This window comes from Paraburkholderia piptadeniae (assembly GCF_900007165.1).
GTDB lineage: Bacteria > Pseudomonadota > Gammaproteobacteria > Burkholderiales > Burkholderiaceae > Paraburkholderia > Paraburkholderia piptadeniae.
Genome location: NZ_CYGY02000015.1, coordinates 1 through 57,671 on the forward strand (window position 1 = coordinate 1; position 57,671 = coordinate 57,671).

50 protein-coding genes (1 of these 50 running past the window's edge) are annotated in these 57,671 nt (G+C 64.4%); 21 read left to right on the top strand and 29 right to left on the bottom strand.

The features are described from left to right. Positions 1–108: 108 nt before the first annotated feature. Positions 109–594, top strand: coding sequence for an SRPBCC family protein (locus tag BN2476_RS06865; RefSeq protein ID WP_235850747.1), 486 nt, complete (start codon positions 109–111; stop codon positions 592–594). Positions 595–607: 13 nt separating this feature from the next. On the opposite strand, the gene BN2476_RS06870 is transcribed toward BN2476_RS06865, so the two are convergent. Both BN2476_RS06870 and BN2476_RS06875 read right to left on the bottom strand, forming a co-directional pair. Continuing rightward, positions 608–3,187 (bottom strand): mechanosensitive ion channel domain-containing protein, encoded by a 2,580-nt coding sequence (locus tag BN2476_RS06870; RefSeq protein ID WP_087733417.1) that lies wholly within the window; start codon positions 3,185–3,187, stop codon positions 608–610. Positions 3,188–3,401: 214 nt separating this feature from the next. Continuing rightward, complete coding sequence (locus BN2476_RS06875) at positions 3,402–3,743, bottom strand: NIPSNAP family protein (RefSeq protein WP_087733418.1); 342 nt, start codon at positions 3,741–3,743, stop codon at positions 3,402–3,404. 447 nt (positions 3,744–4,190) lie between these two features. Between BN2476_RS06875 and BN2476_RS06880 the strand changes: the two genes are divergently transcribed. From BN2476_RS06880 to BN2476_RS06900, 5 genes are all read left to right on the top strand, one after another. After that, the gene (locus tag BN2476_RS06880) at positions 4,191–5,582 is read left to right on the top strand and encodes a sigma-54 dependent transcriptional regulator (protein ID WP_087733419.1); all 1,392 of its coding nucleotides are present in this window, start codon (positions 4,191–4,193) and stop codon (positions 5,580–5,582) included. A gap of 203 nt (positions 5,583–5,785) precedes the next feature. After that, a complete protein-coding gene (locus tag BN2476_RS06885; RefSeq protein WP_438942864.1) occupies positions 5,786–7,045 on the top strand; it encodes a patatin-like phospholipase family protein in 1,260 nt (419 codons plus the stop codon). Between the two features lie 131 nt (positions 7,046–7,176). After that, positions 7,177–7,650: a nuclear transport factor 2 family protein gene (locus BN2476_RS06890; protein WP_087733471.1), complete on the top strand. Its 474-nt coding sequence runs from the start codon at positions 7,177–7,179 to the stop codon at positions 7,648–7,650. 144 nt (positions 7,651–7,794) lie between these two features. After that, on the top strand, positions 7,795–8,649 hold the full coding sequence (locus BN2476_RS06895; protein ID WP_087733421.1) for a 2OG-Fe(II) oxygenase: 855 nt from the start codon (positions 7,795–7,797) through the stop codon (positions 8,647–8,649). Positions 8,650–8,799: 150 nt separating this feature from the next. After that, a complete protein-coding gene (locus BN2476_RS06900; RefSeq protein WP_087733422.1) occupies positions 8,800–9,009 on the top strand; it encodes a hypothetical protein in 210 nt (69 codons plus the stop codon). A gap of 179 nt (positions 9,010–9,188) precedes the next feature. Here BN2476_RS06900 and BN2476_RS06905 read toward each other — a convergent pair whose 3' ends face one another. Next, positions 9,189–9,620 (bottom strand): response regulator, encoded by a 432-nt coding sequence (locus tag BN2476_RS06905; RefSeq protein ID WP_087733423.1) that lies wholly within the window; start codon positions 9,618–9,620, stop codon positions 9,189–9,191. A 440-nt stretch (positions 9,621–10,060) separates the two neighbouring features. On the opposite strand from BN2476_RS06905, the gene BN2476_RS06910 reads away from it, so the two are divergent. Further along, positions 10,061–11,668 (top strand): sensor histidine kinase, encoded by a 1,608-nt coding sequence (locus tag BN2476_RS06910; protein WP_235850748.1) that lies wholly within the window; start codon positions 10,061–10,063, stop codon positions 11,666–11,668. A 130-nt stretch (positions 11,669–11,798) separates the two neighbouring features. Next, a complete protein-coding gene (glgX, locus tag BN2476_RS06915; RefSeq protein WP_087733472.1) occupies positions 11,799–13,970 on the top strand; it encodes a glycogen debranching protein GlgX in 2,172 nt (723 codons plus the stop codon). Positions 13,971–14,045: 75 nt separating this feature from the next. On the opposite strand, the gene glgA is transcribed toward glgX, so the two are convergent. The 3 genes from glgA to BN2476_RS06930 form a co-directional block, all read right to left on the bottom strand. Then, the gene (gene glgA / locus BN2476_RS06920; RefSeq protein WP_087733473.1) at positions 14,046–15,674 is read right to left on the bottom strand and encodes a glycogen synthase GlgA; all 1,629 of its coding nucleotides are present in this window, start codon (positions 15,672–15,674) and stop codon (positions 14,046–14,048) included. A 399-nt stretch (positions 15,675–16,073) separates the two neighbouring features. Further along, positions 16,074–16,661: a BPSL1445 family SYLF domain-containing lipoprotein gene (locus tag BN2476_RS06925; RefSeq protein WP_087733425.1), complete on the bottom strand. Its 588-nt coding sequence runs from the start codon at positions 16,659–16,661 to the stop codon at positions 16,074–16,076. A 226-nt stretch (positions 16,662–16,887) separates the two neighbouring features. Further along, on the bottom strand, positions 16,888–17,355 hold the full coding sequence (locus BN2476_RS06930; protein WP_087733426.1) for a response regulator: 468 nt from the start codon (positions 17,353–17,355) through the stop codon (positions 16,888–16,890). 357 nt (positions 17,356–17,712) lie between these two features. On the opposite strand from BN2476_RS06930, the gene cuyB reads away from it, so the two are divergent. Then, on the top strand, positions 17,713–19,218 hold the full coding sequence (cuyB, locus tag BN2476_RS06935) for a cysteate racemase (protein ID WP_087733474.1): 1,506 nt from the start codon (positions 17,713–17,715) through the stop codon (positions 19,216–19,218). Positions 19,219–19,460: 242 nt separating this feature from the next. On the opposite strand, the gene BN2476_RS06940 is transcribed toward cuyB, so the two are convergent. The 3 genes from BN2476_RS06940 to BN2476_RS06950 form a co-directional block, all read right to left on the bottom strand. Next, positions 19,461–20,429: a hypothetical protein gene (locus BN2476_RS06940; RefSeq protein WP_087733427.1), complete on the bottom strand. Its 969-nt coding sequence runs from the start codon at positions 20,427–20,429 to the stop codon at positions 19,461–19,463. Between the two features lie 350 nt (positions 20,430–20,779). Next, complete coding sequence (locus BN2476_RS06945) at positions 20,780–21,865, bottom strand: alpha/beta fold hydrolase (RefSeq protein WP_087733428.1); 1,086 nt, start codon at positions 21,863–21,865, stop codon at positions 20,780–20,782. A gap of 194 nt (positions 21,866–22,059) precedes the next feature. Further along, on the bottom strand, positions 22,060–23,958 hold the full coding sequence (locus BN2476_RS06950) for an AI-2E family transporter (protein ID WP_087733429.1): 1,899 nt from the start codon (positions 23,956–23,958) through the stop codon (positions 22,060–22,062). Between the two features lie 411 nt (positions 23,959–24,369). Here BN2476_RS06950 and pdxR point away from each other — a divergent pair, with 411 nt between their 5' ends. Beyond that, positions 24,370–25,914: a MocR-like pyridoxine biosynthesis transcription factor PdxR gene (gene pdxR, locus BN2476_RS06955; protein ID WP_087733430.1), complete on the top strand. Its 1,545-nt coding sequence runs from the start codon at positions 24,370–24,372 to the stop codon at positions 25,912–25,914. A gap of 29 nt (positions 25,915–25,943) precedes the next feature. Here pdxR and BN2476_RS06960 read toward each other — a convergent pair whose 3' ends face one another. From BN2476_RS06960 to benA, 6 genes are all read right to left on the bottom strand, one after another. After that, entirely contained in the window at positions 25,944–26,453 is a 510-nt protein-coding gene (locus BN2476_RS06960; protein WP_087733431.1) for a cupin domain-containing protein, read from the bottom strand. Beyond that, positions 26,450–27,193, bottom strand: coding sequence for an NAD-dependent epimerase/dehydratase family protein (locus BN2476_RS06965; protein WP_087733432.1), 744 nt, complete (start codon positions 27,191–27,193; stop codon positions 26,450–26,452). The genes BN2476_RS06960 and BN2476_RS06965 overlap by 4 nt, the downstream gene beginning before the upstream one ends. 163 nt (positions 27,194–27,356) lie before the next feature. Beyond that, positions 27,357–28,136, bottom strand: a complete 780-nt coding sequence (locus tag BN2476_RS06970; RefSeq protein ID WP_087733433.1) for a 1,6-dihydroxycyclohexa-2,4-diene-1-carboxylate dehydrogenase — start codon at positions 28,134–28,136, stop codon at positions 27,357–27,359. A 5-nt stretch (positions 28,137–28,141) separates the two neighbouring features. Further along, positions 28,142–29,176 carry a benzoate 1,2-dioxygenase electron transfer component BenC gene (gene benC / locus BN2476_RS06975; RefSeq protein WP_087733434.1) on the bottom strand — a complete coding sequence of 345 codons (1,035 nt, stop codon included), beginning with the start codon at positions 29,174–29,176 and terminating at the stop codon, positions 28,142–28,144. A 72-nt stretch (positions 29,177–29,248) separates the two neighbouring features. Further along, the gene (benB, locus tag BN2476_RS06980) at positions 29,249–29,752 is read right to left on the bottom strand and encodes a benzoate 1,2-dioxygenase small subunit (RefSeq protein WP_087733435.1); all 504 of its coding nucleotides are present in this window, start codon (positions 29,750–29,752) and stop codon (positions 29,249–29,251) included. Beyond that, a complete protein-coding gene (gene benA, locus BN2476_RS06985; RefSeq protein WP_087733436.1) occupies positions 29,749–31,146 on the bottom strand; it encodes a benzoate 1,2-dioxygenase large subunit in 1,398 nt (465 codons plus the stop codon). Before benA ends, benB begins: the two co-directional genes overlap by 4 nt. A 162-nt stretch (positions 31,147–31,308) precedes the next feature. Between benA and BN2476_RS06990 the strand changes: the two genes are divergently transcribed. Then, entirely contained in the window at positions 31,309–32,232 is a 924-nt protein-coding gene (locus BN2476_RS06990; protein ID WP_087733437.1) for a LysR family transcriptional regulator, read from the top strand. Between the two features lie 424 nt (positions 32,233–32,656). On the opposite strand, the gene BN2476_RS06995 is transcribed toward BN2476_RS06990, so the two are convergent. Further along, positions 32,657–34,051: a dihydrolipoyl dehydrogenase gene (locus BN2476_RS06995; protein WP_087733438.1), complete on the bottom strand. Its 1,395-nt coding sequence runs from the start codon at positions 34,049–34,051 to the stop codon at positions 32,657–32,659. A gap of 162 nt (positions 34,052–34,213) precedes the next feature. On the opposite strand from BN2476_RS06995, the gene BN2476_RS07000 reads away from it, so the two are divergent. Beyond that, entirely contained in the window at positions 34,214–35,215 is a 1,002-nt protein-coding gene (locus BN2476_RS07000) for an AraC family transcriptional regulator (RefSeq protein WP_087733439.1), read from the top strand. 243 nt (positions 35,216–35,458) lie between these two features. After that, positions 35,459–35,725 (top strand): glutaredoxin 3, encoded by a 267-nt coding sequence (gene grxC, locus BN2476_RS07005; RefSeq protein ID WP_087733440.1) that lies wholly within the window; start codon positions 35,459–35,461, stop codon positions 35,723–35,725. Between the two features lie 79 nt (positions 35,726–35,804). Here grxC and BN2476_RS07010 read toward each other — a convergent pair whose 3' ends face one another. The 4 genes from BN2476_RS07010 to BN2476_RS07025 all read right to left on the bottom strand — a co-directional run bounded on the left by BN2476_RS07010 (position 35,805) and on the right by BN2476_RS07025 (position 38,556). Next, entirely contained in the window at positions 35,805–36,689 is an 885-nt protein-coding gene (locus BN2476_RS07010) for a M23 family metallopeptidase (protein ID WP_087733441.1), read from the bottom strand. Between the two features lie 303 nt (positions 36,690–36,992). After that, positions 36,993–37,232, bottom strand: a complete 240-nt coding sequence (locus tag BN2476_RS07015; RefSeq protein WP_087733442.1) for a hypothetical protein — start codon at positions 37,230–37,232, stop codon at positions 36,993–36,995. Positions 37,233–37,264: 32 nt separating this feature from the next. Further along, a complete protein-coding gene (locus BN2476_RS07020; RefSeq protein WP_087733443.1) occupies positions 37,265–37,972 on the bottom strand; it encodes a YceH family protein in 708 nt (235 codons plus the stop codon). Between the two features lie 197 nt (positions 37,973–38,169). Beyond that, positions 38,170–38,556 carry a DUF3022 domain-containing protein gene (locus BN2476_RS07025; protein ID WP_087733444.1) on the bottom strand — a complete coding sequence of 129 codons (387 nt, stop codon included), beginning with the start codon at positions 38,554–38,556 and terminating at the stop codon, positions 38,170–38,172. A 173-nt stretch (positions 38,557–38,729) separates the two neighbouring features. Here BN2476_RS07025 and BN2476_RS07030 point away from each other — a divergent pair, with 173 nt between their 5' ends. Then, the gene (locus BN2476_RS07030; RefSeq protein ID WP_087733475.1) at positions 38,730–39,158 is read left to right on the top strand and encodes a TOBE domain-containing protein; all 429 of its coding nucleotides are present in this window, start codon (positions 38,730–38,732) and stop codon (positions 39,156–39,158) included. A gap of 87 nt (positions 39,159–39,245) precedes the next feature. Here the strand turns inward: BN2476_RS07030 and BN2476_RS07035 are convergent, their stop codons facing one another. Together BN2476_RS07035 and BN2476_RS07040 are read right to left on the bottom strand one after the other, a co-directional pair. Continuing rightward, positions 39,246–40,115, bottom strand: coding sequence for a DMT family transporter (locus BN2476_RS07035; protein WP_235850749.1), 870 nt, complete (start codon positions 40,113–40,115; stop codon positions 39,246–39,248). Positions 40,116–40,286: 171 nt separating this feature from the next. After that, the gene (locus tag BN2476_RS07040; RefSeq protein ID WP_087733446.1) at positions 40,287–41,681 is read right to left on the bottom strand and encodes an FAD-binding oxidoreductase; all 1,395 of its coding nucleotides are present in this window, start codon (positions 41,679–41,681) and stop codon (positions 40,287–40,289) included. Between the two features lie 690 nt (positions 41,682–42,371). On the opposite strand from BN2476_RS07040, the gene BN2476_RS07045 reads away from it, so the two are divergent. Together BN2476_RS07045 and BN2476_RS07050 are read left to right on the top strand one after the other, a co-directional pair. Further along, entirely contained in the window at positions 42,372–44,612 is a 2,241-nt protein-coding gene (locus BN2476_RS07045) for a TonB-dependent receptor (protein ID WP_087733447.1), read from the top strand. A 103-nt stretch (positions 44,613–44,715) separates the two neighbouring features. Next, complete coding sequence (locus BN2476_RS07050) at positions 44,716–45,399, top strand: Fe2+-dependent dioxygenase (protein WP_087733448.1); 684 nt, start codon at positions 44,716–44,718, stop codon at positions 45,397–45,399. A 28-nt stretch (positions 45,400–45,427) separates the two neighbouring features. Here BN2476_RS07050 and BN2476_RS07055 read toward each other — a convergent pair whose 3' ends face one another. The 5 genes from BN2476_RS07055 to BN2476_RS07080 all read right to left on the bottom strand — a co-directional run bounded on the left by BN2476_RS07055 (position 45,428) and on the right by BN2476_RS07080 (position 50,986). Then, entirely contained in the window at positions 45,428–45,910 is a 483-nt protein-coding gene (locus BN2476_RS07055; protein ID WP_328590279.1) for an EamA family transporter, read from the bottom strand. Positions 45,911–46,166: 256 nt separating this feature from the next. Beyond that, the gene (locus BN2476_RS07065) at positions 46,167–47,888 is read right to left on the bottom strand and encodes a lactate permease LctP family transporter (protein WP_087733476.1); all 1,722 of its coding nucleotides are present in this window, start codon (positions 47,886–47,888) and stop codon (positions 46,167–46,169) included. A gap of 127 nt (positions 47,889–48,015) precedes the next feature. Continuing rightward, positions 48,016–49,461, bottom strand: coding sequence for a LutB/LldF family L-lactate oxidation iron-sulfur protein (locus BN2476_RS07070; protein WP_087733449.1), 1,446 nt, complete (start codon positions 49,459–49,461; stop codon positions 48,016–48,018). Continuing rightward, positions 49,458–50,189 (bottom strand): LutC/YkgG family protein, encoded by a 732-nt coding sequence (locus BN2476_RS07075; RefSeq protein WP_087733450.1) that lies wholly within the window; start codon positions 50,187–50,189, stop codon positions 49,458–49,460. The genes BN2476_RS07070 and BN2476_RS07075 overlap by 4 nt, the downstream gene beginning before the upstream one ends. Then, positions 50,186–50,986: a (Fe-S)-binding protein gene (locus BN2476_RS07080; RefSeq protein WP_087733451.1), complete on the bottom strand. Its 801-nt coding sequence runs from the start codon at positions 50,984–50,986 to the stop codon at positions 50,186–50,188. The genes BN2476_RS07075 and BN2476_RS07080 overlap by 4 nt, the downstream gene beginning before the upstream one ends. Positions 50,987–51,136: 150 nt before the next feature. Here BN2476_RS07080 and BN2476_RS07085 point away from each other — a divergent pair, with 150 nt between their 5' ends. Beyond that, positions 51,137–51,847, top strand: coding sequence for a FadR/GntR family transcriptional regulator (locus BN2476_RS07085; protein WP_173819595.1), 711 nt, complete (start codon positions 51,137–51,139; stop codon positions 51,845–51,847). A gap of 71 nt (positions 51,848–51,918) precedes the next feature. Here BN2476_RS07085 and BN2476_RS07090 read toward each other — a convergent pair whose 3' ends face one another. Beyond that, positions 51,919–53,493 (bottom strand): methyl-accepting chemotaxis protein, encoded by a 1,575-nt coding sequence (locus BN2476_RS07090; RefSeq protein WP_087733452.1) that lies wholly within the window; start codon positions 53,491–53,493, stop codon positions 51,919–51,921. 160 nt (positions 53,494–53,653) lie between these two features. Continuing rightward, positions 53,654–54,577 (bottom strand): LysR family transcriptional regulator, encoded by a 924-nt coding sequence (locus BN2476_RS07095; RefSeq protein ID WP_087733453.1) that lies wholly within the window; start codon positions 54,575–54,577, stop codon positions 53,654–53,656. Between the two features lie 113 nt (positions 54,578–54,690). Here BN2476_RS07095 and BN2476_RS07100 point away from each other — a divergent pair, with 113 nt between their 5' ends. The 4 genes from BN2476_RS07100 to araD all read left to right on the top strand — a co-directional run. Then, complete coding sequence (locus BN2476_RS07100) at positions 54,691–55,434, top strand: SDR family oxidoreductase (protein WP_087733454.1); 744 nt, start codon at positions 54,691–54,693, stop codon at positions 55,432–55,434. Between the two features lie 234 nt (positions 55,435–55,668). Next, positions 55,669–56,703 carry a transporter gene (locus BN2476_RS07105; RefSeq protein ID WP_087733455.1) on the top strand — a complete coding sequence of 345 codons (1,035 nt, stop codon included), beginning with the start codon at positions 55,669–55,671 and terminating at the stop codon, positions 56,701–56,703. A 145-nt stretch (positions 56,704–56,848) separates the two neighbouring features. Further along, positions 56,849–57,157 (top strand): EthD family reductase, encoded by a 309-nt coding sequence (locus BN2476_RS07110; protein ID WP_087733456.1) that lies wholly within the window; start codon positions 56,849–56,851, stop codon positions 57,155–57,157. Between the two features lie 239 nt (positions 57,158–57,396). Further along, a protein-coding gene (araD, locus tag BN2476_RS07115; protein ID WP_087733457.1) for an L-arabinonate dehydratase crosses the window boundary here: on the top strand, positions 57,397–57,671 show its beginning. It continues 1,474 nt past the right edge of the window; only the first 275 of its 1,749 coding nucleotides appear in the window; it begins with the start codon at positions 57,397–57,399; the stop codon falls past the right edge of the window.

The following is a 57,671-nucleotide window of genomic DNA, read 5'->3' on the forward strand; positions in this document are numbered from 1 at the left end:
CGCAATCGCGGATGCCAGCGAAGGGCAATGAAGACCAACGCATCGCAGATACCAGCGCAGAGGCAAAAAAACCAACCAGCGTCGAAGACAAAAAAAAAGGAAACGAAATTGCATACCGAATACCGCTTCACCACGATCTGGCGCATCAACGCGCCATTGCAGGCCGTGTGGGACGCGATCCACGATCCGGCCGCGTGGCCGCGCTGGTGGAAAAGCGTCGAGCGCGTGATCGAAGTGGAGACGGGCGCAAGCGACGGCGTCGGCGCACTGCATCGCTATACGTGGAAAGGCCGCTTGCCATATCGCGTTGCGTTCGACATGCGCGTGACGCGCGTCGAACCGCTTGTCGTGCTCGAAGGCGAAGCGTGCGGCGATGTCGAGGGCACGGGGTGCTGGCAGTTCTCGTCGCACGATACGGTGACAGTCGTGCGCTACGAATGGCGCGTGCGCACGAAGCGTGGCTGGATGAATCTGCTTGCGCCGCTCGCTCGTCCGTTCTTCAAATGGAACCACGACTACGTGATGCAGCAGGGCGGTGAAGCGCTCGCGAGTCTGCTCGATGCGCGGCTCGTCGGCATCGAGCACTCGTCGTGAAGCAAACGACGCGTCAGTGGCGCGCAGCCTTCGGCTCGGGCTTGTCCTTGTTCGGGCCGTCGGGTGCGCTCGCGGGACGCGGCGGCCCTTCGGGTTCTTCGCCGTTTGCGATGCCCGGTTGCACACCGGGTGGAACGAGCACGTTGCGCTGCGGATTGGAGATCTCGATGCCCTTCGCGTGGAACGAATCGAAAATGCGCCGGTTGAATTCGCGCTGCACCGGCCAGCGCGCGCTGTCGCGGCACTGGATCTGGCCCGCGAGCGTAACGGACGCGCCGTCGACGGCATCGACGCCCCAGAAGCTGAAGTCCGACAGGATACCGTCCTTGAACTTGTCGTCCTCGCGCAGCGCAGCGCCGATTTCCTTCAGCGTCGCGATCGCGAGATCGACGTCCTGGCCGTAGGCGATGCTGACCTTCACGGCCGCATTGCCGAGTCCGCGGTTCGTGTTGTTCACCGTCGACACGGAACTGAACGGCACCGTGTACAACGAGCCGTCGCCGCCACGCAGGCGCACCGTGCGGATCGACAGATACTCGACCGTCCCCGACACGCCCGCAAGCGTCACCCAGTCGCCGACCTGCATCGCGTTTTCCATCAGCAGGAATATCCCCGTGATGAAGTCCTGCACGAGCTTCTGCGAACCGAAGCCGAGCGCGACGCCGAAGATGCTCGCGCTCGCGAGCAGCGGCGCCGTGTTCACGCCGAGCTCGCTCAGGCCCGTCAGCACGACGACGAGCGCGATCACGACGAAGAGGGCCGTGCGCAACATCGGCACCAGTGTGCGCAGACGCGCGGCGCGCACGAGATCGCCGCTCTTCGTCCATTGATCGAGTCGCTTCTCGACCGAGACGTTCGCGGCTTCCCACACGATCAGCGCGATCACGGCCGCCACGCAGATCGTGATCAGCGCGGAGGTCAGACGATGGCCGATCGCGCCCGGACGGAAGAACTGCCACACGCCGATGCCCCACACCTGCAGCAGCACGAGCGCGGTGACGGCCACGATGACAGTCGATACGACGCGCCGTATCAGCGGATAGTAGCGATACGCATGCTGGTGAAGCAGCGAGCGGCTTTCGCCCTCTTCGACGCGAAAGATCCGCCCGAGCGCGCCGTACAGCACGATCGACACGATGCGCGCGGCGACCAGCACGATCAGCGACAGTCCGCCCAGATGCAGCAGCGTCCGGTAGCCGTTGTGCACGTCGAGCGCCCACACGAACCACAGCGCCATCACGACGAACACGGCGACGCCCGCCCACATGTCGATGAGCCCGTGCGCGAGCAGCTTCATCGGACGCTGGCTCTCGCTCGTGCGCTCCAGCACGAGCGCGGCGATTGGCGCGCGGCATTGCAGGATCATGATCGACAACATCACGTGTCCGACCAGCGCGAGCAGCTTGACGAGAGGCAGGTGCGCCGCATCGCTCAGACCGAGCGCGGTGGAGATCTGGATCAGCGCGCCGCCCACGCCGATCACGCTGACGATGCGGACTACCCAGCGCTGCATGAAGAGCGCCCAGCTATCGGGCAGCCGCAACAGGCGCAGCCCGGGCGCATCGGCCTGCAGGAAAAAGCCCGCCGCGATCACGATCGCGCGGCAGATCACATAGAGGTCGATCAGCCCGTTGAGTGCGTCGTCCTGAATCGTGCCGTCGTCGGTGAAGAACGACATCAGCGCGCTTGCCGCCGCGACGAACGCAACGAGCGGCAGCATGCGCACGCACAGTTGCAGCGCGGCGCTCGGCAGACGTTGCAGCGTGGTCCAGTGATGCGCCGCCTGGCGTTTGCTGCGGGCTTCCTTCTTTTCGTCGTCGAAGGCGTCGGGTTTCGCGGCGGGCGTTGCAGCCGCTCCCGCCGATGACGGCGGTGTCGACATCGACCGCGCAGCCGGGCTTGCGGATGGGCTCTTGTCTGTAGCAGCGTCGGTTGCAGTCGCCGCGACGCTCACGGCGCCGGCTGCGCTCGCCGCGGCGTCTTCTTCTGCCTGATGAGCCGCGTCGCGTGCTTCGCGCGCCTCGCGCCGCGCGACGATCGCCGCGCGCGCCCGGCGCAGCAGACGCCGCACAAACCATTCGAGCGCGATTGCGGGCAGCAGCGTGCCGATCAGCGCGAGCAGCACGCCGCCGGCTTTCGCGCGTTCGTGCGGATCGGATAGTTGCACGTTCCACCAGTAGCGGGCCGACGACGTATCGAGCAGCACGGCCACCGATCGATTGAGCGTCGCGCCGCCTTGCGCGAGCCAGTGCGCGCCCTGGCGCGCCAGTTGCGATGCGAGGCCGTTCGACTTGAACGCGGCAGGCACGCTCGCGCCCGACGCGCTTGCCGCCGCGGCAGCCGACGCGCCGGATGCGGGCGCGGGCGCCGCAGGCGTTGCGAGGACGCCTGCTGCGGCGATCGCCGTCAGCGTGTCTTCGATCTGCGCGCGTTTTTTCGGGTCGTTGAGGACGGACAGCGCCTCGCGGGCCTGTTCGGGCGTCAGCGTGACGCTGGTGGCGGAGGCGGCCGTCGCGGTCGTCGCCGCCGTGACGGCAGAAAAGGCAGGGACGCTGAACAGCGCCAGTAGGCAGATCAGAAGGAATTTGCGCATGTAGGGCCGGTGGGCGGCGGCGATGCGCGTACGGCTGGACGCGATGCGGCGCCGGGAGCCACCACGTTTCGACTGAAAAATAAAACGACAGCGGCGGGGCGCCATAAGTTCCGCAAACGGTTGCGCAAACGGCGGTCCAGCGCGCGTCGGGCCGTGCGATGCGCGTTTTGGGTGCTTACCTATAAACGTGGCGCGGACGCATGCATCCGCGTGATCACCGTTGGCCGGGCTGCGCGGGCTTGCCGAGCGTGCCGTCGACGACTTCCGTGAAGGTCCGCTCCTCGCGCAGGATGAAACGCTTCGTCTGCGCCATGCGGAAGTTCTCGACCGATGCGGGATCGGTGCGCAGCCGCGCGCGATACGCTTCGTAAGCGGCGAGGCTGTCGAACGCGACAAGACCCCACGCGATGTCGTTGGTGCCTTCGTGCGGCAGAAAATAGCCGATCAGATGGCCGCCGCAGCGCGGAATGATTTCGCCCCAGTTCTCGGCGTACTGCCTGAACGCGTCACGTTGAAAGGGATCGATCTGATAGCGGATGAAACAGGTGAGTGTCATGGGGATTCCTGTCGATGTCGTGGGTTCGTCGGCGGCCGTGCAGCCAGACTTGGCGCTGCATGACGGCAAGTATCCGCGACGCGTGTCCCGCAATGTTTCAGGCTGGCTCGAAGTGTCGATGCCTGTTCGACGGCGGTTGGGCGACGGTTTGGAGGCCCAGCAGCCTCAGGTCTTTAAGTGTGTTTTTCCTTCATGTGTCCGTGACGCGACCAGAATGTATGCTTCTCGTGCAGATCGTCGACGATTGCATGGCAGACTGACGATCATTTGCGTCGGTGGCGACGCGCGTGATGGTTTACCCACCTAAAGTCAAAAAAAGCATGTGCCGATAAGAAAGTCGAATGGATCGTCGACGATCGAGCATCGGTTCACGATGACGGTGCATGTAGTATGCGCACACCGGGTAACGTCCTTGTCGTCTGGACGCGGGCGCGCGGAGGGGTAAGTATGGACGTGCGGCGATTGATCTACCTGTCGGCGAAACCCAGCGCGGAGATCCGTCAATTCTTCGAGCAATGCGACTGGCAAGTGAAACCGGTCAAGTCGGTGAAGGAGGTGACGAAGGCGCTCGACGGTTTCGATGCGGCGGGTGGGTTGCTCGACCTTGCCGCAGGATTGCCGCTTCACGAAATCGAAGCGCTCGATGCCTGCCTGGCGATGCCGAATATCGGCTGGGTCGCGATCGTATCGCCGGGGCAACTCGCCGATTCGACGATGCGGCGGCTCGTGCGCGATTACTGCTCGGACTATGTGACCGTCCCCGTCGTCCCCGAAAGGGCAGTCAGGGCCGTCGGGCATGCTCGCGGAATGGCCACGCTCGCGGGCACGCCGCAACAGGCGCCCGTTCATCACGTCACGGAAGGCGACATGATCGGCTCATGCGAGTCGATGCAGGCACTCTTTCGGTCGATCAAACGGGTCGCTTCGACCGACGCATCCGTGTTCATTGCCGGCGAATCCGGAACGGGCAAGGAACTGACGGCCGCCGCGATTCATCAACGGTCATCTCGCCGCGACGCTCCGTTCGTCGCGATCAATTGCGGCGCGATATCGCGCGAGCTGGTGCAGTCGGAGCTGTTCGGTCACGAACGCGGTGCGTTCACGGGCGCGACGCAACGCAGGATTGGACGCGTCGAGGCAGCGAACGGCGGCACGCTGTTTCTGGATGAAATCGGCGATCTTCCGCTGGAAAGCCAGGCCAGCCTGCTTCGGTTTCTGCAGGAGCGCAAGATCGAGCGACTCGGCGGGCAGGAATCGATCGACGTCGATGTGCGGATCATCTCGGCGACGCACGTCGATCTCGATTCAGCCATCGCCGATGGGCGCTTCAGGCACGACCTCTATCATCGGCTGTGCGTATTGCGCATCGTCGAGCCGCCGTTGCGCGAGCGAGGCGCCGATATCGAACTGCTCGCGTTTCATCTGCTCGGTCATTTCCGGCGCGACGCGGGACGACGGTTGCAGGGTTTCGCGCCCGATGCGATGGAAGCCATCCACCGGCACACGTGGCCGGGAAACGTGCGCGAGCTGGGCAATCGCATCCGACGGGCCGTGGTGATGGCCGAAGGCAGACTGATCACAGCGAAGGATCTCGAACTGGATCATCTCGTGGATCAAACGCCCGTGTCGCTGAACGTCGCGCGCGAGGCGGCCGAGCGCATGGCCATCGAACGCGCGCTGCTACGGCACCGCGGACGCTATGGCGAGGCCGCGCGCGACCTGGGCATTTCCCGCGTCACGCTTTATCGCCTGATGGATGCCTACCGGATGCGCGAGCCGGACAGCCCCGGACTCGACAAACCAGGCAAAGGCCACGACGACCACAGCGAGGCGGATTGACGAAACCGGCGGCGTCGGCACGCGTGCTACGCCCGCACGGATAGCGGGAATCGGCTGCTTGCGGCGCGTCCACGCGGCCTTGCCCTGATTTCTCCGGCCGCCTCTGTCAAAATGGACAGCGGATTCTTCCGCCAATCCGTTGCCGAACGAGGCTAAAAGCAATGCCCAGCTCAACCAGGCCGAGCCGTGTGAAAAAACCGTCGATGCATGCGGCAGCGCAGGCATCCCGCGCGTCCGCGCGCCCGCGAGAAACGGCTGCCGGCGAAACGTCCGCGCATCCCGCGATCGATGCGCAGGTCGTGCTCGTGCTACAAGGCGGCGGCGCGCTCGGCGCGTATCAGGCGGGAGTATACGAAGCGCTGCACGACGCAGGGATCGAGCCCGACTGGGTGATCGGCACGTCGATCGGCGCGATCAACGGCGCGATCATCGCAGGCAATCGTCCGGCAGATCGGATGAATCGTTTGCGCGCGTTCTGGGAGCGCGTCACGTGGAAGGGCATTGCGGACGATCACAACACCTGGCTGTCGGCCTTCACGCCCGCGTGCGCCGCCACGAACATCCCCGCGTATCTGACGGCCGCATGGAGCGCATGGGCCGCGTGGATGCCGGGCTACGAGCAATGGCTGCGCAATCTGTCGATCATGTCGCACGGCATTCCGGCGTTCTTCACGCCGCGCGCCGATGCGTGGCTCGGCCTGCAAGTGCCCGTCGGCCTCGAGCACGCCGCGTTCTATCGCACGGAGCCGTTGCGCGAGACGCTCGCGTCATTGATCGACTTCGGTTGTCTGAACGGCAAGGCAACGCGGCTGACGGTCGGCACGGTCGGCGTCGGCAGCGGGCAGATGCGCTATTTCACCAACCGCGACGAACCGCTCGACGTGCAGCACGTGATGGCGTCGGCCGCGTTTCCGCCGGGCTTTCCGTCCGTGCGCATCGACGGCGAGGCGTACTGGGACGGCGGCATCTATTCGAACACGCCGCTCGAAGCAGTGCTCGACGACCGGCCGCGCCACAGCTCAGTGATCTTCACGGTGCAGTTGTGGCCCGCGCACGGCGACGAGCCCGCATCGATCCACGAAGCGATGAGCCGGCAGCGCGACATCCAGTATTCGAGCCGCGCCGAGAGCCATCTCGAACGGCAGCGGCAGATTCACCGGCTGCGTCACGTGATCCGCGAACTGGGTAAGCATCTGCCTGAAAACGAACGCGATACGAAAGCCGTCCAGGAACTGCTCAACTGGGGCTGCGGAACGACGATGCAGGTGATCGAGCTCGACGCGCCGAGCTTCGGCAGCGACGAGTTGCACAAGGACATCGACTTTTCGGCGGACGGCATCAAGCGGCGCTGGCAGGCGGGCTATGCAGACGCGCAACGGATGATCGAACGCGCGCCATGGAGCGCGGAGCCGGACCCGATGGAGGGCATATCGATTCATCGCTCAGAGCCGCAGACGGCGTGAGCCACGCGTTGTGCAGGGGCGATGAGCGGCGATGACCGGCGGCGGCACGCCGGAAACATTGCGCAAAGGAATCGGCGTGTTGTACCTTGAATGAAGGCATCGGCAGACGGGGCGTCCACGACAAGAACGGCATGACTCATCCCAATGCGGCATTGATCGAACGGTTCTACGAGGCGTTTCAGCGGCTCGACGTCGACGCGATGGCGGCCTGCTATGCGTCCGACGTGACGTTCGGCGATCCCGTCTTCGGCGAGCTGCATGGCGCCGAAGTGTCCGACATGTGGCGCATGCTGGTGTCGCGCGCGCAGGAGTTGACGCTTGCTTTCAGTCACGTCGCTGCCGACGATGCAGGCGGCAGCGCGCACTGGGTCGCGAGCTATGTGTTCAGCCAGACGGGCAGGACGGTCGTCAATCCCGTCGATGCGCGCTTCGTGTTCCGCGACGGGCTGATCGTCGAGCATCGCGATCGCTTCGACCTGTGGCGCTGGGCGAGTCAGGCGTTGGGCGCGAAGGGCGCGCTGTTCGGCTGGACACCGTTCGCGCAGAACGCGATCCGCGCGCAGGCCAGACATGGGCTGGCTGCGTGGCGAGCTAGGAACGCGTGAAGGGGCAGGAAGGGCGCAGGAAGCGTCCCTGATGGGCACGCGCGGACCGCGTGCATGCGCGGCGCGATGCAGGCATCGTGCCGCTGGGTATGCGTGGTATTCCGTTTGCGAAGCAGGCAGAACGAACGACATAGCGAGGCTCGAATGCAAGTCGTGGATGCTGCATGGCAGGAATGGCTCGCGACCAACGTGCGTCGCGGGTGCACGCAGGAATCGATGGTCGACGCGATGGTGCAGGCGGGCTTCGATGCCTTGGCGGCGCGCGAAATCGTGGGCCGCGCGGCCGCCGAAAACAGCATGGAGGCCGACGCCGTCAAACCATCGGGCGGCGAGCGCGCCTATGAATACGATGCGTGCCCCGTTGCCGCGGGCAATATCGTGCGCACGCACGACCGCGATGTGCCCGTCGTGCTGCGCGTCGATCGCCCGCAAGTGATCGCGTTCGACGACGTGCTGTCGGCCGACGAATGCACCGAGCTGATCGAGCGCGCGCGAAACAGGCTGAAGCGCTCGACGACCGTCAATCCCGACAGCGGACAGGAAGACGTGATCACGCTGCGCACCAGTGAGGGCTTCTGGTTTCAGCGCTGCGAGGACGCGTTCATCGAGCGGCTGGACCGCCGCATCGCCGAGCTGATGAACTGGCCGCTCGAACACGGCGAGGGCCTGCAGATCCTGCATTACAGGGCGGGCGGCGAGTATCGGCCGCACTTCGACTACTTTCCGCCTGCGCAATCGGGCAGCGCGTTGCATACGGCGCGCGGCGGCCAGCGGGTCGCGACGCTGATCGTGTATCTGAGCGATGTCGAGGGCGGCGGCGAAACGGTGTTTCCGGACGCCGGCATCACCGTGATGGCGCGACGGGGCGGCGCCGTCTACTTCCGCTACATGAACGGACGGGGGCAACTCGATCCGCTGACGCTGCACGGCGGCGCGCCCGTCACGGGCGGTGAGAAGTGGATCATGACCAAGTGGATGCGCGAGCGCGCGTACGTGTAGATGCAGTCCCGCGCGTGCGTCTCTTCGTGCGCGCATAAAAGAATCAGGAATGGCGTGTGCTCATTGCGGCGTGTGGACGCGCGGACATCCGGCGTTCGATGCCACGCGTGAGCGCCGTCCCGACTGGAAAAAGAACTCGGGGGACCAACGATGGACAACTATCAACTGGAAAGCGAGTTGCACCACCTCGAACGCGTGCTCAGCCATATGGCCGCCGAGCATCGGTTTCCGCTTTCGTACTGGCGCAACCGGCTGAACACCGTGCTCGCGGCGCCGCTGGTGCCTTCGCAGCTCACGCGTGCCCGCAAGCTCGACGGCATGCTGCGCACGCTCGAGACGCGCGCGCCGGAGATCGGCTGACGGCCCGTTCGATCGCGCATGACGATGCAACACACGGAGCGTAAAACGACAAGGCGTGGGCCGCGTTGCGACGCGGCCCGTTTCGGTTCGGTATGTTTATCCTCTCGTGCGTATCGAAGCACGCTCACGCTCATGCATGAGAAGGACACCGGATCGCGTCAAAAGCAAAAGATGATGGGCTAGTTCACGGACACGCTACCCGGGAGCGGCGAAGCGGCCTCGCGTGCATGCTCGCGGCCGAGCAGCAGATCGACTTGCCCGAGCAGGATCTCGCGCGCAACGGGCTTGTGCAATGTGCACTCGCATTTCAGATCAGTGGGGATATCCGGCGAAGCGCTCCACAGGATCACGGGCATGCCGTCGAGTCCGGGATCGCTCTTGAGCGTGCGGCACACTTCGGCGCCGTTCATCTCCGGCATCATCAGGTCCGTGATCACGAGCGCGGGATGCACGCGCTGCGCCAGTTCGACGCCCTGGCGGGCATTGAAGGCCGTGAGCACGTGAAAGCCCTCCAGTTCGAGCAGGAGCGCCCATGCAATCAACAGATCCGGCTCGTCGTCGATGAGCAGGATGGTTGGAAGTCGGCTGTCCGATATTGCGTTCGAATCCATGTACACAGGCAAGCTTCTTACTCGCAGACCGGAATCCGGCGCATGCGATGTTTGATCGTTTAATAGATTCCGGCGCACGCACGACGCGTGCCACTCGAATGACAGGTTCATTCGAGTGGCCGCATCGTCATCGTGTGGCCATGAAGCACATGCGTCGCCGCCAAGGTGTGGCGGGGTTTCCGGATGTTTCGACCCCGCGCAGACGGGTGCGATACGGCATGAGTGCCGCTGACGTAGAGGATTGCGCTTCGCAAAAACTATCGGCCCCCGTTGTAAGTTCTGACCCGCCGGAATGTCGATTTTTACCGCCATATGCTGTGTGGGTTGCTGTCCCGTCATGAGATGCTGTACGCGCCATACGACGCCGTATGTCGGGTCCGATAGTGTCGTTTCAGGTAGACTCTAGGGCTATGGACAGACTATCCAGCCGATCGCCCCCGGTGATCTCCGTCGACGCCACACAGGTATTCGAGTTGTTGCCCGATGCGTGGCTCATCCTCGACGAGCGCTGCGAGGTCGTGGCCGCGAACGCGCGTTATCGCGAGATGCACGGTGTCACGCTGTCCGATATCCAGGGCCGTTCGATCCACGACATCAATCAGGTCGGTCCGCAATCGCAACGCGAATTGCGCCGCAGCTGGCTCGAATCGCTGCTGGCCGGTCTCGTGCCTGGCGAGCCACGTCTTTCTTCGCTGATCCGTTATGACACACCTGCGCCGAGCGGGAGCGACGGCGCGCTGACGCCGCGCTACTGGCAGGCGCGCGCGTCGATGATCGAGCCGAGCGACGGTCACGCGCTGCTGATCGCGATGTGCCTGATGGACGTGACCGAGTCGCTCGCGATCACCGAACGCGATCAGCGCGAGCGCGAGAAGCTGCGTTCGCAAGTGCGCCGGCGTCAGGTGCTGGTCGACGAAGCGAACGCGGAACTGCGCATGCATCGCGAGCAGTTGCGCCAGGCGCTCGAATTCGCGCATGTCGGCGCGTGGGAACTCAACTCGGCGACGGGCGCGATCGACGCCACCGAGCAATGCAAGATCAATCTCGGCCTTTCGGCATCCGACGTGCTGACCGAGAAGCGCCTTTTCGACGAGTTGATCGACGTCGCCGACCGCGCGCACGTGAAGGACGCGATGCAAAGCGCGCTTGCGCGACGCGAGCACTTCGAAGTCGAGTTCCGTGTCATGTGGCCCGACCTCACTGTGCGCTGGGTGCTGTTGCGCGGGCTCGGCCGCCATCATGGTGACAACACGCTGAAGTCCATCGTCGGCTTTACGCTCGATATCACGTCGCGCAAGGAGGCCGAGCTCGAGCAGCGCGCGATCGCCGAATCGGAAAAGCGCGCACGCAAGCATAGCGACGAAGCGGCGCGCGCGATGGATCGTTTCGTCACGGCCGTGAGCCACGAATTGCGCTCGCCGCTCGGCGCGATTCTCTCGTGGACGACGCTGCTGCAACGTGCCGCCGATCATCCCGCGCACGTGACGCGCGCCGCCGGCGTGATCGAGCGCAACGCGCATCAGCTTGCGCACATGGTCGACGATCTGCTCGACAGCGGCGCGATCGCGACGGGCAAGCTGTCCGTGAATCTTCAGCCCGTCGATCTTGGCGCGCTCGCAGGCAACGTCGCCGAGGACATGCGCATGTCGGCGGAAGCGAAGGGGTTGCGCCTCGTGGTCGGCGAGCTTGCGCCGTGCGTCGTGATGGCCGACGAAAGCCGGATGAAGCAGGTCGCGTGGAATCTGCTGTCGAATGCGGTGAAGTTCTGCACGCAGGGCGAAGTCGAATTGAGCGTGACGGTGAAGGGGCAGCAGGCCGAACTGTCGGTGCGCGATACGGGCTGCGGCATCGAGCCCGATGCGCTGACGCGCATTTTCGAGCGCTTTCGCCAGGTCGATCCCGAAAGCGGCGGGCGCGTCGCGGGGCTGGGTCTCGGGCTGTGGCTGGTCAAGCATCTCGTCGATCTGCATCACGGCACCGTCGCGGCCGAGAGCGCGGGGCGCGGTACGGGTTCGACGTTCAGAGTGACGCTGCCGCTCTATCGTTGACACCCTCGTCGAGCGAAAGACGCGGAAGTGCGTTAGCGTTCGTCCACAGGTACATCGATTGCTGCTCGCAGCGCTGCTGCCTTTCATGCAGCATGCGCCGCGCCCGTTCAATTCGCCTGAGGAACACACCATGCCGATCGATTCCCGCATTGCCGAGGGCCTGCCTTTTCCGCTCGGCGCGACATGGGATGGCAGTGGCGTCAATTTCGCGCTCTTCTCCGCAAATGCAACGAAGGTCGAGTTGTGTCTGTTCGACGAGAAGGGCAAGAAGGAACGCGAACGTATCGAGCTGCCCGAATACACCGACGAAGTGTGGCACGTGCATGTGGCGGGATTGAAGCCGGGCACCGTCTACGGCTATCGCGTTCATGGCCCGTACGAGCCCGATGCCGGTCATCGCTTCAATCCGAACAAGCTGCTGCTCGATCCGTATGCGAAGGCGCATGTGGGCGTGTTGCGCTGGAACCCGTCGCTATTCGGCTACACGCTGAAATCTGAGGACGACCTCACATTCGACAAGCGCGACAGCGCACCTTTCATGCCGAAGTGCCAGGTCGTCGATCAGACATTCAACTGGACGCATCCCACACGCATCCGCGTGCCGTGGGACCGCACGATTGTCTACGAGACACACGTGCGCGGCTATACGAAACGTCATCCCGGTGTGCCCGAAGCGATGCGCGGCACCTTCGACGGTCTCGCGCAAAAGGCCGTGATCGACCATATCAGGCGCGTCGGCGCGACGACGATCGAACTGCTGCCCATTCATTCGTTCGTCAACGATCAACACCTGCTCGACAAGGGACTCACCAACTACTGGGGTTACAACACGATCGGCTTTTTCGCGGCCGATCCGCGTTACTTCGCGCGCGGCCCCGGCGCGGTCGACGAGTTCAAGGAGATGATCGACCGCCTGCACGACGCCGGCCTCGAACTGATACTCGACGTCGTGTACAACCACACGGCCGAAGGCAACGAGCGCGGGCCGACGCTGTCGTTTCGCGGCATCGACAACGCGTCGTACTACCGGCTCATGCCTGAGCAGAGCCGCTACTACATCAACGATACGGGCACGGGCAACACGCTGAACCTGTCGCATCCGCGCGTGCTGCAGATGGTGACGGACAGTCTGCGCTACTGGGTCACGGAGATGAACGTCGACGGCTTCCGTTTCGATCTCGCGACCATCCTCGGTCGCGAGCCGTATGGCTTCGACGAAGGCGGCGGCTTTCTCGACAGTTGCCGGCAAGACCCGATCATCTCCAGCGTGAAGCTGATCGCCGAGCCGTGGGATTGCGGGCCGGGCGGCTATCAGGTGGGAGGTTTTCCGCCGGGCTGGGCCGAATGGAACGACCGCTTTCGCGACACGGCGCGCGCGTTCTGGAAAGGCGACGAAGGCATCGCCGCCGATCTCGCGACACGCTTCACCGCATCGGGCGAATTCTTCAACCGGCGCGGCAGGCGTCCCTGGGCCAGCGTGAACTTCATCACCGCGCACGACGGCTTCACGCTGAACGATCTCGTGTCGTACAACGAGCGCCACAACGAAGCGAACGGCGAGGACAACAACGACGGCCATAGCGACAACCGTTCATGGAATTGCGGCGTCGAAGGGCCCACCGACGATCCCGAAGTGATCGCGTTGCGCGAGCGCCAGAAGCGCAACATGCTCGCGACGCTGCTGTTTTCGCAGGGCACGCCGATGGTGCTCGCCGGCGACGAATTCGGCCGCACGCAGATGGGCAACAACAACGCGTATTGCCAGGACGATGAAATCAGCTGGGTCGACTGGACAGGCATCGACGACAACGGCCGCGCGCTCACGGGATTCGTGCGCAAGCTCACGACGCTGCGCCATGCGCTGCCTGTATTGCGGCGCAATCGCTTTCTCACGGGCGAGATGCGCGAGGACATCGGCGTGATGGACGTGAAGTGGCTGAGTCCAGCGGGCGTCGAGTTGACAGGCGACCAATGGGACGATGCGACGATGCGCTGCTTTGGTCTCGTGATCGACGGCCGCGCGCAGGCGAGCGGCATCCGCAAGCCCGCATCCGATGCGACCTTGCTGCTGGTCGTCAACGCGTATCACGATGTCGTCGTCTTCACGCTGCCTGAGATACCGGGCAGCGATCAATGGAGCTGTATGATCGATACGAACGCGCCCGAGCGAGATGAACTGCCGGACTTCGAATCAGGCGACGTCTATCAGGTGACGGGGCGCTCGATGCTGCTGTTCGCGCTGCACGCGAAGGGCGAAACGCAACGGATCTTTGATCGGCTGGAAGAACGGCTGACGGCCTAGAGCCTGTCTCACGGCTATATCAGCGACGGGCGAAGCAAGCCGAACATCGAGACCCGTCGCTGACACGTCAGGCATTCACGCACTGCGCGCAACCGTCTCCTGCGATGCGGCCGCGCCATTCGCCCAGCCCGTCTGCGCGTTGGCGGCTTGAGCGCCCGCATTCGCGCGACGCTGCGCGGAAGCAGCGGCCACGACATCCACATCGACGCGCGGCTGCGCCGGACGTGAATCCGTCAATGCGCCATACAGTTTCAGATACGCGTGCACCGGCTTGCGCCAGCTGAAATCGCAGCGCATCGCGTTGCGCTGTAGCGCGTGCCACGACGATGGCCGCATGAACGCGTCGAGCGCGCGTTGCAGCGCGCCCGCTACATCTTCCGGTGTTTCGCCGTCGAACAGAAAGCCCGTCGCGCCGTCTTCGGGCAGGCCGAGTTCGGGCGAGCGCTCGGGCGTGTAATCGACGATCGTGTCGCGCAGCCCGCCGACGCGCGACGCTACAGGAATCGTGCCGTAACGCAGCGCATACAGCTGCGTGAGACCGCACGGCTCGAAGCGGCTGCCGTGCAGCAGGATGTCGGCGCCCGCGTGCAGCATGTGCGCGCGCGCTTCGTCATAACCGATATATGCACCGACGCGCTGCGGCCACGCGGACGCGAGATCGCGCATCGCCGCTTCCAGATTCGCGTCGCCCTTGCCGAGAATCGCCACTTGAAGGCGCGGGTGGCGCGCGAGCATCAGGGGGAGTGCATCGGCCACGACGTCCGCGAGCTTTTGCGACGTGAGACGGCTGCCGATTGCGACGAGCGGCGCGAACGGATCGACGCTCAGGCCGAACGTCTGTTGCAGATCGCGCTTGCAGGCCTGCTTGCCGCGCACGTCGTCGGCGGAGTAGGGGCGTGCGATCAGCGGATCGGTTGCGGGATTCCACGTGTTGCCGTCGATGCCGTTCGTGATGCCCGACAGCTTGTGCGCGCACGCCTGCAACACGCCTTCCATCAGATGACCGAAGCGCGGCGTGAGGATTTCGCGCGCGTAGTTTTCGCTGACGGTCACGACCTGCTGCGCGTGCACGATGCCCGCCTTCATCATGCTGAGCGCCCCATAGAACTCGATGCTGCGCGGGTCCGACAGCGCGGGCACGAGCAGTTCCGGCGGCACGCCCATCCAGCTGCCGAGCGCAAGCGGATAGTTGCCCTGGAACGCGAGGTTGTGCACCGTGAACACGCTCTTTGCGCTCACGTTCGCGAGCTTCATCAAGAGCGGCGTGAGACCCGTGTGCCAGTCGTGCGCGTGCACGATGTCGGGCTTATGCACGCCGCGCACGCCGCGCGCGATGCGCGTGGCCGCCGCCGACAGCGACGCGAAACGGATCGCGTTGTCGAGATGGTCGCGGCCCTGATCGTCCTGATAGAGACTGTCGCGCCTGTACAGGTTGTCCATCTGCAACAACAGCACGGGCACGTCCGTATCGGGCATGCGCGCGCGCAACAGCCGCGCGTCGCCGCCGGGCAGCCCGCCGATACGGCCAATCGGCGTGACGCCTTTGGCGCGCGCGAGCGCCGACGGGTACGCAGGCATGAGGATGGTCGAATCGACGCCCGCATCGCGCAACGCGGCGGCGTACGCACCCACCATATCGCCCAGACCGCCGGATTTCGCCAGCGGCATCGCCTCCGAGGCGACGAGAAGGACATTCAGCGTCAAGGTCATGACTCCCCGGTGAAAGAGTAGATCGAATGGGACGCTTGAAATGCCGCCGAAAAGGCTGGCGCGATCCGCGCGGCGGATCGGGTCGGCGAGAGGCGTGGGACGGGCGGCGTCGATAAGCAGCAAGCAATGTGCCATATGCGCGCGACGTCCGCGCCGACGCTGCGGCGCGGGTCGAGGCATTGCTCGGATCATTGCGTCAGGCTCGGCTGCCGTGCATGGAGCACTGTAGAGGATGAAATGCGTCAACTTGGTGAATCTATGCGCGCCGGACGCCGAATGTAAAACGCGCCTTGAAAATGGCGCTTTTTTACAGGGGCGCCTTACGAGCCGCAGCAGCGCTGCGAGTTGCGGGGCGCGTTGCACGCCCCGCAACGACGTGTTCAGACTCAACTATCAGATGTCGAGCCGCGAGATCTTCGCGCCTTCGAGCGATACGCCCGCCATCAGGCCCGCGTTGGTGAGCACGAACGCCTGAACGGGCGCCGTGGCCGTCGTCGAGTCGATGTTGCCGTTCGCGCCGATCTTCACGAGCGCGACCGTCGCATCGCCGCCGACCGACCAACCTTGGCTATTGCGGAAGCGATCGAGCGCATCCTGCGTCATGAAGAGGAAGATCACGCCCTTCGACTGCGCGCCGATCTGCAGGCCGAACGAGCCGGCTGCCGTGCTGTAGTAGCCGACCGTCTGTCCGCCGACACGCAGCGCGCCCTGTCCGTATTGACCGCCGATCCAGAAGCCCGCCTGCACGACCGACGGAAACACGAGCACGCCGCTCGCTTTCGAGACGAGCTCACGTGAGCCGTGGACGCTCGTATAGAGGCGCGACAACGTTTCATCGACGCTCGAATTGATCGCTCTGCGCTTGTCCGCGTTACTGGCCGCCGTCGTGGAGTTCGAAGGCGTCGTCGTGCAGCCGGCAAGCGCCAGGCTGCCGGCGGCGAGCGCGGCACCCGTGCTGAACATGAAATTTCTTCTATGCATTTGAGTTCTCCTGTCTGTCAACGCAAAGTCCGCCGGTTTGCGCCTCCCTGGGTGCATCACCGCCGCCGATGAGGGTCGCGAAACCCTTGATGGGCAAGGACTAAGGATATGACAGCAGTTCGTGTGCCCGCCTTGGGCGCGCAGCGTTCGATGTCGCCAGCGGCGGGGCGTCATCAGACCTGCACGGTATGAACGCGCCTCATCAACGGCGAGACGCGTGTACGAATTACAAGCCGTCATTTCGCTGTGCGTTATCGGATTCGGACACGGCCCGCTTCAACAGGGCGAGCAGGCGTTGCGGCGTCAGCGGCTTGGCGCAATGCGCATCGAAGCCCGCTTCTCGCGCGCGCTCGCGGTCGAACTGCGAGGCGTAGCCGGTGCACGCGATCAGCAACATGTGCGAAGTCGACGGCGACGCGCGCAGACTGCGCGCCAGTTCGAGTCCGTCGACGCCCGGCATCGCGATGTCGAGCACGACGGCAAACGGCTGCCATTCAGCCGCGAATTCGCAGACGTGCCCGGCGCCATGCATTGCGCGGCATTCGAAGCCATTGGCGTTCAGCAGCAGTTGCAGCGCATCGGCGGCATCCGCGTAATCGTCGACGACCAGTACGCGCCGGTGATCGGATATATGCGTTGGAATCGGCCGCCATTGCAATACGTCTTCATTGTCACCCGGGTTTCTCGTGGCCATCCCGTTGATCTCCCGTCACACCCTCCCCAAGGCTCCGAATCGAGCAAGGGCCGGACCCGGGGCGCGAAATGTTTTCAAACGCATTCAACGCCTTTAATTGACAATTACGGCGCTGCTCAGGGTTAACCAGCGGGATTGGTGAGGCGCACATAATCGCCGCGCGTTAATGCAAAGGAGTAAATGTAAAACGTGTTGTATATAAGTCGGTCATCGGCCTTATTCATGCGACATAAACGGTCATTCGGATTTATATTCTGAATGGCGCGACAAAGAGCGGATTCGAATCGAGCACGGGTATCACGCGCAATGCGACTGCCGGAATGCGTGCCTCCAATAAAACAAGCAAGCGAGGGCTTGATGAAACCATCGTCTGTTATTGGACGGCGCGCGTTCGGCATTGTCGGGGGCGCGGCGCGTCTCGCGAGTGTGGACCTGCTGCGCAAGATGCATTGCGCGAATTCGACCGCCCGTCACTTTCAGCCGCTCGATATCGCTATCGAGCGCGGCGCGAGTGAACAGCGTTGTGAGCCGTATCCGCCTTTTGCCGGTTCTGCGGAACACAAGCTGCGCACGTTCGACGCGATTCGCGATTTCGAACAGCGCGGCGTGCTGGCCGTTGCTTTGCCGTGTTTCGAGAGCCATCTTTTCATCGACGAATTGCAGGCGAACACGAGCGTCGTCGTGGTCGATATGGTCGCCGCGCTCTTTGTTCATATCCGGCGGCGTTTCCCGTTCGCGCGGCGCGTCGGCGTGCTGACTTCGCCGCTGCTGTGCGAGCGGCGGCTCTTCGAGCGCTACGGCGCCCGCGTGGGTCTCGATGCGGTCAGCGTGGGCGTCAAGGACGCGAGCGCGCTGCGTGCCGCTTGCGATGCGCTGATCGCGCAGGGCGTCGATGTGCTGTTGCCGGCCACGACCGATAGCGCGTTATCGGTGCAACGGCTCGGCGCGCTTGCGGTACCGATCGTCGACTCGTACGCGGCATACGCGCAGCATCTGATTACGGCCGATCATCGCAAGCCGGCGCGCCAGGTCACGCTCGGTGTCGTCGGCGGAGTGGGGCCCGCCGCGACCGTCGACTTCATGCACAAGGTCGTGCGCAATACGCCTGCCGTGCGCGATCAGGAGCACATCAAGATCATCGTCGAACAGAACCCACAGATTCCCGATCGCACCGATCATCTGATGGGCAAGGGCATGGACCCGACGCTCGCGCTCTATGCGACTTGCCGGAAACTCGAAGACGGCGGCGCCGATGTGATCGCGATTCCATGCAATACCGCGCATGCGTTCGTTGCGCCGATCGAAGCGCGCTTGCGCGTGCCCATCGTCAGCATGATGAGCGTGACGGCCGATCATTTGCGTACGACGTATCCTGCGGTCCAACGTATCGGGCTGCTCGCAACCGACGGCACCCTTGCGAGCGGCGTCTATCGAAGCGCGCTCGAAGCGCGCGGACTGACTCAGGTCTTGCCGTCCGCCGCGATGCAGGCACGGGTGACGAGGGCAATCTACGGGGCTCGCGGCGTTAAGGCGGGCTTCACGAGCGGTGAGTGCGTCGACGACATCATCGCCGCCATCGAGAGCTTGTTGTCGCAGGAAGTCGAAGTCATTCTGCTGGCGTGCACGGAATTGCCGCTGCTCTTTCCGCAAGCGGCTACGGTGTCGCGCAGAGGCCGCACCGCGCATCTCGTCGATCCGACTGACGTGCTGGCGAAATGCTGCGTCGAGTTCGCTTTAGGTAAGCCGATCGGCAAGCCGATCGCAAAGCAGGCGAGAGCGCCCGTGGAAAGCGTGCCCGTCGAATATGCTGCATTAGCCGCGCGCGTCGAAAGAGGCACCGCATTTAATGCCGGGGTTCTTTGAAGCGCAGTTGTGTTGTGACTCGCGTATTCACCTTTCCTTTCTGGCGACTTTCTATAAGGAATCGGGTGAATTGTTAATTCTTCTTTGCGAACATTTCACAATACTTTCTTGATTCGACGTCAGACTCTGCTCTCTTCTCTTGCACGCATAGAAGAGCTGAACACAGCAGCGCAAGCTTGACCCCGGCATCGTCCGCGATACCGGGGCTTTTTTGTTGTCGATTGCTCGCGGACAGAACGGACTCAGACGAGCGGCAGCGTCTGACGTTGCAGCACCGGCTTCATGATCGGCGTAAGCGCGTCGAAGATGCGCTTGCCTTCCTCTTCATCGGTCAGGTTGCCGAGCAGCGAGCGAAAGCGCGGCTCTTCGACGCCCGACACGATGTACTGCCAACGATACGCGTCGAGCATCGCCGCTTCGACGTCCACGGTTTCGGCGTGCATCAGCGTGCGGCCTACGTGCTCGCAGAAGTACCCGGCATCTTCTTTCGCCTGGATCTGCACGAGTCCATCGACGCCCGCCACCAGTGCGATCAGGTCGTCGACGGCGGCGTCGCGCTCGGGCTTGCCGAGCTTCGCGTCTTCACGCATCCATTCGAGTTCGTCGATGATCGCGTGCTGCGACTCTTCCTTCCAGTGATACATGAACACGTCCTTGAAGAGCGGCGACAGGCTGTCGTCGGCTTCGATGCTCTGGCGATAGTGCACCTGCGAGAAGATTTCGATGTGGCATGTCAGCGCGAGGATCGACCATGTCGATTTGCCGAGCACGAAGGAAGCGACGTCATCGGCATCGAGCAGGAAGCGATAGCCGGCAGGCATGTCCGCGCCCGCGAGCAATTCCATGCGACGGAACAGCTCCTGATGCTTCAGTTCCTCGTCGGTGAGACGCACGATGGCTTCGAGCGCGATCTGGTCGCCTAGCGCGTGATCGCGTCCGAGTTCGAGCATCTTCGCACCGATGAAGCGTTCGACGAGCCTGAACATATTGGCGTAAGTGCGTCCCTGCACCTGCGACCAGAAGCGGCGTTCGGCTTCGTTCAGGAACGGCAGGCGATAGACCTGGGACAGACCGTCCGGCAAGAACTTCTGAGTGGTATCGAGCGTGCGTCCGCGTATCACGTCGTTGTCGATGTCCCAGCGGATGCGCTTGGACACTTCGACGCATTTGGCGTAGCGATGAGAAGGCAGTGAATACTCTACAGCTTGCATCTTCGAACTCCTGTCGGCCCCGGCGCTAAAGCTAAGGTTAAGTGGGCTGTGCTTGCGATGAGGCAGTTGCGGGATTGCAGTGGGGATGGCGCCGGAAACAAAACGACAAAAGAAGGCGCCGACTCAAAGCGCTGCGCCGCGGCCAGGTGTGTGATGCATGTCGTGACGTATCGCTCAGGAACGCATTCTGTTGACGGGCGTCGCAACGGGCATGAGTCGCGCGTCCCGGTGTGGCGGATATGCACCGCAACAACGCGGAAAAAAGCCGGGACAGGCGCCCCCGCTGGGTGCTCCGCTGTGTGCACCCGATGTGTGCCCCGATACGCGCCGCGCGAAGCGGCGCATGAGCGTCACGCAGCGGGCGCGTCGAAGCCCGCCTTGCGCGCCATCACGATCGCCTGCGCGCGGCTTTCCACTTCGAGCTTCGAGAAGATGCTCGTGATGTGATTGCGTACTGTCTTCTCGGAGAGACCGAGCCGCGCGGCGATCTGCGCATTGTCGCGGCCGCCCGCAATCAGTTCGACGATCTCGCGCTCGCGCCGCGTGAGCGATGAAAACACCGGGTCGGCCGCGTTCACGGGCGGCAGGAACGCGCGCACTTCATCGCGCCAGCGCTGCCATGCGGGCTCGCAATCGAGCGTCAGATGATTGTCGCTTTCGAGCGGCACGAAGCGCGCGCCCGGAATCATGCTGGCAAGCAGGCGGCTTTCTTCGAACGGCACGCGTGCATCGCGCACGGCATGCATGACGAGCGTCGGACATCGCACGTGCGGCAGCAGGTCCACGACGTCGATGCTATTAAATACGCGCATGATGCGCGCAGCGTTTTGCGGGGTGGTCGAAATGCGTTCGAGTTCGTTGAACCAGCGATGCTGCTCGGCGCTGCCGCCTGGAATGAACTGTGTCGTGAAGAACTGGCGAAACGCGGGATTGTGTTGACCCCAACCTATCTCGGCGAGCTTGATCAGCGTTTCGGCTTCGTCGCGCGACTGCTCCGTGCGCGAGCGGACGAGCCGTCCGCGTGCATAGCCGCCGTGCAGGATCAGATGCGACACGCGCGCGGGAAATGCAACGGCATACGTAATCGCAATCGACGCGCCCTGTGAAATGCCGAGCAGCACGAAGCGATCGGCGCCGCTCGCATCGATGACGGAGACGAGATCGTGCTTCCACGCATCGAACGAAATGTCCGCGACGTCGTGATCGGAAAGACCGCAGCCGCGCTGGTCGTAGCGGATCAACGTGTGTTCCCGGCACAGTTCCGCGATCATGTGATGCCAGACGGGGCTGTCGAGATCGAATTCCAGATGGCTCAGCCAGTTTGCGGCCTTGACGATGGGTGGTCCCTTGCCTGTCGTCGCATACGCGATGCGCACGCCGTCGCGGGCCGTGCACAGCCGTATCTGTTGCCTGCAATGCGGGGCGGACGCGGGCATGGGCCTCCCGGCGGCGAATGACGAAAGCTTGCGATCAATGCAACGCGTGCTTTCATTCAGCTTATACCGGCAGGGATTTTTTGCCGCATGAACATGCGGGCAAACGACGCTTCATCGGCAGAAATACGTCGAACGTATGAAGCGCGTGATGCGATGCGAAGTCACATGAACGGACTGAACGAGGAGCGGCCCGTTCACGCGCCGATGCGGCCAGCCGACTTCACGACGAGCGGCGCGGCCATCGCGCAGGCGGCCTGCACGCATTGATTGACGAGATCGCCGAATGCGTTCGCGTTGTGCGTGCCGTTCAACACACCCACTTGATCGACGCGCTCCGATTGTCCGCCGATGCCGACGATCAGTTGCGCGCCGGGCGCGCGCTCGCGAATGCGCCGCAACAGATTGCGCAGATACGGGGGCGCTTCGGGCGCATCGAGTGTGACCACGCAGATAATCGTCGCGCCCTCGACGCCGAGCGTATCCGCGTGCCCGCGCCTGAAGTGCGCGTAATTCGTCAGCACGGGCGCGAAGCCGCGGCGCGTCAGCAATTGCAACGCGATGGCCGTCGTGACGTCGTCGAATGCGCCGCGGCCCGCCACGCACACGACGCGTTGCGCGGCGGCGTCTTCAGGCAGCACGGCGGGCAGCGCATCGAGCGCATTCGGATCGGGCTTGTGCTCGGGCAAGCCTTCGAACTGCTCGAGGTTTTCGACGATATCGATCAGCGTCTCGTTCATCCGCGCGAGCTGCTCGGGCGCGAACACGCCGCGCAGCGCATCGTTGCGCGCGAGCCGCAAGCCTTCGCGCACAACGTCGTCGTAGTAGCGCGTGAGCGGCATTTCCTTCAGGAAGCGGTCGGCCTGCACGATCGCTTCGTGCGGATCGTCGGCGAGCAGCCGCTGATAGAAATTCTGCGCGGGTGTGAGCGCGGGCTGATCGCCGAGCAGCACCGTCAGGAACTTCAGACGCTCCGCGTAGCGGCCTAGCGTGACCAGGCACAACGTGAGGGGCGTGGATAGCACGAGGCCAATGGGCCCCCACAGCCAGCTCCAGAAAATCGCCGCGACAACGACGGCAAGCGGCGAAAGTCCCGAACTGTGCCCATACAGCAGGGGCTCGACGATCTGGCCGGCAATGACATCGACGGACACGAACAGCACGAAGGTCAACACCGCCATCGTCCATTGCGGCTGGATCGCGGCCGCGAGAATCACGGCGAGCAGTCCCGCGATCCACGTGCCGATATACGGCACGAAACGCAACAGCGCCGTCAGCACGCCGAACAGCAGCGCGCCCGGCACGCCGATGATCGCAAGTCCGATCGCGATCGTCGCGCCCGCGCCGAGGTTCACGCCAAGTTGCGCAACGAAGTAGCGCGACAGACGGCTCGCGGCATCGTTGATCGCAGTGGTCGTGCGGTGCAGGTCGCGCGCGCCGAACAGGCGTATCAGCCGGTCGCGCAGATCTTCGCGTTGCAACAGGATGAAGATCGTCACGACGAGCACGATGAACATCGTCTCGAGCGGTCCGACGACAGGAGAGAACACGCGCTGCGCAACTGCCAGCGGCGACGGAATGGGCTCGTGGACCTCGACGGGCAGCGGCGCCGCGACGGTGGGCTTCTGCGAGCGGCCCGGCTCGTGAGGCGGCGCGGGACGTTCGGGCGCGACGCGCGCAAGCGCGGAGGCGGCGCGCGTGAGGAGCGCATCGGCGCGTCCGACGGTTTTCTCCTGCACGGTCTCGACCTTGCGCTCGATGGCCACCTGATATTGCGGCAGCGAACTCGCGAGTTGCGCAACCTGCGCGCCGATCAGCGTGCTGACGGCAAGCAGCGTGACGAGAGCCGTGAGCACCGCGACGAAGATCGACGGCAATTGTCCGAAATGAAACCGGCGCAGCAGGCCGACAAGCGGCGCGAGCAAGAAGCTCAGCAGCACCGCGAGCGTGATGGGGATCAGCACCTCGCGCGCAAAGTACAGCCCGCATACGACGACCACGAACGTAACCACCGACGTGAGGCCATGCAGCCCGGGTGTTCCCGATGGATAGACCCGGTTGCCGGAAGGCCGTTGCGGAGTGAGGGGCAGTTTCATGACGTCGTCGAAAGAGGGCGCGGCGCGCGGCTCGCAGCAGGTTTGTGCTGCGGGACAGCCTGGGTTCGCAAGGCGATGCGCGAGCGCGGTGTGCGGTACAGCTTCACCGTCCGCGCAATCGATGCGCGGCGGCAGCTTGCCTGGGCGTTGCCTGACACGGTTGTTCTCGGCATGTTCGTCTGTCGGCGGGTGGCGCGCGCCATTGGCGGGCCTGCAATCTAAAGCAAGAGGCAGGCCGGGCGGAAAAGTGCGTCTGGTGCGCATTCGCCGACTATTGCAGTTTATCAATTGCGCGGCGCGCTTTTGTCTGACGTAGCGAATTGTTGCGTCGGCATAATGCTGAAATTGGCCTGGTGAATTCGTGGTCCATCGATCCGCCATCGAGCCATTTACATAAGGAGTCGCATCGAAATGCGCCGCGCAACCGAAATCGACATCGCGCTGAACGCTCGGCCCGACGGCATGCCGCTGCAGCGCTGGCTGTACGGCGAACTGCGCGCGGCGATTCTGGACGGGCGGCTCGCACCGGGCGCGCGCCTGCCCGCGACCCGCGATCTGGCCACGCGCCATCGCGTGTCGCGCGGCACGGTGCTGGGCGTGTTCGCGCAACTCGCGGCCGAGGGTTATCTGTCGGGTGCCGTCGGACGCGGCAGTTTCGTCGCGAGCGAACTGCCCGATGTGCGACTCGAGTCCGCGCCGACGGCGGCTACGGCTACGGCGAGCACGCGGGCCGTTCGTCTTGCGTCGGACACACGCGCATCCGGTGATGTCGCCAGCAACGCAGGCATCGGTTTGTCCGCGCGCGGACGGCTGCTCGCGCGCAGCGCGTTTGCCGTCGAGGGACGCTCGTTCCCGGCGCGCGCGTTTCGTCCGAGCCAGCCCGATCTGCAGTCGTTTCCATTCGCGCTGTGGGCGCGTGTCGCCGCGCGGCGCTCGCGCCAGTCGAACCGCTCGATGCTCGCGGACGGCGAGGCGCAAGGCTACGCACCGCTGCGCGAGGCGATTGCCGCGCACGTGCGCGTGACGCGCGGCATCTCGTGTTCGGCGGATCATGTCGCGATCGTCGGCAGCGTGCAGCAGGTGCTCGATCTGTCCGCGCGGCTATGGCTCGATCCCGGCGATACCGTGTGGATGGAAGACCCCGGCTATCCGGGCGCGCGTCTGCTGTTCGAAGCGGCGGGCGCGCGCATCGCCGCTGTGCCCGTCGATACGAGCGGCATCGATGTCGCGGCGGGCCGTCAGCTCGCGCCGCACGCACGGCTCGCGTACGTGACGGCGGGGCGGCAGGCGCCGCTCGGTCCCGCGCTTTCTTTGGAGCGGCGGCTCGCGCTGCTCGACTGGGCGCACGCGCATCGCGCGCTCGTCATCGAGGACGACTACGACAGCGAATATCGCTTCGAAGGACGTCCGCTTGCCGCGCTCAAGAGTCTCGACAACGCGGGCCATGTGATCTATTGCGGCACGTTCAGCAAGCTGCTGTTTCCCGCGCTGCGCATCGCGTATGCAGTGCTGCCCGAGCACCTCGTCGAGCCGTTCGTCGCGGCGCTGTCGCTGACGAGCCGTCATGTGCCGCTCGATCAGCAGGCGACGCTGCACGCGTTCATCGCCGAAGGGCACGCGGGCCGGCATGTGCGGCGCATGCGCGAGCTGTATGGCGAGCGTGCTGACGCGCTGCGCGAAGCGGCGCGCCGGCATTGGACGGGGCTGCTCGCATTGCCGCCCATCGTCGCGGGTCTCGATGCGCCCGCGTTTCTGCCAGCCGGCACGGACGATGCGCTCGCCGCCCGTCTTGCCGCCGAAGCAGGCATCGAGACGCGGCCGTTGTCGTCGTACTCGGTGCGGCGCGACGCGCCTGCGGGTCTCGTGCTGGGCTTCGCGGGCATCGGTGCGCAAGAGATCGACGCGGGCGCGAGAACGCTCGCGCGCGTGTTGCAGCGGATGCTGTATCGCACGTGAAGCCCGAGCGCGAGCGCGCGCGTGCACGTTCAGGGCGGCAGCACGAGCGGTCCGCAATCCGAATCGGTGACGAACACGGCGAGCAGTTTCGCGGGCCGAGCAGGGTCCGGGTTCTCTGCGAACTCATGCAGTGTGCCGGGCGGCTCGAACCATGTCTGAGCGCTCTGATAGTCGATCGCAGGGCCACCAGCAAGTTGCGAGCGCACCGTGCCTTCGATCACGAACGCCGTCACCGATCCAGGATGCCGATGTGCGGGCGTGAACGCGCGCGGCGGATAGTCGACGATCACGGTCGTCACGGACTTGCCGGGCACATGGGCCAAAGGCTCGCACGACAGCGGACGCACGGTCGTCACGGGGCGGCGGGCCGCATCGGAAGAGGGCGATGCGTCGCTCAGGAGCCGAGTGCTGCACATCGCAGCGAGCCATTGGACGGCGGGGCGCGTCGGCAGCGCGGCAAGGGGAGCGAGCGCGAGCAGTGACAGCGTGGCGAGCGTCCGCGCATGCCGCACGTCGGCGAGCCCGCGTGCGGCGTTCATCGCTCGACGCCCGCAAGCGGGCGCCGCCAGTTCGCCGACCAGCCGAGCTCGCGCCTCGCTTTCTCCGTCGACACGACGGGATTGTCTTCGGCGATGTTGAACGCGCCGCGTGCGCCGTGTTGCAAGGCGAGCAGCGCTGCGAACGCCGCTGCGTCGACGTGTAGCGGAGTCGCGCCGCGGGCGTCATCGAAGCCCGTGCCCGGGCCGTACAGTTGCCCATAGCGCAGCACCGCGCCGACGAGGGGCGCCTCCAGCACCTGCGTTTCGAGCGACTCGACGCCAAGCACGGTGACGAGTCGGCTGCCTTCCGAATGGGTATCGAGCGGCTGCGTTTCGTCGTAGGGCTGCGTGCCTTCGCGATAAGCCCACGCGATGCTCTGCGCGATGAACTGCGTGCTGCCCGCTGCCACCGCCGCCGCAAGCAGATTGCGCGTGCCTTCGTCGCGAATCCGCGCGTTGCCTGCGAGCGCGCCTGCCATCTTCGAAGGTTCGAGCGCTGGTGGCAAGTCGGTCAGTTGATGGATCACGCACGCGGGCTCGATGCGCATCAGCGCCTCGCCGAGCGCACGCGCATCGAACACGTCAACGACGACGGGTACGGCGCCCGCCCGTTCGAGCCGCGCCGCGCGTTCGGGACGGCGCGTGCTGCCGTAGACGGTATAGCCCGCGTCGACGAGCAACGGCACGAGCGCACTGCCGACGGCACCCGTCGCGCCCGCAAGAAAGACTTTCGTGTTCATCCGATGATCTCCGTATAGGCCGGGCTTCGCAGCCCGTCACACGGAGATTATCGATGATAATGGCCTGTAGAAAGAGCCATTATCGACAGAATGATTGAGCCAATTTAGGCGCTATGCCACCAGGGAAATGCATCGGGCGGCCGCGTTTTTTGCGCGCGAGACTTCAGCCTTGATCGCCGCCGCCCACGGGCAGCACGGTGCCTGTGATGTACGACGCTTCGTCGGATGCGAGAAAGAGAATGGCGCCAACCTGTTCGTCGATCGTTCCATAACGATGCATGAGGCTCGTCGCCTTCGTCTGGTCGACGATGGCCTGATACCAGAGCGCTTCCTGCTCCGTCTGCTGGTCGGTGTTGCGCGGCACGCGCCGCACGGGTGCTTCCGTTCCGCCCGTCGCGACCGCGTTGACACGAATGCCGTCGTCGGCATGCTCGAACGCGAGACTCGCCGTCAGCGCATTGACGCCGCCTTTCGATGCCGCATACGGCACGCGATAGATGCTGCGCGTTGCAATCGACGAGACGTTGACGATTGCCCCACGCTTGCGCTCGATCATCGAAGGCAGCACTGCGCGGCAGCACCAGAGCGTCGGAAAGAGCGAGCGCCGCACTTCGGCTTCGATCTGCGCTTCCTCGTATTCCTGATACGGCTTCGCCCAGATCGTTCCGCCGACGTTGTTGATCAGCACGTCGATGCGGCCGAACGCGTCGAGCGCCGCGCCGGCCAGCTTGCATGCGCCCGCATACGTTTCCAGATCGGCGATGACGGTGATGCAGCGCGCGCCCGGCGCCGAGATTTCGGACGCCACGTCATGCACGAAATCCGAGCGGTCGCACAGCACGAGCGTTGCGCCCTGGCTTGCCGCCGCGATGGCGACGCCGCGCCCGATACCTTGCGCCGCGCCCGTCACGACGACGATTTTTCCTTCGAAGCGTTGGTTCATGATCTTCAGGCCGCGTTGGTGGCAGAGAACTTTTCGTAGTGGAAGCTCGCGGGCGTCACGCCGATTTCGCCGAGCCAACCGCGTACCGCATCGACCATCGCAACGGGTCCGCACAGGTATACATCGACGTCGCCGCCGTTGAGCCAGTCAGGCTCGACATGAGCCGTCACGTAGCCCTTGAGCGGATGACTGCTCGATGCTTCGGCGACACAGGTGCGGTACTCGAAGTCTTGCAGCTTGCCTCGGGCCGCATCGAGTTGCGGGAGCGCGACGAGATCGATGTCGTTGGTCACGCCGTACACCATTCGCACCGGCTGCTTCACAGTGTCTTTCGCAGCATTTTTCGCGGCGAGCACGTCGAGCATCGACAGGAACGGCGCGATGCCCGTGCCGCCCGCGAGGAACAGCACGGGACGCGTCGCTTCGCGCAGATAGAACGCGCCGTAGGGCCCCGAAAACGCCACGCGTTGACCCGGCTGCGCATGGGTGCTCAGATACGTGCTCATCTTGCCTTCGGGCACATTGCGCACGACGAACGACACGCGCGATTCACCCGGCGCGGAGCTGAACGAATACGAGCGCGACAGTTCGCTGCCGGGCACTTCGACGTTCACATACTGGCCCGCGAGAAACGACAACTGATCGGGCGCATCGACGTCGATCGAAAATTCGATCGTCGAATCGGAGAGCTTGTGCACGCTCGCAAGCGTGCCTTCATGACGCGCGACGCCCGTCTTGCACGCAGCCGACGAAGCGGGCACGCGGATCACGCAGTCCGAGCGCGGGCGCGTCTGGCAGGCGAGCACATAGCCTTTCGAGGCCTCTTCGGGCGTCAGCGCATCTTCGATATAGCTCGATTCCGGCAGGTCATACGAGCCCGATTCGCAAAAGCCGCGGCACGTCCCGCATGCGCCGTCGCGGCAATCGAGCGGAATGTTGATCTTCTGCCGATAGGCGGCATCCGACAGCGTTTCGTTGTCGCGGCACGTGATGAAACGCGTGACGCCGTCTTCGAACTGAAGTGCAATGCGATGTTCCATGGACTGCTCCTGACTTTCCTGTGCTGCTCGCGTCTTGTGATCGACTCGTGGCGGATCGCGAAGCGCGTGCGCTCAGATGTGATAGACGTCGATCACCTGATTGATGTAGTCGTTCTTCAACACGACGTACTTGTTCAGGATCTGCGGCAAATCGCCGTTGAAATCGATCACATAGCGCGACATGCCGAAATAGCTGTAATTGGTCTTGTAGCGATGGCTCAGCGTGTGCCAGTTGAAACGCACCGTGCAGACGCCGCTGTCTTCGCTTTCGAGTTCGACATTGCTGATGTTGTGGCTCGTGCGCGTGTCCGGAATCGTCGCGCTAGAGCGCTCGGTCTTGATGCGGAACACGCGGTCTTCGAGGCCCTGGCGGCTCGGGTAGTAGATCAGCGAGATTTCGCGTTGCGGGTCCGTGATCAGCTGGTCCGTGTCGTCCCACGAGGGCATCCAGAAGACGACGTCCGGGTGATACAGCTCGAGCCAGTCGTCCCACTGCTCGTCGTCTAGCAGACGTGCTTCGCGGTAAAGAAATGCTTGAATCTCCGCAAGCGTCGGCGCTGTGATAGTCGTGCTCATGCTGCGCTCCTTTCCGCGCTTTTCCCCGCACCGGCTTGCGTTTCCTCGGCGAGCGCGTTGCGGATCGTCTCCACCCAATAGCGGTGCTGGACCGTGTAAAGCCCTTCGTCTTCCGTCTTTACGCCGCTCAAAAGCGGCTTGAGGCCGATCTTTTGCGCGCCTTCGTCCGCGCCTTCGATCCAGTGCGCCGAGCCGCGGCACATGTCGTTCCATTCGACGGCGCGCGCAGCATAGCCTTGCTGGCAGGCGCGGAATTCTTCGAGGTCGTCGGGCGTCGCCATGCCGCTCACGTTGAAGAAGTCTTCGTACTGGCGAATGCGGCGTGCGCGTGCTTCATCGGATTCGCCTTTGGGCGCGATGCAATAGATCGTCACTTCCGTTTTATTCACCGACAGCGGTTTCAGCACGCGAATCTGCGAGCCGAACTGATCCATCAGGTACACGTTCGGATAGAGGCACAGGTTGCGCGAGTTCTGGATCATCCAGTCGGCCGTTTCGCTGCCGCAGCGCCCGGCGAACTCGTCGCGGCGGCTGAAGTTCGGGCGGTCTTCGGGATTGGCCCAGCGCGTCCACAGCAGCATGTGGCCATGTTCGAACGCATAGAAGCCGCCGCCCTGGCGGCCCCAGCCACCCGCATCCATTGCGCGGATCTTGTCTTCGGCCGCGTTCTTTTCCTTGCGGTGATTGGTCGTGGCCGCGTAATTCCAGTGCACGGCCGACACGTGATAGCCGTCCGCGCCGTTTTCGGCGGTCAGCTTCCAGTTGCCTTCATACGTGTACGTCGACGAACCGCGCAGCACTTCGAGCCCGTCTTCCGACTGGTCGACGATCATGTCGATGATCTTCGACGCTTCGCCCAGATATTCGGCAAGCGGCTTCACATCGGGATTCAGGCTGCCGAACAGAAAGCCGCGATAGTTTTCGAAGCGCGCGACTTTCTTCAGATCATGCGAGCCCTCGTGATTGAAGCACTCGGGATAACCCGCTTCTTGCGGGTCTTTCACCTTCAGCAGCTTGCCGCTGTTGTTGAAGGTCCAGCCGTGGAACGGGCAAGTGAACGTCGCCTTGTTGCCGCGCTTGTGGCGGCACAGCATCGCGCCGCGATGCGTGCACGAATTGACGAGCGCGTTGAGCTCGCCCTGACGGTTGCGCGTGATGACGACGGGCTGGCGGCCCATCGTCGTCGTGAAGTAATCGTTGTTCGACGGAATCTGGCTTTCGTGCGCGAGATAGATCCAGTTGCCTTCGAAGATGTGCTGCATCTCGAGTTCGAATAGCGCTTCATCCGTGAAGGCGCTGCGGTGCAGGCGGTAGTCGCCGCGCGCCGGGTCTTCGACCAGATAGTCGTCGATGTGCTTGAGCTTCGGACTGCGGTCCGGGTAGATGGGGATCATCGGATGTCTCCTGCAACAGGGTTGCTGTCTCGCTCGCCCATTCGGTTGCTACCCGAAAGGTATAATTTGTTAGGGCGCTGCGGTTGTGTGAAGAGTAGTTGGCGCACATACGGCGCGTCCAACACTGAATTAGTATCAGGTCCATATCCCAGGGGTATCGTCATGGAGTTGCGCCATTTGCGTTATTTCGTCGCCGTGGCCGAGGAGCGCAACTTCACGCGCGCCGCGCAGCGGCTGCACATCGCACAGCCGCCGTTGAGCCGCCAGATGCAGCAGCTCGAAGACCTGCTCGGCGTGCAGCTTTTCGTGCGCAACTCACGGCCCGTCGAACTCACGGACACGGGGCGCTTCTTCTATTCGCACGCGGTGCAATTGCTCGCGCAAACGGCGGAACTCGAATCGATGACACGGCGCGTCGGCAAGATCGAGCGCAGCCTGTCGGTTGGTTTCGTCGGCTCGACGCTCTATGGGATGTTGCCGAAGATCATTCGCCGCTTTCGCAATGAACATCCCGCTGTCGAACTGACGCTGGTCGAAATGTCGACGATGGATCAGATCAAGGCGCTCAAGGAAGGCGTGATCGACGTGGGCTTTGGGCGCATCCGTCATGAAGACCCGAGCATCAAGCGCATCGTGTTGCGCGAGGAGCGGATGATCGTCGGACTGCCCGTCGGGCATCCGTTGTCGGAGTTGAAGCCGGTGTTGTCGCTGCACGATCTCGTCAACGAAACGCTGATCATCTTTCCGAAAGCGCCGCGTCCGAGCTACGCGGACCAGGTGCTCGCCGCATTCCGCGATCGTGGATTGGAGCCGAAGCGCATCTACGAGACGCGCGAACTGCAGATCGCGTTGGGACTGGTCGCGGCGGGCGAGGGAATCGCTGTCGTGCCGACGAGCGTGTACGGACTCAAGCGCGACGACGTGAGTTACAAGGAACTCGACGATTCGAATCTGGTGTCGCCGATCATCATGAGCATGCGGCAGCTCGACGAATCGGAAGACCTCACGGAGATGCTCGAACTGATCTATCGGCTATACGAGGAACAACACATGGAATACTTGCCGCCGCATGAAGAGGGCGCGTGACATGCATTGATCTGGTTTTCCGCGCTCGTCGCCGGGCAAAGTCGACACATGTTTCGGACCCCCTCGTATCAGTCGGCTTCGAGCAACCAATAATCGGCAGCAGAGGAAAGGTCAACTCGTGCGTAAGCGATTGCTTCCGACACCGATATCACATGCTGTGATATATAGGTGAACCTCATGTGTCACGAGCTGGATGACGTTTTGACGGACGCGGAAACGTCAAAACGACGTCGCCCGCGGAAGCGGGCGTATCAACTATCTGGAAGGGAAAGCGAATCGAAGCACGGGCAGAACGGGCAACCCGACTATGAGAGGCTGCCCCGGATTCGCGGAAGGTTCTTGTCGAAGATTCCGGGGCAGCTCTCTATCAGTGCTCGCAATTGGATCAACAATCGACAGCAGCATTCACCGAAGCGTTTTCTCGTCAGGCCTTCGGCAGTTGCGCCGCTGCATTGCGCAACGCAGTCCGCAGTCCCTCCTCGACGACGGGGTGATAGAACGGCATCGCGAGCATCGCATCGACCGTGAGGTTCATCTGCAGCGCCCACGAAAGCAGATGCGCGATGTGCTCGGCATCCGGCCCGAGCCACTCGGCGCCGACAAAACGGTGCGATACCTTGTCCACATACACGTGCATCAGCCCGCGATTGCGCAGCATCACGCGGCTGCGGCCCTGGTCTTCGAAGCTCACTTCGCCCGTCACGAACGAATCGGCGGCGAGGTCCGCGTGACGCGTGCCGACCATCGCGATGCCTGGCTCGGTGAACACGGCTGAAATAGGCGCGCGGCGCACGAGCGGCTTCACATCGGGAAAGCGCGCGGCGTTTTCGCCAGCCGCGCGGCCTTCGTCGGCTGCTTCGTGCAGCAGCGGCAGCACGTTGTTCGCGTCGCCGGCGATGAACACAGGATGCTTGCCCGCTTGCAGCGTCACGGGATCGAACACGGGCACGCCGCGCGCATCGAGTTCGAGCGTCGTGTTGCGCAGCCCGAGCCGGTCGACGTTCGGCCGGCGGCCCGCCGTGACCAGCACGTAATCGAACGTGTCTTCGCGCAGCTCGCCCGCGCTGTCGCGATAGCGCAGATGCACGCTGTCGCCTTCGCGCGTCGCTGCTTCCACTTGCGCATGCGGCTCGAAACGGAACGACTCGCTGAACACCTGTTGCGCATAGCCCTTGATGGCGGGATCGCTCAGCGGACCGACACGGCCGCGCGCGCCGAGCATCGTCACGTCGACGCCGAGCCATGCGAGCGCCTGGCCCAGTTCGAGCCCGATCACGCCCGCGCCGATCACGGCCACCTTGCGCGGCAGGTCGTCCCACGCGAACACGTCGTCGTTGACGATCGCGCGGTCGCCGAGCGCCTGGTACATCGGCGGCACGAACGGCGACGAGCCCGTCGCGATCACGACGCTCTTCGCATGCACGAGGGTATGGTCGCCGACTTGCAGCACGTTGTCGTCGATGAATTGCGCGTAGCCGATCAGCCGCTCTTCAGCCGGAATGCCTTCCGTCGATTCGACGACGAAGCCCACGAAGCGGTCGCGCTCGCCTTTGACGCGTGCCATCACCTCGCGTCCGTCGATGCGCACGGCACCATCGACATGCACGCCGAACGGTGCCGTGCGTCGCGCCGCATGCGCGGCGTCGGCGGCGGCGATCAGCAGCTTCGACGGCATACAGCCGACGCGCGCACAGGTCGTTCCATATGCGCCGCCTTCGATCAGCACGACACTCGCGCCCGCGGCCTTCGCGGCGCGAAAGGCGGGCAGACCGGCGCTGCCGGCGCCGATAACAGCCACATCGATATGAAGCGTCTTCATATGTTCCTCGCTCTGACGGCCGGGTGGCGGAGTACAACGGGTTGCCGCCGCGCCTCGCTGCCGTCCAGTAGAATCGGTTTGCATTGCACTGTTGCCACTGTACGGTTTGCCGTCCTGCGTGCTAATCCTCGAACGATTCAAAAACATGCTTATTCGGCTCAAATGGATCTGCTAAGTCGCTTTCTGTCGCTGATGCCGGTGAGCGGGCGCGTGGATATCCGCTGTCATTTCGGCGCGCCGTGGGCGATCGAAGAAGGCCCGGCGGGCGTGCGCGAGATTCCGTATCACGTGCTGCTGTCGGGGCACGCGGTGCTCGAAGACGGCAGCGGTCCGCCCGAGCCACTGGTGGCGGGCGACATCATCGTGTTTCCGACGGGCGGCGCGCATCGCATCCATGACGGCAGCGGCGCAAAGCCCGTCCCGGCAACGGAGCGGCGCAACATCACGCTGACGGTAGCGGAGAATGGCGGCGCGGGCGAAGCCGCCGACATCCTGTGCGGCCGCTTTCTGCTCGGCGCCGTGCCGGATCGATTGCTGCGCGATCATCTGCCGTCGCGGCTCGTGGTGCGCAGCGGCGCGCACGCGAACGCGAACGGCGGCGCCCAACCCAACGGCGTCAGCAGGGATTCGGTGAAAAGCGTCGCGGGTTCGCGGCTTGCGCGCCTGATCGAGTTGATGCGCGAAGAGGCAATGGACGAGTGCCCCGGCAGCGAGACGCTCGTCAATCATCTGTCGGCGGCGCTTTTTGCATTGACGCTGCGTTTCGCGAGCGAATCGGCGCAGCCGCCGCTCGGCTTGCTCGCGCTGGCGGGGCGCCCGCGACTGCAGCCGGCCGTATCGGCGATGTTCGAATTGCCCGGCAAGCCGTGGACGCTCGACCAGTTCGCGGCGCTCTGCAACATGTCGCGCGCGACTTTCGTGCGGCAGTTCCAGGAAGCGATCGGCCGCTCGGCGACCGACGTGCTCACCGAAGTGCGCATGACGATCGCGGGCCGCTCGCTGCTCGAATCGACGACGCCCGTCGGCGATATCGGCGAGATGGTCGGCTATCAGTCGGAAGCGGCGTTCCAGCGCGTGTTCAAGAAGCAGATCGGCGTGACGCCGGCGCGCTGGCGCGCATCGGGCGGACATGTGCAGGCCGCTTCCGCCGACGCAGCGAAATAGAGAGTTTCAGAAAACGGACAGCTGTGCCCGGCGGGGGCGTGCGTCGGGCCCAAACCCTTGTCGTACAAGGCTTTGGCGCACACGTGGCAAGCGTATATCGTGCCTCGTCACCGTTGCGCCCGCAACCGGTGAGCCGAACGAGCATCTTCATGAGATGCGCCGACATTAACGGCGCGGTCTCGCGCACCTACAGTTGAACCAGCCCGTCGCCGACGGCAACTCTTCTCGAACAAGGAGTGAACCATGTCCGCTATCACGATCTATACGACGCCGACTTGCCCGTATTGCCTTGCAGCGAAAGCGCTGCTTACGAACAAAGGCCTGTCGTACAGGGAAATCAACGTGCAGAACGATCGCCCGACGGCGCTCGCGCTGATCGAACGCACGGGACGCCGGACGGTGCCGCAAATCTTCATCGGCGACACGCATGTCGGCGGCTTCGACGATCTGAATGCGCTGGAGACGGCGGGGCGTCTCGAGCCGCTGCTCGAGGCGAACGCGGTGCGTTAAGCAGGACGCGTGGCGCGATGTTGGAGCCGCGAACGGTGCAGGCCGTTCGCGGCTTTTTCCTTTATAGCACCCGCGCCCGTCACGAACCGACGCGCGGAAGATAGGGCGCGGGATCGACGGGCTTGCCGTCCTTGCGGACTTCGAATCGCAGCGAGCCTGCTCCCGGACCTGCTCCCTTTGCGCTCTCCGCCATTTCGGCGATCGTCTCGCCGCGCTTGACGGTCGTGCCTTCCTTCACGAGCAGTTTGCGGTTGTGTCCATAGGTCGTCACGAGCGTGTCGTCGTGCTTGATGACAATCAGCTTCCCATACGGCTTGCCGCCATCTCCCGCGAACACGACGCGGCCAGCGGCAGCGGCTTTCACCGGATCGCCGGCTTGGGCCGCGATCACCATGCCCTTCGATTTGCCCTGTCCGTACACTGCATTGAGCATGCCGCGCGCTGGCCAGCCGAAGCGGGTCTTGTCGCTTTTGTCCTGGTCGCCCTTTTCGCCCTTGTCGCCCTTCTCGCTGTCGTTCCTGTCGGCGGCGGCTTCGCGCTTCGCGGGCGCTTTGGACGTGGCTTGCGCAGTCGTTGTCGCGACGGACTTGCTGTCCTCGGCTGCGTCGGGCGGCGCGACGCGCAACACGCCGCCCGGTTCGATGTGGTTCGCGTCTGGCAGGCTGTTCCATTTGACGATGTCGTCGCTGCGCTGGCCGTGGGCCGTCGCGATGCGATAGAGCGTATCGCCGGGCTTGACGCGGTAATAGCCTTCCTTCACGCGCGCAAGCGGTCTCGTCGTGCTGCCCCCCACGCGCGGCGCCGGTTGGCTCGCCGATGTCGCCGCTTGCGTCGGCTGGCCGGACGAACGGTCCTCGGGAGCTATCTGCCAGGGCAGCGACGTGCAACCTGCGTTCGCCAATAGCAGCGCGAGACCTGTGCCCAGTAGCAGATACGCGCGGCGGTTCGATTGCGTGTGTGTCATGTCGGTATTCCTCTTGTCGTTCGGCCATGCTGGGCACGTGGGCGCGCCGGGGCCGTCCAGGGCCCGAACGCGTAGAACGCCGCTTCGACAGCGGAAGTTGACGTTTGCTTCCGGAATCCTGAATGTTTTACACAGCTTCGCATTCGCGCTTTTTGCGGGCGCGTTTGTGTTGCGAAGTGTGCGTGGGGAGATGGGTTGAATCGCGACGGGCGCGCGCCGGTCGCTTACGCAAGCAGCGACGTTTCGCGCTAAGGGATGTCACTCGTGAACACACCCGTCGCAGCAGCGCTCGCGCGACGGCTGTCACGAGCGGCGCTTTTTCCACGCGTAACCGGCGGGCGGGTCCGCTGCGCCCGCCTTGCCGACCGAGCGCGGGTTCTCGCTGCACAACGTGACGAAGCTCACGTCGCCGCCTGCCGCCTGTTTCTTGCGCAAGGTCTCGGTGAACGCGAGTGCTTGCGTCATGTCTTCGTCGCCAAACCGCTCGAAGCGAGCGGTTTCCGTCGACGCATTGCCTTCTTCGAGCCAGTACACGACAAACATGCGTCTCCCTTTCTACGTCTCTTTCTGCGGCTTCATGACGGGCTGTCCTTCGGATCGTCGAGCGATACGCCCAGTTCACCCGCGAGGCGCGTGACGAGCGCCTCGAGCCGCTCGACGCGTTCGCTCAACTGCCGTTGCTGCGCGCGCAGCGATTCGAGTTCGCCGGGCGGCAGCGCATCGTCGGACAGGGCCGCGCCGCGAATCAGTTCGGGCGACGGCTCGCCGCACAGCAGATGCATCCAGCGGCTTTCGCGCTCGCCCGGCGTGCGCCCGAGCTTGACGACGCGCGGCGGATCGTTGGCCGCGAGTTCTTCGAGAAAGGCTTCGACCGACGACGTATCGGCGAAGCCATGCAGGCGCGACGTCGCGAGCCGCAGTTCGGCGGCCGTCTGCGGACCGCGCAGCAGCAAAGCGGTCAGCAGCGCCGCCGACTGGCGCGGCAAGCCGAGCACGCGCTCCATGTTGTGCTCGTAGCGCGGCACGCGGCTGCTGCTGCCTTCGAGCACGAGCGACAGGCGCTTCATGCTGTTGATCGCATCCATGATCTCGCTTTCGCTGACGTTCATCACGGGTGAGCGCGAGGTCTTCTGGTTGCAGCCCGACGCGAGCGAATTGAGCGACAACGGATAGGTATCGGGCACGGTGTGCTGCTTCTCGAACAGCACGCCCAGCACGCGCGCTTCGAGCGGCGTGAGCGCACGCATGGCGGGGCGCGGGGAATCGTCGGTGGTGGTGTTCATCGGCAATAGACTCGGGTTGTATGCGGCGGCGCGCAATGGCGCGAGCGTTGCGGCTCGCGCGTTAGCATAGTCTATTGTCCCCGTAAAAGGACGGGAAGTCGTGTGCGCCGATGGCGCTTCCCCGCGCGGCGGCCCTGCGCTTGGCGGCTGCGCCTGGCGCGGACGCACCATCGACCAGGCGTTCGCCGCTGCCGACGCTAGATGTTGTAAGGCTCGTCGGGCACGTCGAACACGGCGTCGTCGATGTCGATCTGCAGCGAGCAGTTTTCCGCCGAGCCCGGTTCCGAGCGCATCGCATCGACGCGCTGCCGCAGCAGGTCTTTCAGGCGGTCTTGCACGATGCGCCGTTTCGCGGTGTCGAGCGCCGCATAGTGGTTGATCTGGCGATCGCTGATCTCGAGTCTCGCGACACAGCGTGTGTCGAGCGTCGTATCGCGGCCCGTTTTGACGACCCACGACAGCGTGAGAAACGTGGTGGCTCCCTCCTGATACGCGCTGACAGTCGGCGATTTCGGCGATTCGAAGGTAGCGGCGAGGGCCAGTTCGATTTCCTCGATGCGCTGCGACAGATCGATCGTTTTCATTGCGGCTCCTTTCGAAGGTTCATCCCGAGTTTCATCCTTCGTTTGCAGCAACCGGGGTGCCCATTCCGACGCGGCACCTGGATGGCGGACCGTCATTCGCGCGCGGTACACTGCAAGCTTCCAACGACCACCGTTGCAACAGCGAACAACGGCAACCCAAAGGAGGCATCGCCATGCGTACAAGCGCCCGCAATCACTTCGCCGGTCAGGTGACAGCCGTCAAGACGGGAGCCGTCAACGACGAAATCACGCTGCGCACCCAGGACGGTCTCGACATTGTCGCGGTGATCACGCACGGCAGCGCGTCGTCACTGGGACTCGCGGCCGGCAAGCCGGCGTTCGCGCTGGTGAAGGCGTCGTCGGTGATCGTGATGGTCGATGCGGACAGCAGCAAGGTGTCGGCGCGCAATTGCGTCGCGGGCACGGTCGCGTCGGTGACGAAGGGCGCCGTCAATAGCGAGGTCATCATCTCCGCCACGGGCGGCGCGCAGATCGCGGCCATCGTCACCAACGACAGCGTCGAGCGGCTCGGCCTCGCGAGCGGCAAGGCGGCCGCGGCGATCTTCAAGGCGTCGAGCGTGATCGTCGGCGTCGATCAGTAAGTGGTTCGGCGATAGGGTTGGCGCTGGGGCTCGACGCAGCGCTTTTGTCTGGTGACAGCACGATGTAGAAGCGAGGGGGCGCTGCCCTCAGCGGCGCGCGACGACGAGCGCGATGCCGCCAAGGATCGCGATCGAGCTCAGCGCGAGGCGCGCGGTCAGCGGTTCGCCGAGCAGTGCGATGCCGCCGATCGCGGCGATCGGCGGCACGCTCAGTTGCACGGTCGCGGCCGTGGCAGCACTGAGTTCTTTGAGCGCCGCGTACCAGATCACGTAGCCGACACCCGACGTCAAAGCGCCGGATAGCGCCGCGAATAGCAGCCCCATTGCGTCGAACGACATGTGGGAAAACATGCCGGCGCTGACGGCCACTGCGAACGGAACAGCGCGGATGAAATTGCCCGCCGTCGTGGCGATCGGATCGGCGGCGCCTTTGCCGCGCAGCGAATACACGCCCCACGCGACGCCCGCGCACAGCATCAGCAGCGATGCGAGCGGAGCCGGCGCGCTGAGGCCGGGCAGCACCAGACCGACGAGGCCCGCAAGCGCGCATGCAACACCAATCCATTGACGCGGACTCAGACGTTCGCCGCGCGCGAGACCGTAGCCTATCATCGTCGCCTGCACGGCGCCGAACAGCAGCAGCGCGCCCGTGCCCGCTGCGAGCGATACATACGCAAACGAAAACGTCACAGCGTATGCGATGAGCGCGAAAGCGGAAATCCAGTTGCCGCCGACCGGCAGCGAAACCCGACGCGCGTGCAGAATGATCCACAGCGCGATAGCCGCGGACACGAGGCGAACGGTCGTGAAGGTGGCGGGATCGATGGACGTGCCCTTGAGCGCAACACGACACAGCAGCGAGTTGCCCGCGAATGCGAACATCGCGACGATCGTCAGCAAGGCGATGCGCATGCGCATGGAAAGCGGCGAGGAAAGGGTTGCATCGGAAGTGCGCATGATACTTTAACGTCGGGTCAGGCATGCGCGCATCGAACGATGCAACGCAAGGCGATAGCGAAGGCGCAAAAAACGAAAATGCCGGACAGCAATGAGAAAGCGCTTGCTATCCGGCATCGCGACGTTCATGCGCGCCACGTCATGAATACGAGGCGCGCCCCTGCATCGCAATCAGGCCATAGCGGACGGCTTGATGTTCTGGTTGTGACGGAACAGGTTGTGTGGATCATAGCGGTCCTTCACGGCGACGAGGCGCTCGTAGTTCGGACCATAGGCCGAGCCGATGCGCGTCGATTCTTCTTCCGTCATGAAGTTCACGTACACGCTGCCGAGCGCGAACGGTGCTGACGCGTCGAAGAACGCGCGCGCCCACGCGATGCAGCGCTCGTCGTCGGCGGCTTCCGTCCAGCGGCCGTGCACGTTCATCACGTACTTCGCGTCGCGGTTCGAGTAGGCCGTCGCATCGGGCGCGGCGCGCATCGTCTGTCCGCCGATTGCGCCGAAGAAAATCTCGCACTGAGGCGACGGCAGATTGCCGATCGCATCGATGAACGCGTCGATCAGCCCATCGTCCAGCGTCGCAAGATTGTGCGACTTCCAGTAGTTGCGCGCACCGGGTGTGAGCAGCGGATCGAAGGCCTGTTGCCACGCGGTGTACGGCATCGGCCCGAGATGCTCGCCATACGGCGTGCCGAACTTGCGCACCTCGTCGACCATGCCCGGACCGTTCGCGGCCGGCCCTGTGTAGCAGATGGCGAACGCGATGATCGGCTTGCCGTGCACGTCGGCGCTCAGGAAGGGCAGCGGCGGCGCAAAGCGCGCGACAGCCCAGACGGTCAGCTCGTCGGGCCACGTTTCGAAGGCGGCGCGATATTTGACGAGCGCATCGCGCGCCTGATCCATCGGCAGCACGACGAGGCCGCCGTACACTTCCGGGCCGACAGCGTGCAGCTGGAACTCGAACATCGTGACGACGCCGAAGTTGCCGCCGCCGCCGCGAATCGCCCAGAACAGGTCCTCGTGAGCATCGGCGCTACAGCGCAGCATCTGGCCGTCGGCGGTGACGACGTCGGCCGAAATCAGGTTGTCCACCGACATCCCGAAGCGCCGGCTCAGCCAGCCGAAACCGCCGCCAAGCGTGAGGCCCGCGACGCCCGTCGTCGAGTTGATGCCGAGCGGCGTGGCGAGACCGAAGGCCTGCGCTTCGTGATCGAAGTCGCGCAACGTGCAGCCGGGCTCGACATAGGCGCGGCGCGCGACGGGATCGATGCGCGCGGACTTCATCGGCGACAGGTCGATCAGCATGCCGTCCTCGCACACGGCACTGCCTGCGATATTGTGTCCGCCGCCGCGCACGGCCAGCAGCAGGCTGTTGTCGCGCGCGAAATTGACGGCGCGGCGCACGTCCGCCGTGCCTGCGCAGCGCACGATGATCGCGGGGCGGCGGTCGATCATTCCATTCCAGATGCTGCGCGCTTCATCGAACGATGGATCGCCGGGCAATACCACCTGGCCTCGCGTGAGAGCTTTGAGTTCATCGATTGCACTGCTGGACAGATTCGCCATGCTACACCTCCGGTACAAAAGAACGACGTCCGACCCCTCGATCATGTCTGATCAAAGTAGTTCGGACGACCTGGCTTTCATCCAGTAAAACGGGGAGGGTCCGCGCGTACTAATTAACGTATACCCGTATTCGGTCGCATGCGCCGCAAACGCAGTCGTGACGGGTTGCCCATCAAAAAAGCACTGCAAAACAAGGCATTTTCTGAACGGCGCACGGATGGAGTGCTCCGGAAAAACGCGTCGCATCGCGGCTGCGATGCGAGCGTGAGTCGGATCTAGGGGAAGCTGACGCATCGCGCTTCGCATGTGGCGAAGACTCATCGCGCTCAATGCTGCGCTTACGTATGACGTGAAGCGTTCGATTGTGCCGTCCTCATCGCATCCTTAAACGAGCGAGCGCGAGTTGGCATTGCCATGTCGCCGTCGAAGCAGTAACGCACGCACATCTTTTAGCCGACGCCGAAGGGACGACCGCGCGATCAAAAGCTTGAGTGACGCGCAATGACCACAGATGCTCCGAGAATATTGCGAATTGTTACTGTTCATGTAATGATAGCGATTCGCATTTAGGAAATGACGAGCCGAAGCAATCCGGCTTGGCGGGGCGGTTCGCGCGCCCGTCGCGCGAACCGGACGGGTGCTGCTTGCCCGTCGCACCAAGAAAAATCAGCGACAACGACAGGAATCGAGATGCATCGAACTACGCCATTCGCAGCGGCCGTCCTGGCCGTCTTTGCGACGCCGCTCTACGCTCAAACGACGACGCCTGCGACAGCACCGGTAGCCAGCATTGCCCAGGCCGACTCGTCGACGCCTCCCGCCAGCCAGCCCTCCGCAAGCCAGCCGTCCGAAAACGCCACGCTGCCCGCCGTCAAGGTGACGGGCCAGGCCGACAACTCCGGCGACTTCCAGCCGGAAACGTCGAGCGTGGGCGCCAAAGTGCCGACCGCGCTGCGCGACATCCCGCAGGCGGTGACGGTGGTGCCGAAGGCCGTGCTGCAATCGCAGGCGGTGAGCTCGTTCAGCGACGCGCTGCGCAACGTGCCCGGCATCACGATCGGCGCGGCGGAAGGCGGGCAGATCGGCAACAACATCAATTTGCGCGGCTTCTCGGCGCGTACCGACATCTATCTGGACGGCTTCCGCGATCGCGGCCAGTACTATCGCGACACGTTCAACCTCGAATCGATCGACGTGCTGTATGGTCCGTCGTCGCTGTACTTCGGGCGCGGCTCGACGGGCGGCGTGATCAACCAGGTGAGCAAGGAGCCGGAACTGAAGAAGCGCGCCGACGTCTCCGTGCAGGCGGGCACGCACGACCGCTATCGCACGACGGTCGACCTCAATACGCCGATCACCGACACCTCCGCGTTCCGTATCAACGCCTTCGGCCAGAGCCTCGGTTCGTCGCGCGACGTGATGAAGAACAAGGACTACGGCGTCGCGCCCGAAGTGAAGTTCGGCATCGGCACGCCGACGGAGATCACGCTGTCCGCGCTGATCCAGCACAACCGCGATCAGCCCGACTACGGCATTCCGCCGCTGAACGGCCATCCCGCGCCCGTGAATCGCGGCACGTTCTACGGCTATACCGACGACCGCACGATTCAGGACGTGCAGACCTTCAGCGCGCGTATCCAGCACCGCTTCGACGATGGTCTCGTCCTGCGCAACCAGACGCAGTTCAGCCACTACAGCACGGATGCGCGCGCAACCAATGCGGCATCGGTGCTGACGGGCCCGCTTGCCACGTCGACGGCGCTCACCAACGGCAACTTCACGACGCTCGATCCGTCGAAGCTGTTCGTCAAGCTGCAGGGCAAGGACCGCAACATCAACGATCATTCGATCTACAACTCGACTGACTTGCAGGCGAAGTTCGATACGGGTCTGCTCAAGCACGAGGTGGTCACGGGCATTGATCTGAGCCACGAAACGTATAGCAACCAGACCTTCACGGCGACTTCGCCGGGACTGCCGTCGAACACGATCGGCGTCGTGCCGCTCATCGATCCGCCGTATACGCCGCGTCCGTCGAACGTGAAGGAAGTGGCCACCAATCTCGCTGAATCGAGCGCTAACGGCGTGGGCATCTATGCGAACGACACGGTGTCGATCGGCCAGCACTGGAAGGTGGTGGGCGGCGTGCGCTGGGACCGCTACGAGGCGTCGATCAGGAACTCGATCAACGCGCCGGGCTATGCGACGCAGACCAACTACTTCACCAGCGTGCGCGGCGGCATCATCTGGCAGCCGACCGACTGGCAGTCGTATTACGTGTCGTATGGCACGTCGTTCGATCCGTCGCTCGAAGCGCTGACGCTGACCAACGGTCAACAGAAACTGCCGCCCGAGCACAACAAATCGTATGAAGTCGGCTCGAAGTGGGATCTGCTCGGCGGCGGCCTCTCGGTGACGCAGTCGCTCTTCAACATCGAGAAGACCAATGCGCGCACGCTGAATGCGGACGGCTCCTATACGCTCGACGGCGATATCCGCGTGCGCGGCTATCAGCTGGGTCTGGCCGGCCACATCACGAACAAGTGGCAGGTGTTCGGCGGCTATACGTATATGAACGGCGAGATCCTGAAGGCGTTCGACGGCACGCAAGGCAAGGTGCCCGCGAATACGCCGCGCAACATGCTGACACTGTGGACCACGTACGCGTTCACACCGCATTGGGAAGTCGGCGGCGGTCCGACCTACGTGTCGTCGCGCTACGCGGCGAACAACAACTTCGTGCAGGTCGGCGGCTATACGCGCTGGGATGCAATGGCCGCGTATCACGCGAAGCGTTACGACATCCAGTTCAACGTGCTGAATTTCACTGACAAGAACTACTACGATGCGCTGATTCCGTCCGACGGCGGGCGCGCGGTGCCGGGTCTCGGCCGCACGTTCCTCGCGACGTTAAACTATCGCTTCTTCTGATCGCCTGAAGCGAAAGGTCCACGAAACACCGCGCGCTTTCCTGCACGAAGCCCTTCATGCAGAAAGCGCGCGATGACGCACCGTTGTGCAGGAACGTTGAACGATGATTGTCTCGATCCCGGACGTACTGAGTCCCGCCGAAGCCGCCGAGATGCGCGCGCAACTCGAAGCCAGCGACGCCTGGGTCGATGGGCGCGCGACAGCCGGCTATCAGGGCGCGCCCGTCAAGCGCAACCAGCAGATTGCCGAAGGCTCGCCGATTGCGCTGGAGCTGGGCGATCGGATCATCGCATCGCTGGAGCGTCACCCTCTCTTCATCAGCGCCGCGCTGCCGAACAAGGTGTATCCGCCGCTCTTCAATCGATATGAAGGCGGGATGCACTTCGGCAATCATGTCGACGGCGCGATACGCCTCGTGCCGGGCAGCGGCGCGCGCGTGCGCACCGACATCTCCGTGACGCTGTTTTTCACGCCGCCCGACGAATACGATGGCGGCGAACTGTTGATCGAAGATACGTTCGGCGTGCACGAAGTGAAGCTGCCGGCGGGACATGCGATCGTCTATCCGGGCACGAGCCTGCATCAGGTGCGCCCTGTGACGCGAGGCGCGCGCGTATCGAGCTTCTTCTGGGTGCAAAGCCTCGTGCGCGACGACACGCAACGCGCGATGCTGTTCGATCTCGACGGCGCAATCCAGCGGCTCAACGCATCGAACGGCGACGAGGCCGCGCGCCGCACGCTGGTCGGCTGTTATCACAACCTGCTGCGTATGTGGAGCGAGACCTGACGCGGCGACCTGATGCAAGCGCGAGCGGCTACGTCACACGTCGTGCCGCCGATGCAGCGGGTGCCGCCTTCTTCGGATTGCACCCGCTTTGCAGCAGATACACCCCACCGGGAATGCAAGCCATCGCGAGCAGATCGAGCGCGCGCATCGGCTCGTGCGCGAACAGCACGCCGATGATCAACGCGACGACAGGCACAATGTAGGTCACGCTCGAATCCGCCAGTGCGCCGAGCAGCGTCACGATGAAGTAGTACAGCATGTACGCGACGCCTGTGCCGAGCAGCCCGAGTTCGAGTCCGAGCACGATGCCGGCTGCGGCGCGCGCATCGTCCGCAATGCGCGTCATGCCGTGGAAGGGCGTCACGCACGCAATCGTCAGCAACGCGAAGCCGATTTTCCATGTCGAGAGCGCGACGGGCGACATGTCGAGGTGCGACAGAAAGCGCCGCGCGTAGACGAACGAAGCGCCCACGCTCAACGATCCCATCACCGTATAGCCGACGCCGCCCAGATCGACGCTCGCGACCGCGCGGGCAGGGCGTCGTGCTGACGAGCGAGCCCCGACAGAGGCCGAACGGGTCGGGAAGTCGCTCGTCGACCCGTTCGACTTCGCGCTGTCGTTGAAAACGGCGTATTACCTCGTGCATCCGAATCCGATCGAACTCAAGCCGGGCGCGCAGACGCTGAAGGCATGGCTAGTCGAATCGGCAGAAGGAAAAACGCCCGCGTAGCAGCGGGCGTTCATGTGAACAACGAGCGGCAGAGAATCAGCCCGGCACCATGCCCGTCAGCACATAGGCCTGCAACAGCGTGATCAGACCGACGACGAGTGCGAACAGCAGGCTATGCTTTACGGTGAAGCGAAACAGCTCCGACTCGCGTCCGACGAGGCCCGTCGCCGCGCACGCAACGGCGATCGACTGCGGCGAGATCATCTTGCCCGTCACGCCACCCGACGTGTTCGCGGCCACGAGCAACGTGTCCGACACGCCGATCTGATGCGCGGTCGTATGCTGAAGCGAGCAGAAGAGCGCATTCGACGACGTATCCGAGCCCGTCAGGAACACGCCGAGCCAGCCGAGTACCGGCGAGAAGAACGGGAACGCAGCGCCCGTGCCGGCCAGCAGCAGCGCGAGCGTCGACGACATGCCCGAGTAGTTGGCGACGAACGCGAACGACAGCACGAGACCAATCGACAGCACGGGGCGGCGCAATTCCTTCACCGTCTCGCCGAACGTCGCGAGCGCATCGCGCGGCTTCACGCGCAGCAACACCATCGAGATCAGCGCCGTGACGAGAATCGCCGTGCCGACCGCCGAGAGCAGATCGATCTTCAGCACGGCCTCATAGGCCTTCGGCGTCGCGACGATGGGCGCCGTCTTCATCACGAGCTGGTCGAGCCCGGGCACTTTGAACTTGAGGATCGTGCCGGCAAGCGCACCCTTCGCGGCGAACAGCGCCTTGAACGGTTGCAGGCTCCACACGGTCACGACGGCCGTCAGAATGCCGAACGGCGCCCATGCGCGGATGGTCTGTGCAACCGTGTAGGGCGACGCGCGGCGGCTCACGCCCGGTGCGCCATTCGCACCGCCCATGCCGCCGAAGCCTCCGCCAAAACCGGACAGCGCCGCCGTGCCGCCGCTGACCGTGCCGCGTGCCGTATCGTTTGCACGGCGCGGCTGCCACACCTTCAGGAACGATGCGAGCGCGACGAGGCTCACGAGCGCCGACGTGATGTCCGGCAGTTCCGGCCCGATGTGATTCGACGTGAAGTACTGCGTGATGGCGAAGCTGCCGCCCGCGACGAGCGCGGCAGGCCACGTCTCCTTGACGCCGCGCTTGCCGTCCATCATGAACACGAGCCAGAACGGCACGGCGAGCGAGAGCAGCGGCAACTGACGGCCCGCCATCGCGCCGATCAGGAACGGATCGATGCCCGTCACCTGGCCCGCGACGATGATGGGAATGCCCATTGCGCCGAACGCGACAGGCGCCGTATTCGCGATCAGGCAGAGGCCCGCCGCCTTCAGCGGATCGAAGCCGAGGCCGACGAGCAGCGCCGCCGTGATCGCGACGGGCGCGCCGAAGCCGGCCGCGCCTTCGAGGAACGCGCCGAACGAAAAGCCGATCAGCAGCAGTTGCAGGCGCTGGTCATCCGTCAGCGCGAGCACCGACGCACGGATGATGTCGAATTGTCCCGTCTTCACGACGAGCTTGTAGAGGAACACGGCCGTCACGATGATCCACGCGATCGGCCACAAGCCGTATGCGAAGCCGAAGCCCGCGGCGGCCAGCGCCTGTTGCACGGGCATGCCATACGCGAACACGGCCACTGCAAGCGACAGCAGCAGCGTGCCCGCCGCCGCGACATGCCCCTTCAGACGCAGTCCCGCGAGCGCGACGAAGAAAAAGATGATCGGGATGCTGGCCGCGAGCGCGGAGAGCCATAGACTGCCGAGCGGCAGATAGGTCTGATACCACGGGTGCATGTCGGTCTCCTCCGAATATGCGTCAATGAATCGGTGTCGGCGGCGTGCAGCCGCGTGCGCGCGCACCGCCCCTCGTGGGCGATGCGTGCGCGTCGGTGTGGGTTGCCGAAGCTGCGAAGCGCGCGGGCTACTCGGGCTGTCTGCGCTCGCGCATCAGATCGTGCAGGCTGCGCGCCGCGGGCTTCAGCGGTTCGCGGTGCTGGGTCCAGCCCATCTGGTTCTTCGGCGCGAATGCGCGCAGGCGCGTCGCGGCCCAGCGCAGCATCCGGTAGGCGCGCGGATGCGCGAATGCGCCGCTCCAGAAACGCCACACGAACTGTTCTTCGCGGCTGAACTTCGCGCCCTGTCCACGCAACGGATGCGCGACCACTTCGTTCGGATTGCGGTTCGCTTCCGTGCGCAGACGCACGAGCAGTTCGGGAATCGGAATGCGCACGGGGCACACTTCGCCGCATGCGCCGCACAGGCTCGATGCCGTCGGAAGATCGGCCGTTTCGTCGAGGCCGAGCAGATGCGGCGAAATGATCTTGCCGATCGGGCCCGGATACGTCGTGCCGTACGCATGTCCGCCGATGCGCGTATAGACGGGGCAATGATTCATGCACGCGCCACAGCGGATGCATTGCAGCGTCGCGCGCAACTGCTCGTCGGCGTAGGCCTGCGTGCGGCCGTTGTCGAGCAGCACGACGTGCATTTCGCGCGGACCGTCGCGTTCGCCTTCGCGTCGCGGGCCCGTGATCAGATTGAAGTACGTCGTGATCGCCTGGCCCGTCGCGGAGCGCGTCAGCAGGCTCGACAGCGGCACGATATGCGACAGCTTCTCGACCACCTTTTCCATGCCCATGATCGCGATGTGCACGTCGGGCACGGTCGTGGACAGCCGTCCGTTGCCTTCGTTTTCGACGAGCCACAGCGTGCCCGTATCGGCGGCGGCGAAGTTGACGCCCGACAGGCCGATGTCCGCATCGACGAACGCGCGCCGCAATGCGCGGCGGCCCGTCTGGATCAGCTCGTCTACATCTTCCGTATAGCGCGTGTCGGGAATGTGCGCTTCGAACAGCTCCGCGATGTCGGCCTTCGTCTTGTGAATCGCGGGCATCACGATATGCGACGGCTTTTCGTGCGCGAGCTGCACGATGTACTCGCCCATGTCGGACTCGATGCAGTCGATGCCGCGCGCTTCGAGGTAATGGTTGAGCTCGATTTCCTCGCTCGCCATCGACTTGCCCTTGATCACGCGCTTCGCGTCATGCGCTTGCGCGATGCCGTGAATGATCGAGGTGGCGTCGGCGGCCGTTTCGGCCCAGTGCACGTGCACGCCGCGCGCCGTCAGCTTTTCTTCGAGTTGCACGAGCAGGTCGGGCAGGCGCGACAGCGCATGACGTCGCACCGCTTCGCCGAGATCGCGCAGATGTTGCAGTTCGTCGTCGTCGGGAAACTGAGTGCGGCGCTTCGTCTGCAGAAAGTCCATCGCGCCGCGAAAGCTGCTGCGCAGTTTCGAATCGTCGAGCGCGGCACGCGCGCGCGCCTTGAAGTCCTGCGTCGGCACGAAGTGCATCGGGGTGGCGTTCATGCGGCGTCTCCGTGCGTGTCCTCAGTATGTCCGGCTCGATCTTCGACGATCACGACCCACAGTTCGCGCGGACCATGCGCGCCGTAGGCGAGCGTCTGCTGGATATCGGACGTCTTTGACGGCCCGGAGATCAGCACGAGATTCGTCGGCATGCCGGCTTGCCATTGCTCGGCTCGCATCGCCGCGTGCAGGTCCGTGTGCAGCGAATCGGCGTAGACGAGCGCGATATGCAGCGGCGGCACGAGCGACATCGTGCGCGGCGAGCCCGCGTCGGGCGCGACGATCAGCGTGCCCGTCGAAGCAATGCCCGAGCGCGCGACCGTAAAGCCGGCGTCGATCGTTTCGAACAGTTCGGCTTTCCAGTTTTCGATCGGCTGGTCGTATGTGTGTGTCGCGATGGAAAGCGGCAGCGCCCGTTGCAACGCCGCGCCTTCCGCACGCGACGTGTCGAGCAGCACGCGCTTCACGTTCGCATCGACGAGCCGTTGCGCGATCAACGCGGGCCACGTGCGCTCCGTTGCGCGAAACACCTCCGCATGCGAGGCGGCGAGCGCGGCCTGCATCGATTCGACGAGGGCATGCGTCGATCGCTCGACAGCGGGGCGCGCGGCGCGGCGGCTGTCGTAATGCAGATCGATGCGTGCGTCGAGACGCTTCAGTTCGTCGCTGGAAACATGGGCGGGCGCGGCTGCGCGCAACCGGCCGAGCATGCGTTCGCGCGCGTTCATGCCTTGCCTCCCTTGCCCTCGTTGCGGGCCGTGGGGTCTTGCGTGCGCCGCCACAGGAAGCTCGCGAGATGTTCGACTTCGATGGGCGCGTCCTGGTGGCGTGCCGCGTGTCCGATGTTCAGCAGGCAACCGCAGTCGGCGGAAACGATCCGCTCGCAGCCCGTCGCGCAAGCGGAGGCCACCTTGTCGCGTACCATCGCGCCCGAGATGTCGGGATGCTTCAACGAAAACGTGCCGCCAAAACCGCAGCATTCCGATTCGCGTTCGTGCTCGATGCGCGTGACGCCCGGCAATGCATCGACGAGTTCGACGCCATGCACGCGCGTGCCCATTTCACGCCGCGCCGCGCACGACGTGTGCAGCACGACATGTTCGGCGGGCGCGTCGGTGGTGGAGGGGAGTTCGATATGCAGCACGCGCAGCAGAAACTCGCTCAGCTCGTACACGCGCTCGCCAAGCTCGCGGGCTTTCTCTGCCATCGCCGGTTCGTCGGCGAAGAGCTTCGGCCAGTGATGGCGCATCATGCCCGCACATGAACCCGATGGCACGATGACGGGCCACGGCTTCGAGAAGAGGTCGAGCTGGGCGCGCGCGACATCGCGCGCCTGTTCGGGATTGCCGCTGCTATACGCGGGCTGGCCGCAGCAGCTTTGCTCGTGAGGAAAGTGCACCACGAGCCCTTCGCGTTCGAGCAGCCTGACGGCGTCGAGTCCGGCTTCGGGCACGAACAGATCGACGAGGCAGGTTGCGAACAGATAGACGTCGCGCGGGGCCGCCGGGTATTGCCTTTCCTTCATATCTCGCTCCAGAGTGCGTCCGCTTTTTGCGTTGCCTGCATTGCATGCGGCCTTCGCGGATCGCTTGCATCGTTGGCGTATGATTCCGAAATCTGCGCGACAATTCAAATTGGTTGGACCACTGGACGCGATTCACGCAGGAGAAACCGCATGGCGACGGGGACGAGAAACAGGGGCAGGGTGGAAGGCGTGATGCGCCGGATGGAAACGGCGCTGCTCGACGGCACGTGGCCGCCGGGTTCGCGGCTGCCGGCCGAGCGCGCGCTCGCCGAGCAGTACGACGTATCACGCAACACGGTGCGCGAGGCGATCCAGCGGCTCGCGGCGCGCGGTCTGTTGCAGAGCCGGCGAGGAGCGGGCGTGTTCGCGACGGATCAGTTGCGCGCGGGCATCGCGTCGCCGTGGGGGCAACTGGTCGCCGATCACCCCGTGCTGCGCGACGACATTCTGGAATTCCGCCGCGTGCTGGAAGGCGCGACCGCCTATTTTGCGGCGATGCGCGCGAGTTCCGCCGACATCAAGCGCATCCGTGCGCTGATGCGCGAGCTGGAGCGTTCGCACGCGTGCGACGACAAGGAGAGCGAGGCGTCCGCCGACGCGCAGTTGCACGACGCCATCGCGCTCGCGTCGCACAACACGATGTTCCTGCATCTGCATACGAGCGTGCTCGGCATGCTGCGCGAGCACATCACGATCAACGGCACGGATGTGCGCTTGCGCGGTCCCGAGGCGTCCGGGCAACTGCTGGTCCAGCATCGCGCGGTCTGCGACGCGATCTGCACGCGGCGCCCGGAAGAAGCGCGCACAGCGATGCACACGCATATCGATTACGTGCGCAGCATCCACGAACGGGATGGCTGAGCCGAAGCCCACCGTCGAAAACTGGTCCAACCAGATTCGCGCGACGCTCCGTTCGTCGCGCGTCAGGCGTATCAGGCGGTTTCGGCGACCTGGAACGCGTCGACGGAAGTCTTCAGCCGCCCCGCCTGCTCGGTCAGCGAATGCGCGGCGGCCGCCGCCTGTTCGACCAGCGCCGCGTTTTCCTGCGTGAGGCTGTCCATCTGCGTGACGGCGTGATTGACCTGATCGATGCCCGCGCTCTGCTCGGCCGCCGCCGCGGCGATTTCCTGCATCACGTTCGTCACGCTCGCGATCGCATCGCGTGCCTGTTCGATCGTCGTGCCCGTGCGCTCGACGAGGCCCGCGCCGTTGCCGACCTTGTCGACGGCGCGGCTGATCAGTTGGCGCACTTCCTTCGCGGCCCCCGCGCTGCGATGCGCGAGTGTGCGGACCTCGCCCGCGACGACTGCGAAGCCGCGTCCCTGTTCGCCCGCGCGCGCGGCTTCGACGGCGGCGTTCAGCGCGAGGATGTTCGTCTGGAACGCGATGCTCTCGATCACGGCGATCACTTCGACCATCTTCTGCGATTCGGTGGAGATGTCGCGCATGGTCGACACGGCCTCGCCGACCATCTCGCTGCCTTCGTTCGCGATGCGCGCGGCGCGCTCCGCGAGTTCGCTCGCGGTCCGGGCGTTCTCGGCCGTCTGCCGGACCATCGACGTCATCTGCTCCATGCTCGCCGCCGTCTCCTGCAACGATGCCGCCTGGTTCTCGGTGCGCGACGACAGGTCCGCATTGCCGCTCGCGATTTCATGCGCGCCCGTCGCGACGTGATCGGCGGCATGCTTGATCGCGCGGATCGTGTCCGTCAGCGTGTCGCGCATGCGGCGAATCTCGCGCAACAGGCTCTGTTCGTCGTCGTGGCGCGTGTCGATCGAAACGGTCAGATCGCCGACGGCGATCGCATTCGCGACGTCGGCGGCATAGCCGGGGTCGCCGCCTATCGTGCGTTGAATGCTGCGGTTCGTGAGCGCGACGAGCGCGGCGAGCAGCAGCGAAATGCCGATAAACACCGCGCCGATCCAATACAGCGAGCGCATGAACGCGGCGTCGATATCGTCGACATAGGCGCCCGTCGCGATGATCCAGTCCCACGGCGCGAAGCGCACGACATAGCCGATCTTGCCGACGGCTTCAGCCGGTCCGGACGACGACGCGCTCTTCGAATGTGGAAACACGTAGTCGACGAAGCCGCCTTCGGGCGATTGCGCGACCTTCGCGAAGCTCACGTAGTGATGGCGGCCATCGGCGTCGGCGGTGCCCGCGAGATCCTTGCCGTTGGTCGCGGGCTTGATCGGATGCATGACCATGCGCGGCGTCGAATCGATCACGAGGAAGTAGCCGTCCTCGCCGTAACGGACTTCGCGCAGGCGGTCGAGCGCCTGCTTGCGGGCGTCGGCCTCGCTCATCTTGCCGCTCTGTGCGAGCGCCGCGTACTCCTTGACCAGCGACAGGCCGACATGCGCGACGTTGACCAGGTCGTTCTTTCGTTCCTCGATGCGCGTCTCGCGCGACAACCAGGCGGCCGACAACGACACTAGCAATAACGCGAACAGGCTGATGACGAGCGGCAACCACAGCTTCTGGGTAAAACTCAGCTTCAGCATTGCGACGCCTCTCAAGGTGGGCGATTCTTATTGAAATGTGCGCGCTGAGCAATGTGACACGCGCATGTCTCCGCCTGATATATCGACCGATGTCGCCGTCACTTTTGTAGTGGGAAACCCTGCTATCGGGTAGGGATGCCGGATAGGGACGCGCTGTTTGTCAGCGGGCGTCGAAGCGCGCGGCGAGCCGTCTTTCGCGAAACGCGCCGACGACGAAGTCGATGAATACGCGTGTCTTCGCGGGCAGCAGCTTGCGGTTCGGGTAGTAGAGCGTGAGGGGGCTCAGTTCCGCGTGCCAGCCCGGGAGTAGCCGCACGAGCTTGCCGTTCTCGAGCCAGGGAGCGGCATGCGGCGTCGGCAGGAAGGCGATGCCGAGCCCCTGCATCGCGGCATGCGCCATCGCTTCGGGGTCGTCGAAGATCATGCGGATGCGGCATTCGGCGGGCGCCTCTTCGCCGATCTGGTTGCGCAGCGTCCACGCGCGCACGCGGCCCGTGGTGCTCGAGCGGCGCGCGATGCCGTCCAGTTCGGCCAGCCCGGAAGGATGCGCGGGCATCGGCCTTCCCGCCATATACGCCGGCGACGCCGCGATGATCACGCACGGCCGCGCCAGCTCGCGTGCGATCACGCCTTGCGTCAGTTCGATTCCACCGCCGATCGCGGCATCGAAGCCGCCCGCGATCAGGTCGACTGCGCGGTTGTCGAAGTGCCAGTCGGGCACGATGTCGGGGTAACGCTGCAAAAATTCGCCGAGCAGCGGCACCAGATACTCGCGACCGAACGCGACGGCCATGCTCACCTTCAGCACGCCCGACGGCTTGCCGTCGTGCTGCGCCGCCCGTTCGAACGCGTCTTGCAGGCTCGTGAACGGCGCGCTCGCGTCGGCCCACAGCTGCTCGCCTGCCGGCGTCATCGTGAGCTTGCGGGTGCTGCGATGAAAGAGCCGCACGCCCAGATGCGCTTCGAGCCGCGCAATGTTCTTGCTGACGCCGGCGGGCGTGAGGCCCAGGCGCCGCGCCGCCGCCGAAAAGCTGCCCGTTTCGGCCGTCTGGATGAACGATTCGATGAGATTGAGCGCTTCCATCGCGATGTTGGCTTATACCTGTGGTTGAAACTGTTAGTCCGGATTCGATCCTACCGATATGCGAATCCGCTTGCCATACTCAACTCACCTCAACATCACATGGAGCACACAGGATGAGCACGAATCTGCAAGGCAAGATCGCTTTCGTCACGGGCGGCGCGCGCGGGATCGGCGCGGCCGTGGTACGCCGGCTCGCCAGCGAGGGCGCGACGGTGGCTTTCACGTATCACAGCTCAGCGGCCGGGGCGAACGACCTGGTCGCGAGCGTCGAGAAGGCGGGTGGCCGCGCGGTTGCCGTCAAGGCCGATGTCGCGGACCCCGCTTCGCTGACCAATGCGATCAACGAGACGGCGCGCCAGCTCGGCAAGATCGACATCCTCGTCAACAACGCGGGCGTGCTGCGTCTCGGCACGATCGACACGTTCTCGCTCGAGGATTTCGACGCGACCTTGCAGGTGAACGTGCGCGCCGTGTTCGTCGCGGCGAAGGCCGTGCTGCCGCACATGGGGCAGGGCGGGCGGATCATCAACATCGGCAGCTGCAACGCCGAGCGCATCCCGTTCGCGGGCGGCGCCGCGTACGCGATGAGCAAGTCGGCGCTGCAAGGGCTCGTGCAAGGACTCGCGCGCGATCTGGGACCGAAGGGCATCACCGTCAACAACGTGCAGCCCGGTCCGACCGATACCGACATGAACCCCGAGTCCAGCGAGTTCGCCGCTTCGCTGCATGGCCTGATGGCGATCGGCCGTCACGCGCGTCCCGAGGAAATCGCGGGCATGGTCGCGTATGTCGCGAGCCCGGAAGCGGGCTTCGTGACGGGCGCAAGCCTCACGATCGACGGCGGCTTCAACGCCTGATCGACTGAGCATGGCCGTCCGCGTGCGACGCGGACGGCTCGTTTCATGATGTAGGGCGTTGCACCGGTGCGCTCGCGGCGCGTCATCGGCAAGCCGCTCTTTTTCTCCAGTCGAAAAGCCGTCGAGAAGCCATCAAGCAGCCGTCAAGCGGCTGTCAAGCGGCTGTCACGTAACGCGAGTGCCGCAAGCTCATGTCAGAATGGCGCTTTCGTGGACCCCACCCTCGAAACGCACATGAACCTGAACCTGGCGCCCGCCACGTATGGGGCCGACCGCTCCGGCCTTGTCTGCGGCTTTCGTTTTGCTCCCGACAAGCCCGGCATCGCTCTCGATGCCGACTCCGCTGCCGAGTGGCTCGACGAGGTCGCGAAGGCACCGGACGCCAATGCGGGCGAGTTCCTGTGGCTCCATTTCAATCTCGCGCATGTATCGAGCGAACGCTGGATGCGCACGCATCTCGACCTGCCCGAAAGCTTTTTCGAAGCGTTTCGCGAAGGCTCGCACTCGACGCGCATCGAGCATCAGTACGGCGCGCTGCTCGCCGTCGTCAACGACGTGATGTACGACTTCGAGCAGACGCCTTCCGATATCTCGACGCTCTGGGTCTACACGCACGAGCGCATCATGGTCACGGCGCGCCTGAAGCAGTTGCGCTCCGTCGACCGGCTGCGCGCGTCGGTGCGCAACGGCGAGAGCTTCGATACGGCGGCCGAACTGCTGATCCATCTGCTGCGCGACCAGGCCGATCTGCTCGTCGAGATCGTGCGCAGAACGAGCATCGAAGTGGACCGCATCGAAGATCACTTCCTGTCGCTGCGCGCGTACGAGAGCCGCCGCGATCTCGGCGCGATGCGGCGCGTGCTCGTGCGTCTGCAACGGCTGCTCGCGCCGGAGCCCGGCTCGATCTTTCGTCTGCTGGTGCGGCCGCCCGCGTGGCTGTCCCCCGCCGATGTCCAGAGCCTGCGCGATTCGACGGAAGAGTTCTCGCTGGTGCTCGGCGATCTGTCCGGCCTCGCGGAGCGCATCAAGCTGCTGCAGGAAGAAATCGCCGCGCGCCTGAACGAGCAGACCAATCGCACGCTGTTCACGCTGACCATCGTCACGGTGCTCGCGCTCCCCATCAATATCATCGCGGGCCTGTTCGGGATGAACGTCGGTGGCATTCCGCTCGCGGAGAACAAGCACGGCTTCTGGATGATGGTGCTGCTCGTCGTCAGCTTCACCTTGCTCGCGGGCTGGTGGGGGTTCCGGCGCCGCATGCCGCGCTGAACGCGCGGAGTGTCGCGCACGCGGACCGCGCGGCACTCGAAAACGCGATCCCTTCACAAAGGGATCGCGCGGGCCGGGCGTAAAATCATGAGCCGTTCGAGAGGAACGACACTGCTCGCTGGACGCCCGTTTCAGGAGGCATGACATGGCAAAGCTCGTCGCGCTGTACAACGTACCCGCAGACCGCAACGCATTCGACGCCCATTACTTCGAGAAACACGTACCGCTCGCCAAGACCATTCCGGGCCTGCGCCGCTATGAAGTGAGCGTGGGGCCCGTCGCGAGCGCGAAAGGCGAATCGCCGTACGCGCTTGCCGCCATCCTCAGCTTCGACAGCTTCGACGCGCTGCAACAGGCGATGACCACGCCCGAAGCGGCGGCGACCACCGCCGACCTGCAGAACTTCGCGCAGGCAGGCGTCGAACTGCTCGTATTCGACACAAAGGAAGTCTGACACGGAACGCAACGCGCCGCGCGTTCGCGTCGTACATCGCGCGATCGCGTGGCTCGCGGCCTTTCTTCGCGCGGGCGCATTATCCAGGCTGCCTCTACGTGTAATCCCTGGCGGATTGTCTCGGATGATAACGCTACCATCCGTTCATCCCATCGTCATCGATCAGCACGGAAAGAACACCCATCGTGTCCGCCGGCTTTGCTTCGGGCGGAAATGATAGCGTTACCAAGGAGACTCATTTGTCCTCGAATCGCAAGAAACCGGAAGAGTTGCGCAGCTACCGCTGGTACGGCGTCAACGATCTCCGTTCGTTCGGCCATCGCTCGCGCACCGCGCAGATGGGCTATCACTCGTCCGATTACATGGGCAAGCCGGTGATCGCCGTCGTCAACACGTGGAGCGAGATCAACTCGTGCCATACGCACTTCAAGCAGCGCGTCGAGGAAGTGAAGCGCGGCATCTGGCAGGCGGGCGGCTTTCCCGTCGAGATGCCCGTGATGACGCTCGCCGAGCC

Excerpts from the sequence above, each read along its gene's own strand:
- BN2476_RS07045 (WP_087733447.1), top strand. The coding sequence starts at position 42,372 with ATGCATCGAACTACGCCATTCGCAGCGGCCGTCCTGGCCGTCTTTGCG.
- BN2476_RS07105 (WP_087733455.1), top strand. The coding sequence starts at position 55,669 with ATGAACCTGAACCTGGCGCCCGCCACGTATGGGGCCGACCGCTCCGGC.
- BN2476_RS06890 (WP_087733471.1), top strand. The coding sequence starts at position 7,177 with ATGACTCATCCCAATGCGGCATTGATCGAACGGTTCTACGAGGCGTTT.
- BN2476_RS07110 (WP_087733456.1), top strand. The coding sequence starts at position 56,849 with ATGGCAAAGCTCGTCGCGCTGTACAACGTACCCGCAGACCGCAACGCA.
- glgX (WP_087733472.1), top strand. The coding sequence starts at position 11,799 with ATGCCGATCGATTCCCGCATTGCCGAGGGCCTGCCTTTTCCGCTCGGC.
- BN2476_RS06885 (WP_438942864.1), top strand. The coding sequence starts at position 5,786 with ATGCATGCGGCAGCGCAGGCATCCCGCGCGTCCGCGCGCCCGCGAGAA.
- BN2476_RS07050 (WP_087733448.1), top strand. The coding sequence starts at position 44,716 with ATGATTGTCTCGATCCCGGACGTACTGAGTCCCGCCGAAGCCGCCGAG.
- BN2476_RS06995 (WP_087733438.1), bottom strand. The coding sequence starts at position 34,051 with ATGAAGACGCTTCATATCGATGTGGCTGTTATCGGCGCCGGCAGCGCC.
- BN2476_RS06945 (WP_087733428.1), bottom strand. The coding sequence starts at position 21,865 with ATGCCCGCGTCCGCCCCGCATTGCAGGCAACAGATACGGCTGTGCACG.
- BN2476_RS07080 (WP_087733451.1), bottom strand. The coding sequence starts at position 50,986 with ATGAAGGAAAGGCAATACCCGGCGGCCCCGCGCGACGTCTATCTGTTC.
- BN2476_RS07025 (WP_087733444.1), bottom strand. The coding sequence starts at position 38,556 with ATGAAAACGATCGATCTGTCGCAGCGCATCGAGGAAATCGAACTGGCC.
- benC (WP_087733434.1), bottom strand. The coding sequence starts at position 29,176 with ATGGAACATCGCATTGCACTTCAGTTCGAAGACGGCGTCACGCGTTTC.
- grxC (WP_087733440.1), top strand. The coding sequence starts at position 35,459 with ATGTCCGCTATCACGATCTATACGACGCCGACTTGCCCGTATTGCCTT.
- cuyB (WP_087733474.1), top strand. The coding sequence starts at position 17,713 with ATGAAACCATCGTCTGTTATTGGACGGCGCGCGTTCGGCATTGTCGGG.
- BN2476_RS07095 (WP_087733453.1), bottom strand. The coding sequence starts at position 54,577 with ATGGAAGCGCTCAATCTCATCGAATCGTTCATCCAGACGGCCGAAACG.
- BN2476_RS06870 (WP_087733417.1), bottom strand. The coding sequence starts at position 3,187 with ATGCGCAAATTCCTTCTGATCTGCCTACTGGCGCTGTTCAGCGTCCCT.
- BN2476_RS06905 (WP_087733423.1), bottom strand. The coding sequence starts at position 9,620 with ATGGATTCGAACGCAATATCGGACAGCCGACTTCCAACCATCCTGCTC.
- BN2476_RS06900 (WP_087733422.1), top strand. The coding sequence starts at position 8,800 with ATGGACAACTATCAACTGGAAAGCGAGTTGCACCACCTCGAACGCGTG.
- BN2476_RS06875 (WP_087733418.1), bottom strand. The coding sequence starts at position 3,743 with ATGACACTCACCTGTTTCATCCGCTATCAGATCGATCCCTTTCAACGT.
- BN2476_RS07030 (WP_087733475.1), top strand. The coding sequence starts at position 38,730 with ATGCGTACAAGCGCCCGCAATCACTTCGCCGGTCAGGTGACAGCCGTC.
- BN2476_RS06880 (WP_087733419.1), top strand. The coding sequence starts at position 4,191 with ATGGACGTGCGGCGATTGATCTACCTGTCGGCGAAACCCAGCGCGGAG.
- pdxR (WP_087733430.1), top strand. The coding sequence starts at position 24,370 with ATGCGCCGCGCAACCGAAATCGACATCGCGCTGAACGCTCGGCCCGAC.
- BN2476_RS06895 (WP_087733421.1), top strand. The coding sequence starts at position 7,795 with ATGCAAGTCGTGGATGCTGCATGGCAGGAATGGCTCGCGACCAACGTG.
- BN2476_RS07015 (WP_087733442.1), bottom strand. The coding sequence starts at position 37,232 with ATGTTTGTCGTGTACTGGCTCGAAGAAGGCAATGCGTCGACGGAAACC.
- BN2476_RS07040 (WP_087733446.1), bottom strand. The coding sequence starts at position 41,681 with ATGGCGAATCTGTCCAGCAGTGCAATCGATGAACTCAAAGCTCTCACG.
- BN2476_RS06925 (WP_087733425.1), bottom strand. The coding sequence starts at position 16,661 with ATGCATAGAAGAAATTTCATGTTCAGCACGGGTGCCGCGCTCGCCGCC.
- BN2476_RS07070 (WP_087733449.1), bottom strand. The coding sequence starts at position 49,461 with ATGAACGCCACCCCGATGCACTTCGTGCCGACGCAGGACTTCAAGGCG.
- benB (WP_087733435.1), bottom strand. The coding sequence starts at position 29,752 with ATGAGCACGACTATCACAGCGCCGACGCTTGCGGAGATTCAAGCATTT.
- BN2476_RS07075 (WP_087733450.1), bottom strand. The coding sequence starts at position 50,189 with ATGAACGCGCGCGAACGCATGCTCGGCCGGTTGCGCGCAGCCGCGCCC.
- BN2476_RS07035 (WP_235850749.1), bottom strand. The coding sequence starts at position 40,115 with ATGCGCACTTCCGATGCAACCCTTTCCTCGCCGCTTTCCATGCGCATG.
- BN2476_RS07100 (WP_087733454.1), top strand. The coding sequence starts at position 54,691 with ATGAGCACGAATCTGCAAGGCAAGATCGCTTTCGTCACGGGCGGCGCG.
- BN2476_RS06940 (WP_087733427.1), bottom strand. The coding sequence starts at position 20,429 with ATGCAAGCTGTAGAGTATTCACTGCCTTCTCATCGCTACGCCAAATGC.
- BN2476_RS06950 (WP_087733429.1), bottom strand. The coding sequence starts at position 23,958 with ATGAAACTGCCCCTCACTCCGCAACGGCCTTCCGGCAACCGGGTCTAT.
- BN2476_RS06970 (WP_087733433.1), bottom strand. The coding sequence starts at position 28,136 with ATGAACCAACGCTTCGAAGGAAAAATCGTCGTCGTGACGGGCGCGGCG.
- BN2476_RS07065 (WP_087733476.1), bottom strand. The coding sequence starts at position 47,888 with ATGCACCCGTGGTATCAGACCTATCTGCCGCTCGGCAGTCTATGGCTC.
- BN2476_RS07090 (WP_087733452.1), bottom strand. The coding sequence starts at position 53,493 with ATGCTGAAGCTGAGTTTTACCCAGAAGCTGTGGTTGCCGCTCGTCATC.
- benA (WP_087733436.1), bottom strand. The coding sequence starts at position 31,146 with ATGATCCCCATCTACCCGGACCGCAGTCCGAAGCTCAAGCACATCGAC.
- BN2476_RS06990 (WP_087733437.1), top strand. The coding sequence starts at position 31,309 with ATGGAGTTGCGCCATTTGCGTTATTTCGTCGCCGTGGCCGAGGAGCGC.
- BN2476_RS07010 (WP_087733441.1), bottom strand. The coding sequence starts at position 36,689 with ATGACACACACGCAATCGAACCGCCGCGCGTATCTGCTACTGGGCACA.
- BN2476_RS06930 (WP_087733426.1), bottom strand. The coding sequence starts at position 17,355 with ATGGCCACGAGAAACCCGGGTGACAATGAAGACGTATTGCAATGGCGG.
- BN2476_RS06965 (WP_087733432.1), bottom strand. The coding sequence starts at position 27,193 with ATGAACACGAAAGTCTTTCTTGCGGGCGCGACGGGTGCCGTCGGCAGT.
- BN2476_RS06960 (WP_087733431.1), bottom strand. The coding sequence starts at position 26,453 with ATGAACGCCGCACGCGGGCTCGCCGACGTGCGGCATGCGCGGACGCTC.
- BN2476_RS07020 (WP_087733443.1), bottom strand. The coding sequence starts at position 37,972 with ATGAACACCACCACCGACGATTCCCCGCGCCCCGCCATGCGTGCGCTC.
- BN2476_RS07085 (WP_173819595.1), top strand. The coding sequence starts at position 51,137 with ATGGCGACGGGGACGAGAAACAGGGGCAGGGTGGAAGGCGTGATGCGC.
- BN2476_RS07000 (WP_087733439.1), top strand. The coding sequence starts at position 34,214 with ATGGATCTGCTAAGTCGCTTTCTGTCGCTGATGCCGGTGAGCGGGCGC.